This window comes from Streptomyces sp. H27-C3, assembly GCF_030063415.1.
Taxonomy (GTDB): Bacteria; Actinomycetota; Actinomycetes; order Streptomycetales; family Streptomycetaceae; genus Streptomyces.
Genome location: NZ_JASITA010000005.1, coordinates 1 through 55,844 on the forward strand (window position 1 = coordinate 1; position 55,844 = coordinate 55,844).

A 55,844-nucleotide genomic window follows, 5' to 3' on the forward strand; every position below is an offset into this window, starting at 1 on the left:
GTGCGGTGCGGGGGTGCGGTGCGGGGGTGCGGTGCGGGGGTGCGGTGCGGGTGCGGGTGCGGGTGCGGGTGCGGGTGCGGGTGCGGGTGCGGGTCGCCTACCCGCCCCTTCCCCCTGTGTCTTTTTGCGGCTGCCGCCGCGTGGTGGGGCTCCGCCCCAGACTCCGGTCCTCAGACGCCGGATGGCTGGAGGGGCGGTCAGACCGTGCGGGGTGGGGTGGGAGTGGCCGACTCACGTACCGGTCCCGGTCCTCAAACGCCGGACGGCTGAAATGGGCGGGCTCGTGGTGTCCTACGAGCCCGCCCGGTGGTTCTGCGGTGCCTCAGTTGTTTCGTACGGCCAATGCTCGGCGCAGGTCGTCCAGTTGGTCGGCCAGTTTGCGGCGCAGGGCCGGGATCATGCCGTTGTCCCGGAGGAATTCCTCGCCCAGGCTGAGCGCGTCCGCGTCCACCGCGAAGAGCGGGAAGGCGTAGCGGCCGGTGGCCTCGGCAATGGCGGGGCCGCGGCGGTCGGCCAGGGCCGTGGCGTCCTGGTAGTAGCGGGTGACGTACTCCCCTACGAGGTCGGCCTGTTCGGGCTGCCAGAAGCCCTGGGCGGTGGCCGTGAAGAGGTAGTTGGAGAGGGTGTCCTCCTCGAACATCCTCGACCACGCGGCGGCTTTGGCCTGGGGCGTGGGCAGCGTCGCCCGGCAGCGGGCCGCGCCTTCCTCGCCCGTGGCGCTGGGGTCACGGGTGAGCTCCGCGGCGATCGCTGCTTCGTCGGTGGCGCCGAGTACCGCGAGGCGGCGGAGGATGCGCCAGCGCAACTCGGGGTCGAGTTCGGGGCCGCCGGATACGCTGCCAGAGCCGAACCAGTCCTGGATGGTGTCGGGTTGCGTTGCCGCGTCGATGAAGTGGCGTACGGCGGTGAGGCGCAGGCCGGGCGCGTTGCCGTCCTCGGTGCGGCGGATCAGGTCGCGGCAGATCGTCGTGAGGGTGGCCAGGGCCGCGGGGCGCTCGGTGGCGATGAGATAGCGGTCGGCGATCTGCGTGGCCGCGAAGACGAGGACCCCTTGGACGATCGCCAGGTCCGTCTCGTACGGGAGGTGGGCTCGGGCGGCCTCCAGGTAGGCGCCCGGGGGCAGTTCGCCGTCTCGGACCATGTCCCGGGCGGCGTTCCACACGACGGCGCGGGTCAGCGGGTCGGGGAGGCCGGAGAGGGAACGTACGGCGGTGTCCCAGGAAACGGCGTCCAGACGGACCTTGGCGTAGGTGAGGTCGCCGTCGTTGAGGAGGACGAGGGCGGGACGGCGGCCCGGGAACGTTCTGTCGGAGTCGCTCTGCGGGATGTCGATCTCGAAGCGGTCGCGCAGGACGAGCCGTTCAGGAGCGGTCGGTTCACCGAGGGTGTGGTCGTAGGTGCCGACGGCGATGCGGTGCGGACGGCTGCCGTCGTGGGTGATGTTCAGGGACCAGGAGCCATCGGCTTCGGTGGGGTCGGGGGTCAGGGTGTCGACGCCGGTGGTGCGGAGCCACTGCTGGGCCCAGGCGTGGACGTCGCGGTCCGTGGTGTGGGCGAGGGATTCGATGAAGTCGGCGAGGGTGGCGTTGCCGAACTTGTGGCGGGCGAAGTGGGTATTGATGCCCGCCAGGAAGTCCTTCTCGCCGAGCCAGGCCACGAGCTGGCGCAGGGCCGATGCGCCCTTCGCGTAGGAGATCCCGTCGAAGTTGAGCATGGCGGACGCGGTGTCGGGGACGGCGTCGGGGTCCGGGGCGACGGGGTGGGTGGAGGGGCGCTGATCGGCGTCGTATCCCCAGCCCTTGCGCGCGACGGCGAAGTCGGTCCAGGTGTCGGTGAAGCGGGTGGCTTCGGTGAGCGTCTGGTAGCCCATGTATTCGGCGAAGGACTCGTTGAGCCAGATGTCGTCCCACCACTGGAGGGTGACGAGGTCCCCGAACCACATGTGGGCCATCTCGTGCGAGATGACCATGGCCCGGGTCTGGCGTTCGGTGTCGGTGACGGCGGAGCGGTAGATGAATTCGTCGCGGAAGGTGACGAGGCCGGGGTTCTCCATGGCGCCCGCGTTGAACTCCGGCACGAAGGCCTGGTCGTAGGAGTCGAAGGGGTAGGGCTCCTCGAACTTCTCGTGGTATCGGTCGTAGCACGCGCGCGTGATGTCGAGGATCTCGTCGGCGTCGGCGTCCAGGTACGGCGCGAGGGAGCGGCGGCAGTGGATGCCGAAGGGCAGGCCTGCGTGTTCGGTGCGTACGGAGTGCCAGGGGCCTGCGGCGACGGCGACGAGATAGGTGGAGATAAGGGGCGTGGGGGCGATCTTCCAGCGGCCTTCGCCGTGGTGCTCGGCGATGCCGTTGCCGAGGACGGTCCACTCTTCGGGGGCGGTGACGGTCAGCTCGAAGACGGCCTTGAGGTCGGGCTGGTCGAAGGCGGCGAAGACGCGCTGTACGTCTTCCATGAAGAGCTGGGTGTAGAGGTACGTCTCGCCGTCGGTGGGGTCCGTGAAGCGGTGCATGCCTTCGCCGGTACGGGAGTAGCGCATGTCCGCGTCGATGCGCAGCTCGTGCTCGCCGATGGTGAGGCCGGTCAGTTCGAGGCGGTTCTCGACGAGCGCCTCGGGGTCCAGCGGCTGCCCGTCGAGTGTGACGGTGCGCAGGGTGGCGGGCTTGAGCTCGACGAAGGTGTCCCCGGCGGTGCGCGCGGTGAAGTGGATGACGGTGCGGGAGTCGAAGGTTTCCTCGCCACGGGTCAGGTCCAGGGCAATGCGGTACCGGTGGATGTCGAGGAGTTGGGCACGGGTCTGCGCTTCGTCGCGCGTCAGTACGGGCATGGGGACATGCTGCCTGATGGCGGGCGCGGGGCGCACTGTGTTGTGGGGGTGAGGTGGTCTGCGGGAGTGCGGTCTGTGGGACCCGTGGTCGGCGGGTGGGGGGGCGCGTGGCCGCGTGGCCGCGTGGCGCTCCCCCGGCCCGCCCCCTCTATATGGCCGAGGTCCGGCCCTCGGACGCCGGGCGCGAGAGGCCCGACCGCCGCGCCCTCGGGCGCCGGCCGCCCGGCCCCCGGTCGGGCCCAGGCAAGATCTACGTGCGGGCGATTGTCTCGTGGTGGCGGATGACCTCCGCGATCACGAAATTGAGCAGCTTTTCCGCGAAGGCCGGGTCCAGTTTCGCGCTCTCCGCGAGTTCGCGGAGCCGGATGATCTGGCGGGCCTCGCGGTCCGGGTCGGCGGGCGGGAGCTGGTGTGCCGCCTTGAGGTGGCCGACCTGCTGGGTGCACTTGAAGCGCTCGGCGAGCATGTGGACTACGGCCGCGTCGATGTTGTCGATGCTGTCGCGCAGGCGGTTCAGCTCGGCGATGACGGACTCGTCGATTTCGCTGGAGGTCATGGTCCGCGAGCTTACGTGGCGATCGTCGGCGGATGCCGCGGGTCCGGTATCTGGGTGCTCCAGCCGCCGTGGACCGCGCGTCCCTGCTGTTCGCGGAAGCGAACGGGGGCCGTCCCGACACGCCGGGTGAACAGGCGTGAGAAGTACGCCGGGTCGTCGTAACCGACCCGGCGGGCGACGGCCGCGACGGGCAGTTCGGTGGCGGCGAGGAGTTCCTTGGCGCGGCCGAGGCGGATGCCGAGAAGGTAGTCCTTGGGGCTGCACCCGGCGCTGCGGCGTACCGCGGTGCGCAGTTCGGCGGGGGTCATGCCGTGGCGCGCGGCGTGCTCGGCGACGGACAGGGGCTGGAAGGCGTCGCGGGCGAGGGACTGGAGGACGGGGTCGCCGTCGGCGCCGACGTCCGCGCGGGCGCGGCGCAGCGCGACGAGGAGTTCATGGACGGCGGCGCCCGTCTCGACTTCGAGGAGCGGGTTGCCGCGGCGTGCGGCGCGGGCGATGCGGCTGACGGCGGCGCGGGCTCCCACTGTGTCGGAGAGCGGGACGACCGGGCGGTCCGGTTCGATGTAGCCGAGTTCGGTGTAGGTCGCGGTGGCGGGTCCTGTGAAGTCGACGAAGCTCTCGTCCCAGCCGGTGACCGGGTCGGGCCCGTAGTGGTGCGGGGTGCCGGGGGTGACCCAGATCAGTGCGGGCGCGGTGACGCCTACGTGTCGGCCGTCGGTGCCGCGGAACCAGCCGGCGCCGGCGCTGATGACGATGGCGACGTGGTGGTCGAGGGTGCGGGGGCCGACGGTGGGCAGCGTGCCGTGCTGCAGGCCGACTCCGAGGCAGACCAGGCCGAGCCGGTGATGGGTGGGACTGGGAGTGAAATAGCGCATCCAGGTGTGGTAAATCCCGTTTCCTTCCTCCCTCCGGTGCTCAGGCGGTGTCCTTGTGTGCCGTTGTGCTTCCTTGTGTCCAAACAGCGCTGATCTTTGTCCATGGACCGGTCTGCCGCCAGGGGGTCAAGGTGAGGCGCTGTGGGTGAGGCCCCGCAGATGCCACAAATGAGCGAGAGACGGGCGGGGACCGTGGTGGACTTCACGGTGGGTGAGCGGGACTTTCAGGCCGACGGGCGGCCGGTGCGGCTGCTGTCGGGGGCGTTGCACTACTTCCGGGTGCACGAGGCGCAGTGGGGGCACCGCCTGGCGATGCTGCGGGCCATGGGGCTCAACTGTGTGGAGACGTACGTTCCGTGGAATCTGCACGAGCCGCAGCCCGGCAGGTTCCATGATGCGCACGCGCTCGGCCGGTTCCTGGACGCGGCGCACGAGGCGGGCCTGTGGGCGATAGTGCGCCCCGGCCCGTACATCTGCGCCGAGTGGGAGAACGGTGGGCTGCCGCACTGGTTGACCGGGGCTCTGCGCACGCGCGTGCGTACGCGCGACGCCGAGTATCTGGGTCATGTGGAGCGGTGGTTCGGGCGACTGCTGCCGCAGGTGGTGCAGCGGCAGTTGGGCCGGGGCGGCCCGGTGATCATGGTGCAGGTCGAGAACGAGTACGGGAGTTACGGCTCGGACCAGGTCTATCTGCGGCACCTGACGGGGCTGCTGCGCGAACTCGGCGTCACAGTACCGCTGTTCACCTCTGACGGTCCCGAGGATCACATGCTGACCGGCGGTTCGGTGCCCGGGGTGCTCGCGACGGCGAACTTCGGGTCCGGCGCGCGTGCGGGGTTCGAGGTGCTGCGGCGTCATCAGCCGTCCGGCCCGCTGATGTGCATGGAATTCTGGTGCGGCTGGTTCGGCCACTGGGACGCGGAGCCCGTCGTACGGGCTACGGTGGACGCGGCGGACGCACTGCGGGAGATCCTCGACTGCGGGGCCTCCGTCAATCTCTACATGGCGCACGGCGGTACGAACTTCGCGGGCTGGGCGGGGGCGAACCGCTCCGGCGAGCTGCACGACGGCGCCCTCCAGCCGACCGTCACGTCGTACGACTACGACGCGCCCATCGACGAGTACGGGCGGCCCACGGAGAAGTTCTGGCTGTTCCGCGACATCCTCGCGCTCCACCAGGACGACGACGCCCCGATCCCCGATGTGCCTCCCACGCCCGCCCCGCTGGCCGGGCCGGCCGCCGCGCGGCTTTGCCAGTGGGCGCCGCTGGGCGACGTACTGGAGGTGCTCGGGGGCGCGGAGACGGAGACCGCGATGCCGCCGACGTTCGAGGAGTTGGGGGTGGACCGCGGGCTGGTCCGCTACCGGGTGCGGCTGCCCGGTCCGCGCCAGGCGTATCCGCTGGGCGTGACGGGACTGCGGGATCTGGCCGTGGTGTACGTCGACGGGGCGCGGGCGGGTGTGCTGAACGGCGCGGCGGGCGGGGCCGACGCGTACACGGCTCTGGCGGCGCCGGTTGAGGGTCCCGCGGTGGTGGAGCTGTGGGTGGAGTCGCTGGGCCGGGTCAACTACGGGCCGCGTCTCGCCGAGTCGAAGGGCATCTCGGGTGGAGTGCTGCACGAGCGGCAGTACGTGCACGGGGTGCGGGCCCGGGGGCTGCGGCTGGACGCGTTCGACGACCCGGAGTCGGTCGGCCGGGTGCCGTTCCGTGAGGCGGGTGAGGCCGTAGGGGCGGCGGGGCTGTACCGGGGAGCGTTCGATGTGCGGGGCGCGGGGGACGCGGGGCTGGAGCTGCGGGGGTTCACCCGGGGCTTTGTCTGGGTGAACGGGTTCTGCCTGGGGCGGTACTGGAGTGTGGGGCCACAGCGGTCGTTGTACGTTCCGGGGCCGGTACTGCGGGAGGGGGCCAACGAGGTGTGGGTCCTGGAGGTGTACGGAGCGGAAGCGGGGGCGTTGACGGTTCGGCTCGGTTGAGTTTCCACCGGCCCGCGTCGCGCCAGCCGGCCCGGCCCGGCCCGTGCCGCCATGGCCCATGACCGGCGACCGGACGTTGCGCGATCTCCGCCGCGTCCGCGCAACGTCCGGTCGCCGAACCGCGTCCTTCCGTGTGTGATCCAATCCCACGACCTCTACAGCCCCGACGACATCACTCCCCCGGACGACGAGGAGCCCGTGCGGCCCGGCCCGCTGTGGCGCCATGCCTTGTGGGTGGCGGGCATCGCCGCCCTCGGGGTGGGCCTGGGGTGGGTCGGCGCGCTGTTCCGTATCGGCCCCGAGGAGTACGGGCTGCCGCCCGCCGCTCCGGGTGCGGTGTGGCCGTATGTGGTCGCCTGGGCCGTGACCGGCCTGGTGGTGGCTGCCGCGATGCGGGCCACCGCGCTCAGGGTGCCGCTCTACGCCCCGGGGCAGATCGCGGTGGTGCTCGTCCTCCTGGGCACCCGGATCTCCATGGGCTGGCGGCCGGAGGCGCCGGCGCTGGGTGCGGTGGCCGCGGTCGCGCTGACGGCGACGGCCGTCTGGTGCGCCCTTGCCGTGCGCTCCGGATCCGACCGTGCCGGGGAGCGCCGCGCCCAGTAGCCGGATCATGCGAAGGACGGGCCCGGCTTCCGTGAGCCGGGCCCGTCCTTCGCATCGCTACCGGTCGACTACGCCTCGCTCACCTCGAAGGTGTCCAGTACGAACTCCGCCTTTCCGTCGTCCCCGACCTTGCGCAGACCCACCCAGGGCTCACCCTCGGCCGGCGCCGTGAACTCGTAGGCGAGGACCGTGGGAACGGTCGCCACGGGCAGCGGGACCCGCGTCAGCTCCCCGGGCGCCGGCTCGTCCACGCCGGTGATCCATGCGTACTGGCCGGCCTTCTCGTTCTCGTAACGGAAGGACACCCGGTAGCGCCGGCCCGCCTCGAAGCGGACGGTGTGCTGCACGGTCCGGTAGACCAGACCGTCGTTCTCGCCGCGCGACTTGAGGGATTCCGAGCCGTCGATGACGTCGTCGATCGCCTTGCCGTGCCAGGCGCGCTGGGTGAACGGAGCGTGCCGTTGCGCGATGTGGGTGCGCGGGTCGGTGGAGCCGCCCGCGTCGCCCTTCACGAACGGGCCCCAGCCCTGCGGCACCTGCTGGAAGTCCTCGAAGGCCACCGTCCCTTCCTTCGCGGGGCGTGTGGCGGGGACGATCCGTACGTTGTCGAAGCGCACGCGCGCGTGGCCCGCCGCGGCCCGCAGCGTGAGGTCGACCCGGCCGCCGCCCTCCGGGACGGTGAAGTACGTGAACATCCGCTGGAAACGGGTGTCGTGCTTGCGATCGGCCGCGACGAGATTGACGGCCGTGGACGAGTCGGTCCAATTCGAGGCGGTGGCACCGTCCGCGGTCCGTACGGTGAGGGCGGCCCGGCGCCGCTCCCCCGCCTTCGCGCCGACCTCGACCTGCACGGAAGCGGCGTACGTGCCGGGCGCCAGGCGTGCGAGGCGCTGCCCGACGGCCGCGGCGCCGCCCGCGCCGATCACCAGCTCGTAGTCCCCCAGGGCGCTGAGCTCCACCGAGGCGGGCCCACTGGCCGTCCAGCCGTTCAGCGTTCCCGAGTGGAAGCCGGGGTCGTGCACGGGGGTGGCCTGCCCCCAGTGCGGGTCACCCGCCTGCCGTACCCGGCCGCGGTGCAGGACGTACGGCTGCTGCGCGTCGGCGTCGATGGTGACCTTGCCGGAGCGGACCGGGACGTCGCGGACGTGCACCCGGCCCTGGTCGGTGAGCCGGTAGAGCGCCACCTTCGACTCGCCGGTCCAGCCGCGCGGCAGCTGCCAACTGCTGCTGCCACCGGCCGGGTTGTAGTGGTAGAGCTTGTCCGGGTCGGTGGCCCTGCGCGGCTCCCACGGCAGCAGGTAGCGCCCGTCGTCGTACACCAGGCGCCCGTCGGTGGTGATGCGGCGGGTGCCCTCCTCGTCGTCGACGGTGGTCCTCGTCGGGCCGAAGAAGGTGATCCGGTGCTCCGCCCAGGTCTTGACCGGGTACGCCTGGAGGTACTTGGCGGGCAGGCTGTCGGTCCAGATGAGCCGGTAGAAGACGTTCCAGTCGGTCTTGTTGACCCAGCCCTCGAAGTTTCCGGTGCGCGGGATGCCGAGCAGGGTGGGCCACTTGTCGGCGAAGACGTCCTTCTGGTGGTTGCGGATGAAGCGGATCAGCTGGGAGTTGACGCCGCGCGAGGTGTCGCCGCCGTAGTCCACCTCGGTGGCCCAGTGCGACCACAGGGACGAACGCTCAAGGCCGTGTCCCCATTCGGTGGTGACCTGCCAGCCCTGTTCGCGCAGCGCCCGCTGGAGCCGGTCCGAGGTCCAGCCCGACTCCCGGAAGACGTCGATGTAGAGCATGTTGAGCGCGGGGTCGGCCTCTTCGCGCAGGTCCTTGAAGCGCTTGATGATGTCGCCGGAGACGAGGTCGCGCCGCTGGTCGATGCGGTAGCTCTGGTCGAGCCAGTCCCACTGTTCGTTCGCCTTGTCGACGAGGGTCTCGGAGAAGGCGTTCGCGACGGGGTAGGACTCGGTGGCGTTCACATGGACACCGAAGTCGCTGCCCCACTTGCGGCCCTCCTTGACGAGGGTGTTGAGGTCGTCGAGGCCGCCCGCGCGCTTGTTGGGGTTGCCCGCGTAGTCGGGGTGCGCCGAGTCGTGGCCCTCCGACTGGTAGCCCTTGAGCAGGGTGTACTGGCGCAGCCCGTCCGTCGCGAGGGAGATCCGCTTGACATTGTCGAGGGTCTGCAGGAACGGGTTGGTGGCCTGGCTGGCGAAGTTGAAGGGAATGTGCGGGACGACCCGCAGGTGCTGCTCGTCGGCGCCGAGCGGGTCGACCATGATGTCGCGGAAGGCGATGGCCGCGTCCTGCCAGGTGACGACGGAGTCGTCGTCGCGGTCGCGGGTGACGACGACGGTGGCGTACGGGAGGGGCTCGGTGGCGCCGGTGGGCGCGGTCGCGGCCCGGTGGGTCCACTGCCCGCACGTCACCTGCGCCTTGACGTAACCGTCGCGCTGTACGGTCTGCCGCCACAGCCGCCCGTTCTCCCAGGTGGTGCCGTCCGCGCTGGTCGGCTTGTCGTACGTGGTGTTGGTCTCGACGGCGCCGCCGAGCCGGTCGTGGGCGACGACGGCGTACGCGCAGCCCTTGGGCGCGGCGTCGGGCGTCGTGTCCGGGGCGACCTCGACCAGGGTGTCGCCATTCTTGGCCTTGTCGATCTCGACGCGCGCGGCGAGCAGGGTCGCGCCCGGCTGGTCGCTGCGTACGGACAGGAAGGCCAGGCCGGGGATCTGGAGGGTGCCGACGCGCAGCGCGGGGGTGTCGGCGATGCGGGTGACCCGCCAGTGGATCTGCCATCCGTCGACGCGGATCTCGACGCCGATCTCGGTGCCGCCGTCGAAGGCGAGGGTGTACCCGGCCCGGTCGTACTGGGCCCTGGTGGTGACCTTGGGGGTACGGGCGGTTCCGTCGATCAGGACCGAGGTGACCGGATCCTCCTGGGCGTGCAGTGTCGCGCCGGTGCCACGGTCGGTGTAGGACACGATGCGCGGGAAGCCGGAGTCGACACGTACATCGAGCTCACGGGAGCGCAGCCGGCTCTCGCTGCCGGCTGCCGGGGCTGCGGTGGCGAGGCCCGGGGCGCCGACGACGGCGCCGATGCCGACGAGTGCGGCCGCACCCGCCACGGTCCTGCGACTCGGTCCCCGGCCCTGTATGTACGAATCCACGCTGGCTCCTCCTCGTGACGGTTGACCGTGCCCGTCACGATGCGCCGCGTGGGAGGAGGCGCCTATGGACAAAAGAGGGACAGGTCTTGGACTAATGGTCCGCCGGCCTGCCCCTCCCCCGCCCCGGAGCCTCAGCGCCTCAGTGCTTCAGCGCCTCGGGGCCTTGAGGTCAGAGACCGGCAGCGGCGCTCTTGATGGCCGCTGCGAAGGTGGAGACCTCGGTGTACACGCCCGGGTAGTCCGGTCGTGCGCAGCCCTCGCCCCAGCTGACTATGCCGACCTGTATCCAGGCGTTGGCCTCGTCCTTGCGGAACATGGGGCCGCCCGAGTCGCCCTGGCAGGTGTCGGTGCCGCCCTGGTCGACGAAGCCCGCGCACAGTTCCTCGGCCGGCGTGAGGGCGTTGCCGTACGCCTTGGCGCAGTCGGCGTCGCTGACAAAGGGGACCTTCGCCTTGAGGAGGTAGCGCTGCTGGCCGCCGCCCTCGGTGGCCGCGCCCCAGCCCGCGATGGTGAAGTCGCCCTGGTTGAAGGCGGTGGTCGTGGCGATCTTCAGGGTGGGGAGTTCGATGGGCTTGGCGAGCTTGATCAACGCCCAGTCCTTGCCCTTGCCGTTGTAGCCGGGGGCCTGGAGGACCTTGGTGGACTTGACCTTGATGGCGCGCGACGACTGGAGGTCGACGACACCGGCGGTGGCGGTGATGCTGGTGTTGTTGCCCGAGCGGCTCACACAGTGCGCCGCGGTCAGCACGATGTCCTTGGCGTAGAGCGAGCCGCCACAACCCATCGAGAGCCGGACCATGAAGGGGAACTCGCCCTGGGCGGCAGGGGTTCCGCCGACGACGGGCGGGGCGGGCGGCGGGGCCGCGACGGCACCGGTGGGCTGGATGCTGACGGCGGCGAGGACCACGGCGCCAACTGCGGCGTATCTCTTGAAAGCACGCAGAACGTTCTTCAACGGAGTGCCTTTCGTGGGGGTGATCGTGGGGGGTCACTCTGCGCACGACGGACACCGCACCAACTCAAAGCTGGCATGGGCCCGTCAAGGCGTTGCTGGATTATGTGGAGTTGGCCGCCTGCCCGACAAGGGATGGTTTCCGGACACCCCCCGGGAGCCCCCCAAGAGCGTCGAAATCGGCTTACAGTGGAGACCTGTTCACCGTCCTGTGGGGGGGGATGTGGGGGTGCGGTCGTGACGAGCGGTAGTGCGGTGGTACACGGGTATCCGCATCTCACCACCGTGCGGTCCGCCCTCACCGCGCTCCACAAACGGATCGGTCACGACGGTGTGCGCTCGTACGTCCCGAGCGTCTTTCCCGTCGACGTCGCCTTCAGCGACCAGGACGATCTGCACCTGGGCACCCAGCGGGTGGCCCGCGCCCTCGTGCAGCATCTGCGGCTGCCCGACGCCCGCATGATCGTGAGCTTCCGGGAGATGGAACACGCGGCGAGCGTCGAGCTGGCCGCGGGCCCCGAGTACTTCATCGAGCTCAACGCCCGCTTCCGGACCCACCGCAACGACATCGGGGCGGCTCTCGCCCACGAGATCACCCATGTCCTGCTGCACCGCCTGGGCCTGGCCTTCGCGGGCACCCGGGACAACGAGATCCTCACCGACACCGTGACGACGTACCTCGGCGCGGGCTGGCTGCTGCTCGACGCGTACCGCGAGGACGGGTCGTCCAGCCAGAAGCTCGGCTATCTCACGCCGGAGGAGTTCGGCTACGTCCTGGCGAAGCGGGCGATCGCGTTCGGCGAGGACCCTGCCCCCTGGTTCACCAGCGCGCAGGCGTACACGGCGTACACGAAGGGCCTGGCGCTGGCCCGGCGCGACGAGCGGCAGCCGCCGCTGGTGGCCGCGGGCTGGGCGGGCCGCCGCCGGTACGCCAAGGAGCGGCGGTACGCGCAGGAGCACGGCGGACCCCGCGGGAGCGCATCGACGTACGCCTTCGAGGGGAGCGGCGGCGCCGGGCAACTGCGGGTGTCCTTCGACTGTCCCACCTGCCACCAGCGCATTCGTGTGCCGGTGCGCGGCCGGGTGCGGGCCCGCTGCGCGCTGTGCCGCACGATTCTCGAATGCGACACCTGAACCCGCCCACGTAGGGTCGAATCATGACGACCAAGGCGACAGCGACGCCGCAGGATCTCTTCGCCGAGGTGTACGGCGGCGAGGACGACGCCGTGGTGCGCCTGCTGCGGTCGGGGATACCCGCGGAGGCGGCCAACGACGAGGGCGAGACCGCACTGTATCTGTCGGCCGTGAACGACCGGCCCGGCATGGTGCGGCTGCTGCTCGCCGCGGGCGCCGACCCCGACCGGGCGAGCGGCCCGGAGGCCGGCGATCTCCCGCTGTGCGGGGCCGCGGTCGGCGGTCACACCGAGGTCGTGGAGGCGCTGCTGGCGGCGGGCGCGCGGCCCGACCTGCGGGAGCAGTTCGGGTTCACGGCGATGGCCTGGGCGGTCGGACAGGGGCACGCGGGCACCGTGGAGGCGCTCCTTGAGCACGGGGCCGACCCGGACCTGCCGGGTCCTGGCGGTGAGCCGCCGCTCGTGCTGGCTGCGCGGCGCGGTTCGGCCGAGACGGTACGGACCCTCCTGCGGCACGGCGCGTCCGCGCAGCGCGAGGCGCTGGCGGAGGCCCGGCACTGGCTGGAAATGGACGTGGAGGACGAGTTGCGCCAGTGGCTGCGCGACACCTACGGGGCGACGCGGGCCGAGACGGTCACGCGCCGGATCGAGGAGAACGGCGGGGTGACCGTCGTCGTCGAGCTGATGCGCGACGGCAGCCTCGTGGCGGGCAAGGAGCAGCAGACCGGACACGCGGCCATAGCCACCGTGTTGGAGGAGAAGCTGGGCGTACGGACGCCCTTCGCGGAGCTGGCCGAGCGGGCGTTGCGCGGCGCCGATCCGGACCGGGACGAGTGGATGGAGGCCGTGGCCGCGCTGTGGCGGCGCGGCGACGAGGAGACCTTCCAGGCCGCGACCGCGTGGTGCGCGAGCGGCGATCCGCTGCGGCGGGCGTTCGCCGCGGATGTGCTGGCGCAGCTCGGCTTCGATGCCGACAGCAGGCCGTTCGCGTCGCGCGCGCTGCCGCTGCTGCGGGAGCTGGCGCGGGAGGCCGAGGACGCCGAGCTGGTCAGGGCGGCCGTGCTGGGGCTCGGGCAGCAGGGCGACCCGGCGGCGCTGCCGGAGATCCTGCGCCACGCATCGCATCCCGACGCCGAGGTGCGCCACCGGGTGGCGCTGTCCCTGGTCGGCCTGGTCCCCGGTGACGACACGGCGGGCGCCGCGGCGCTGATCGCGCTCAGCGGGGATCCCGACGACGACGTACGGGACTGGGCGACGCTGGCACTCGCCGGTATCGAGGCCGATACGCCGGACATCCGGGAGGCCCTCGCGGCCCGCTTGGACGACCGGGACCCGGACACGGCGGCGGAGGCGGCGCGGGGCCTGGCGGTGCGGCAGGATGCGCGGGCGATCGACGCGCTGGCGCGGATACTCGGCCGCGAGGATCCGCGGGGGTACGCGTATGCCGCCGCGTTGGAGACGCTGGAGTGCGTCGAGGACGAGACGGTGCGGCGCCGCCTGGAACGGACGCCGCCGCGCAACCGGTGAACGGGCAGTGCGTCGCGGGCTGCCCGCCCGTCCTGTTCCGAAAGCCCGAAATCCCGTAAGGACTGACGGAAAGGGCCGGGCGGGCGGGAACGGCGCCGAGGCGCCTTTCAGCAGCCTTGGTCGGCTTACGACCTCGGGGGCAATGGGGCGTGGATCAGCGAGTGGCGTCCTGCGCGCATCCAAGGCGGAGGAGGGAGGCGACGCGGAGCGTCGTCGACCGACGACAACGCCGGAGGCGGAGTCGCAGGACGTCGGGAGCCCGCGCTATCGCCCCCGAGGTCGCTACCAGCCGTGCTCGACTCGGCAGTCGTGGTCAGCTCAGCAGTCGTGGTCGACGAGGTCGAACGACTCGTAGTGGTCGGCGGTGTAGTAGTCCTCACGTGCCGTGTCGCCGGTGACGATGCGGCGGGCGCCGCGGTTGGACGAGCCTGGCGTGATGACGGTGTATTCGTGGTAGTAGCCGGCCTGGCTCGGCAGAATTCCTTCGCGATTCTGGAAGACGGTCCCGTCCTGGTCGTACGGATAGGGACCGCCGGCCTCGATGAGGTCGAGGGTGTCGTGTGCCTGGGCGGGCAGCGCGGAATAGCAGATCTCGCCGACCGCGGCGGGCGCGGCTACCACCGCGGGGGCAGATGCGGAGACGGTGGGGGTGGCGGAGCCGGAAGGCGCGGCGACGACCGAACCCGGCCCGCCGAGAAGGAGGGTGGTGACGAGGGCGGCGATGCCGCCGATGGCTGAGATTCGTGGGGGGATCCTCATGAGCCCATGATGACGCGCGTAGAGCTTGACGTGTCAACGCCAACTCCATGGAATTGGCCGATCGTTCACCTCTGTGGAGATCTTCGCCGCGCGCCGCTTCGCCCGGCGTGCGCCGCTGTCCGGGCCGTCCGAGGTGTCCCGGACGCGTCCCGGACCGGTCCCGGACGGCTATTCCCTGGGCCGCGTCTCCACAACCCCCTAGCTTCGAAGTGCCCGAGACCGAACCGGACTCCAAGAAGGAGGACATCGATGTCCAAGGTTGTGGAAGCGATGAGCGACAGGCTTCTGGGCCTGTTCGTTCCCAAGGTGGAGGCCGCGGCATCCACCAAGGCATGCCAGTGCTTCAACTCGTGCTGGCAGTGTGCGCGCAGTGCGTGCTGTGTGAATACCTACTGCGGCTCGATCAACTGCTGGCGTTCGTGCCCGGGTTGTTGATTCCACGCGAATAGGGGGCACCGGTATGCGGGGCCGCGGCATTTCGCGGCCATGCGCATACCGGTATCCCCGCGGGAGGATTCCTGTGCAGTACGCAGATCTCGGCATGCGTTTCCTGATCGGAACAGTGTTCTTGATTGCGTTTGTCAGTAAAGTGTCGAGCCGGCGTTCCTTTGCCGCGTTCGCCGGCTCCGTCGTCGAGTTGAGCCCGTTTCCCGCCGCGGCGTCACGGTTTCTGGCATTCGCCGTGGCCGCGGGCGAGTTCCTCGTGTGCCTGCTGCTCCTGATGCCGGCTCCGCGCGCCGCCGGGCTCGGTTTCGCGTGGGCCGCGGTGCTGCTCCTCGTCTTCGCCGTGGCCGTCGGGTGCGCCGTGGCCAGGGGGACCCGCAGCGCCTGCCGGTGCTTCGGCGCGTCGACGGCCCCGCTCGGCGTCCGTCACATCGTGCGGAACCTGGTGCTCGCCGTGCTCGCGGCGGGCGGCACGGCCGTCGCACAGACGACCGGCGCCGGGCACCCGGCGGGGCTGGTGATCGCGGCTCTGGGCGGGCTGCTCATCGGCGGGCTGCTGGCAGCCCTCGACAGCATCGTCGACCTGTTCCGTCCCCTCCGTGCGAAGTCCTGACCCGCCCGCTCCGGCCCGCCCGCCGCCCGCCCGTCGCCCGACCGCCCCGACGACCCCCGAAAGGGACCCACAAAAGACCCGCAAGAGACCCGACCGTCGCAAGGAGAATGGAGACCCCTCGTGCCCTTCGTCATCGCCACCGTCGTACTCGTCGGACTGCTCTGCACCCTCGATCTGGTGCTCACCGTCGGTGTCATCAAACGTCTGCGCGAGCACACCGAGTTGCTCTCCGAACAGGGCGGCGGCCGGATGTCCCTCGCCCCCGGCGACGAGGTCGGAGCGTTCTCGGCAACCACCGTGGACGGCGAACCGGCCGACCACCACATGATCAGCACGGAGACGGTCGTGGCGTTCTTCTCACCGACCTGCGGACCGTGCAAGGAGAAGCTGCCCAGGTTCGTGCAGTACGCCCGCACGGTGCCCGGTGGGCGCGACCGGATCCTGGCCGCGGTGGTCGCCGAGGGCGACGACGACGCGGAACTGGCCGCTCCCATGCTGGCGGCGCTGGGCCCGGTGGCCCGGGTCCTGACCGGCGTCGGGGGCAACGCTCTGGCCGAGGCCTGCAAGGTGCAGGCCTTCCCCGTGCTCCTCAAGATCAACCGGGCCACGGACGGCAGGCTGTTGGTCATGACCGACCAGGTCGACATCGACCGGCCCGCCGTCGCCTCCGTATGAGCACGGACGACCGCGGAAGCGGGGACATGAGCGCCGCGTCCCGCGCCCTGAGCGCGGGGCGGCTGGTCGCGACGGCGGCTCCCGGCAGGCTGATCCTGTACGCGGTGCCCTCCCTGGCCGCCGGAGCCTTCCCGGTCGCCATCGCCTGGTCCACGAAGCTGATCGTCGACAGCCTCGCCGCCGGGGCCACCGCGGGTGAGCTGCTGATACCGGCCCTGACCCTGGTGGCCACGGGTGTGGCGACCGGCGCCACCCCGACTCTGACCCACTATCTGCGGACCGAACTGGACCGCAGGGTCGGACTGCTCGCCCAGGACAGGCTCTTCATGGCCGTGGACCGGTTCGCCGGTCTGGGGCGGTTCGAGAGCCCCGACTTCCTCGACCGGCTTCGGCTCGCCCAGCAGACGGTCGTCGCGGCCCCCGCCGCCAACCAGGCGGTCGACGGGGTGCTCGGCGCCGCCCGCTCGGTGTTCACCGTCGTGGGCTTCCTCGGCTCGCTGTTCATCATCAGTCCGCCCACGATGGTCCTGGTGCTGCTGGCCGCGCTGCCGATCCTTGTAGCCGAGCTCCTGCTGTCGAGCCGGCGGGCGGCCACGGACTGGAACATCGGACCCGCCGAGCGGCGCCAGTTCTTCTACATGGGCCTGCTCGCCAATGTGGAGGCCGCGAAGGAGATACGGCTCTTCGGCACCGGCGGCTTCCTGCGGGAGCGGATGCTCGCCAACCGGCGTAGCGCGGACCAGGCACGCCGGGCCGTGGACCGCAGGGAGGTCCAACTGCGTTCGGGGCTCGGCCTGCTGGCCGCCGCAGTGGCCGGCGCCGGGCTGCTCTGGACGGTCGGGGCCGCCCGGGGCGGCGGGCTCACCCCCGGTGACGTGACCGTCTTCCTGGCCTCCGTCGCCGGAGTGCAGACGGCGCTGACCACTCTGGCGGGTGACGTCGCGAGCACGCACCACGCCCTGCTGCTCTTCGGCCACTACCAGGCAGTGGTCTCGGCGGGACCTGAGCTGCCCATGGCGGCGGCGCCGCACCCGCTGCCGCAACTGCGCCGCGGCATCGAACTGCGCGACGTGTGGTTCCGGTATTCGCCTCGGCACCCCTGGGTGCTGCGCGGAGTCGATCTGTGGATCCCGCACGGTTCGTCCGTCGCGCTCGTCGGTCGCAACGGATCCGGGAAGTCGACCCTCGTCAAACTGCTGTGCCGGTTCTACGACCCCACACGCGGTGCGATCCTCTGGGACGGTGTGGACATCCGCGACGCCGACATCGCCGCACTGCGGCGGCGGATCAGCGCGGTGTTCCAGGACTACATGGAGTACGACCTGACGGCTGTCGAGAGTATCGCCCAGGGGGACCTCGGCGCGATCGATGAGCCCGAACGGATACGGGAGGCGGCCCGGCGCGCCGGGGTGCACGACGTACTGACAGCGCTGCCGGACGGCTACGACACACTGCTGTCCCGGATGTTCTTCACCGAGTCGGACAAGGCCGACCCGGCCACCGGCGTGATGCTGTCCGGCGGACAGAGCCAACGGCTGGCCCTGGCGCGGGCGTTCGTACGCGACAAGCGGGACCTGATGATCCTCGACGAGCCTTCGGCGGGGCTCGACGCGGCGGCCGAGCACGAGATCCACAAGTCGCTGCGCACCCACCGGGAAGGGCGTACCAGCCTGCTCATCTCGCACCGGCTCGGCGCTGTGCGCGACGCGGATGTGATCGTCGGGCTCTCGGGGGGACGCATCGTCGAGTCGGGGAGCCACAGCACACTGGTGGCCTCGGGCGGGGAATACGCGCGGCTCTACGCCCTGCAGGCCGCCGGTTACCGCCCCGGACCGCCCCAGCACTCGGCGCCGTACGAACCTGCGGATCCGCGCACATCCCCGCTGAAGGAGGCGCCATGAGTCAGGACTTCGGGCCGCGGGCCCCGGGTCCGCCTGCGGAAAGCCGCGACGCCGGCAGCGGCTCAGCACTTCATGCGGTCCGGAAAGCGGAATCCGCTCTCGACCGTGCCCGTGTCCGCTCCAGGCGGGCGCTGCTGCTCCGGGGCTCGCTGCTCGCCGCGGTCGCCCTGCTGTGGAGCGGGGCCGCGGCGCTCATGATCGCCGGGGCCGCTCCCGGGTGGGTGGTGTTCGGCGGGTGCTGCGCCCTGCTCCTCACCCTGGGTCTTGTGCTCAGCAGGCTCGCGGAGCGCCGCCTGGTCGCGGTGACCGTCTCCGGCCGGAGCATGGAGCCCGCGCATCACGAGGGCGACCAGGTGCTCGTGCGCCGCCGGGCCGTGCCCGTGCCGGGCGCGGTGGTGGTCGTCGAGCGGCCGCCGTTCCGCTCGCCGTGGACCGAGCCGCCGGTGGCGTCGACTGCCGGTCCGCATCTGATCTACGAGCGCCAGTGGGTCATCAAGAGAGTGGCCGCCGTCCCGGGTGATCGTGTCCCCCGGGACGGCGTGCCCGCCCTCGCCGACGCGCCGGGTCCGGTGGTGCCACCGGGGATGCTGGTGCTTCTCGGGGACAACGAGGCGGAGAGCTACGACTCCCGGCAGGTCGGGTACTTCCCGGCGGCGCGGGTGCTCGGTGCGGTCGTACGACGGCAGGGGCGCGACGCCGTCAGTTCGCGGCACGGATGATGAACACCTGGCGGCCCTTGCCCGTGCATCGCTGCATCACCGCTTCGGCGCCCTCGGTCTGGCTGGAACCCGCTATACCCACGCAGCCGCGGCCCTCCACCCGGAGCACGAACCTGCCCTTGCCGAGTTCGCCCGACGGTTCGACGCGGAACAGGCTGCCGTCCTCGCAGTCGTCCATCGGTTCCAGCAGGCCGGCCCCGCGCGAGTCGGCCAGCGCCTGCAGGCAGCCCTTGCCGTAGTCGGGGTGATGCCACTGGATGCGGTAGAGGTTCTCCCTGACGAGCTCGAGGAGTGTGCTCTGCGGAGCCGCCTCCTTGCAGGGCCGCTGCACCGCCACCAGGGGCGTGTGCCGCCAGTCCCGCACGCGCCCGTCGGTCAGGCACAGTTCGGGGGCGACTGCGAGGTGGATCGTCACCCAGCCGCTGATGGGCGAAGGCGCCGCGGAGAAGGACCGGGGTGGGGCGCCCGATGAGCCGTCACGGCCCTCGTCGCCGCGCAGCAGCGCCGTGGTGACGGCCGCCGCCACCAGCACGAAGGTGAGGGCTGCGATCGCGAGTCGGCCAGGACCCAGATCCCTCGTCCGGCCGGTACGGGTGCTTTCGCGCCGCGAAGCCTGCGCCGTGACGACATCCTGCTGCGCCCCGGTGGCCGGCCGGTCGGTTGTCCCCGGCGCCGGTCCGGCGACCCGGTCCCAGGCTGCGAGCCATTCCGGTACGCGGTCGCCGTCTCCGCAGGCCCGTACGAAGGCCGTCAGCAGCTCGGGCCGTGGAGGCACGTCGCGCGCCAGCATGTTGTAGAGGGTGCTGCGGGGCAGCATGTCGTCCGCGTCTGCCGCCCGCTGTTCGAGCTGGCGGAACGACAGCCTGGAGCGCTTCTTCAGACGGCGCAGCAACTCCATGAACGCCGCCGCGTCCTGGGCGTCGCCGAGCTCTGAGTCTCCTTGGCCAGTCATGGGCCCGATCGTGGCCGTAGCGCCACGGGGGCGGCAATGGTCATCCTTGCCATTCCTCGCGGCGCAGCACAACGACCGGATTTCGTACGGGCGTCGGCCACTCGCCTGCTCGCAGGGACCGACGCGGCGCGAGGCCGCCGCCCGTCACCCCCGCGGACGGACACCGGCGGACCCGTGCCACCGGGTCCCGCTCGGTCGTCGCGCTCACGCGGTGCGGTCGGGCGAACATCCTCCAGTCGTAGACCACCTCGCACTTGCCGCCGTACCCGCTGTAGGTCACGGTCCGCTGGGGGGCTGTCCTGCTTGCCTGACCAACGGCTGGTCAGGGACGGAATGAGCCAGCCCGCCCGGCGATTGAGGACACGCCGAAGGGCGTCCCGGGGGCGGGCAAACCGGGGGCCCGGGGTCCAGGGAGCCCGGCAGCCCCGGAATCCAGGAATCCCGGCCCAACTCACCGCGCCCCATAAACCGGTAGGGGCGCCTCCGCGTCCGCCAGCAGCTTCCGCACCGCTTCCCCCGCCTCCGCGGGCGCCCACCGCGCCCCCCTGTCCGCCGTCGGCCCCGCGTGCCAGCCCTCCATGACCGTGATGCGGCCGGCCTCCGCCTCGAAGACTCGACCGGTGACCCCGGCGCTCGCCGCCGAGCCGAGCCACACCACCAGCGGCGAGACGTTGTCCGGGGCCATCGCGTCGAACCCGCCGCCGCCCGGCGCGGCCATGGCTCCGGCGAAGGTCTGCTCGGTCATCCGAGTGCGGGCCGCCGGGGCGATCGCGTTGACCTGGACGCCGTACCGCTCCATCTCCGCCGCCGCCACCAGCGTCAGGCCGATGATGCCGGCCTTGGCCGCCGAGTAGTTGCCCTGCCCCACGCTGCCCAACAGGCCCGCTCCCGAGCTGGTGTTGACCACCCGCGCCGCGACCCCCCGGCCCGCCTTCGCCTCCGCACGCCAGTACGCCGCCGCGTGCTTCAGCATCAGGAAGTGCCCCTTCAGATGCACCCGCACCACCGCGTCCCAGTCGTCCTCGTCCAGGTTGACGAGCATCCGGTCGCGCAGGAAACCCGCGTTGTTGACCAGGGTGTCGAGTCGGCCGAAGGTCCCCACCGCCGCCGCGACCAGCGACGCCGCACCGTCGGACGTGGCGATGTCCCCACCGTGCGCCACCGCCTTGCCGCCGGCCGCTACGATCTCGTCGACGACCTGCTGCGCGGGGCTCACCGAGGTTCCCGCCCCGTCGAGCCCGACGCCCAGGTCGTTGACGACGACCTTCGCGCCCTCGGCCGCGAAGGCGAGAGCGTGCGCACGTCCGAGCCCGCGCCCCGCGCCCGTCACGATCACAACACGTCCGCCGCAGAGCCCCTCGAAGCGGCCCTCGCCACTTCCGTCGCCAATTCCGCCACCGATACCGGCCATGTCAGCTCTCCTTGTTGGCTGTTGCGGCGTCGAGGAACGCGGGCCGCTCCCCGCCCCCGTGGATGAGCAGCGAGGCCCCGCTCACATACCCGGCGCGCTCCGACGCGAGGAAGACCACCGCGTCACCGATCTCCGAGGGCTCGGCGAGCCGCCCCGCGGGCACGGTCCGCCCGACGGCCGCGATGCCCGCCTCGTCCCCGTAGTGCAGATGCGAGAGTTCCGTACGGACCATCCCGAGCACGAGCGTGTTGACCCGCACCTCGGGCGCCCACTCCACGGCCATCGACCCGGCCAGGTTCCGCAGCCCCGCCTTGGCCGCTCCATAGGCGGCCGTTCCGGGCGACGGCCGGCTCCCGCTGACGCTGCCGATCATCACCACCGACCCCCGGGACGTGCGCAGATACTCGTACGCCGCGAGGGAGGCATGCATCGGCGCCGTCAGATTCAGCGCGACCACGCGCGCGTGCCGCTCCGCCTCGCCCTCCCCGAGGAGCCGGTACGGCGTCCCGCCCGCGTTGTTGACCAGCACGTCGAGCCGACCGTAGGTCGCCACGACATCGGCGAAGAAGTCGTGGACGGCGGCCTGGTCCCGCAGATCCACCGGCCTGAACACGGCCGTGCGGCCTGCCGATTCCACCGGCCGGTCCGGTGGTCTGCGGGCGCACACCACTACCTTCGCGCCCGCCGCCAGGAACGCCCGCGCGATTCCCGCGCCGACGCCGCGCGTGCCGCCGGTGACGACGGCGACCCTCCCGTCCAGTTCCATTCGCTGCTACCTTCCCTACCTAACAAATGTTTGGTGGAAAGGTAGCTGATCCGCTCATGGGTGTCTCCACCTCAAGCCCGGACAACGGCATCCGCGTCGTCACGGCCGACTTCCCGCCCGTCAACGCGCTGCCCGTACAAGGCTGGTACGACCTCGCCGACGCCATCCGCGCGGCGGGCCGCGACCCGGAGATCCGCTGTGTGGTCCTCGCCGCCGAAGGCCGAGGCTTCAACGCGGGCGTCGATATCAAGGAGATGCAGCGCGACCCCGGCCACAGCGCCCTCATCGGCGCCAATCACGGCTGCTCCGAGGCCTTCGCCGCCGTCTACGAGTGCGAGGTGCCCGTCGTCGCGGCGGTCAACGGCTTCTGTCTGGGCGGCGGAATCGGCCTGGTCGGCAACGCGGACGCGATCGTCGCGTCCGACGACGCCACCTTCGGGCTGCCCGAGCTGGACCGGGGTGCGCTCGGGGCCGCCACCCACCTCGCCCGCCTCGTCCCCCAGCATCTGATGCGCACGCTGTACTACACCTCGCGCACCGTGAGCGCGCAGGAGCTGCACCGGCACGGCTCGGTCTGGCAGGTCGTGCCGCGCGCCGAGCTGCGCGGGGCCGCCCTGGGGCTGGCCCGCGAGATCGCGCGAAAGGACGGCTCGCTCATCCGGCTGGCCAAGGCCGCCATCAACGGCATCGACCCGGTGGACGTGCGCCGCAGTTACCGCTTCGAGCAGGGCTTCACCTTCGAGGCCAACCTCAGCGGCCTCGCCGGCCGCGTCCGCGACACCTTCGGCAAGGACAGCGAAGCCCACGACACCGTCCGCGGGCACGGCAAGGAGAACCCGGCATGAGCGCCCAGAGCGACAAGACGCTTTCCGCCGAGGAGGTCGTATCCCGCCTCCGCAGCGGCATGGCCATCGGCATCGGCGGCTGGGGCTCGCGCCGCAAGCCCATGGCCCTGGTCCGGGCACTGCTCCGGTCGGAGATCACCGATCTCACCGTGATCGCGTACGGCGGCCCCGACGTCGGCCTCCTGGCCGCCGCCGGAAAGATCCGCAGGTTGGTCACCGCGTTCGTCACCCTCGACTCGATCCCCCTCGAACCGCACTACCGCGCAGCCCGCGAGAACGGCGCCTTCGAACTCACCGAGATCGACGAGGCGATGTTCATGTGGGGTTTGCACGCGGCGGCGAACCGGCTGCCCTTCCTGCCCGTCCGCGCCGGCCTCGGCTCCGACGTGATGCGGGTCAACCCCCAGCTCCGTACGGTCACTTCGCCCTATGACGACGGTGAGGAGTTCGTCGCCGTGCCCGCCCTGCGGATGGACGCCGCACTGGTCCACCTGAACCGCGCCGACCGGTTCGGCGACGGCCAGTACCTGGGCCCCGACCCGTACTTCGACGACCTCTTCTGCGAGGCGGCCGACACGGCGTACGTCTCCTGCGAGCAGCTGGTCGACACGGCCGAGCTCACCAAGGACGCGCCACCGCAGTCCCTCCTGGTCAAGCGACACGCGGTCACCGGCGTGAGCGAGACGCCGAACGGCGCGCACTTCACCTCGTGCGCCCCCGACTACGGCCGTGACGAGGCCTTCCAGAAGCTGTACGCGACCACTCCCTGGCCCGAGTTCGCCGCACGTTTCCTGTCCGGGGACGAGAGGGCCTACCAGTCGGCCGTGCAGGCCTGGCACGAGGAGCAGAAGTGAGCACGACACCCACCGCCGCGGGCGCGCACCCCGCCCCTGACACGGCCTCGGACACCGCTGGGGCCACCCGCGCCGAGTACTGCGTGATCGCCTGCGCGGAGGCCTGGCGCGACAGCGGCGAGGTGCTGGCGAGCCCCATGGGCACCGTGCCGGGCATCGGCGCCCGGCTCGCCAAGCGCACCTTCTCCCCCGGCCTGCTGCTCACCGACGGCGAGGCGCTGCTCGTCGGTCTCGACGGGACGCCCGAGGGCTGGCTCCCGTACCGGCAGCACCTCGCCATGGTCACCGGCGGCAGGCGGCACGTGATGATGGGCGTCAGCCAGGTCGACCGCTTCGGCAACCAGAACATCTCCTGCATCGGCGACTGGGCCCAGCCGACCCGCCAGCTGCTCGGCGTGCGCGGCGCGCCCGTCAACACCCTGAACAATCCGACGAGTTACTGGGTGCCCAGGCACTCCACCCGGGTGTTCGTCGAGAAGGTCGACATGGTCTGCGGCGTCGGTTACGACAACGCGGCCGCCGCCGGGCCTAGCGCCACCCGCTACCACCGCATCCCGCGCGTCGTCAGCGACCTGGGCGTCTTCGACTTCGAGACCCCCGACCACTCGATGCGTCTCGCCTCGCTGCACCCGGGCGTCACGGCCGACCAGGTCCGTGAGGCGACCGGCTTCGCCCTCACCGCCTCGGCCGACGTGCCCTTCACCCGCGAGCCCTCCCCTGCTGAACTGCGCCTGATCCGCGAGGTCATCGACCCCGACGGCCTGCGCGATCGGGAGGTCAGGGCCTGATGGAGACCGCACTCACCCGGCTCACCGGCGTCAGGCACCCCCTCGTCCAGACCGGCATGGGCTGGGTGGCCGGCCCGCGCCTGGTCTCGGCCGCCGCCGAAGCGGGCGCGCTGGGCATTCTCGCCTCCGCGACCATGACCACCGACCGGCTCCTGCGCGCGGTGCGCGAGGTCAAGTCCCGTACGGACGAGCCCTTCGGCGTCAATCTGCGCGCCGACGCGAGCGATGCGCGTGAGCGGGTACGGATCGTCATCGACGAGGGCGTGAAGGTGGCCTCCTTCGCTCTCGCGCCGTCCAGGGACCTGATCGCGGAGCTGAAGGACGCGGGGGTCGTCGTCATCCCGTCCATCGGCGCGCGCCGGCACGCCGAGAAGGTCGCGGCCTGGGGCGCGGACGCGGTGATGGTCCAGGGCGGGGAGGGCGGCGGACACACCGGTGAGGTGGCAACGACCGTGCTGCTCCCGCAGGTTGTCGACGCGGTCGACATCCCCGTGATCGCCGCGGGCGGCTTCTGCGACGGTCGCGGCCTGGTCGCCGCGCTGGCGTACGGCGCCGCGGGCATCGGCATGGGCACCCGCTTCCTGCTCACCTCCGACTCGACGGTCCCCGACGCCGTGAAGGCCGAGTACCTCGCGGCGGGCGTCAAGGAGGTCACGGTCACCACGGCCGTCGACGGCCTCCCGCACCGCATGCTCCGCAGCGATCTTGTCGACTCCCTGGAACGGGCGGGCCGCACCCGGGCACTGGCGCAGGCCGTGCGCCGCGCCGCCGGTTTCAAGAAGATCTCCGGGCTGACCTGGACCACGATGGTCCGTGACGGTCTGGCCATGAAACAGGGCAGGGACCTCAGCTGGAGTCAGGTCCTGCTGGCCGCCAATACCCCGATGCTGCTCAAGGCGTCCATGGTCGACGGCCGCACCGATCTCGGTGTGATGGCGTCCGGCCAGGTCGCGGGACTGATCGAGGATCTGCCGTCCTGCGCCCAGCTGGTGGCACGTGTCATGGCAGAGGCGAACGAAACGCTCGAACGATTCCAGGCGCTCCGCACCCTGCCGACAGCAGGGTGATTCCTTCTCCCTCGCAGGAGTGGTCCAGATGAGCCGTGCCCGAATACGCCTGGCGACCGGAGCGGCCCTGGCCGCTCTCGCCCTCGGGACGCTGCCCGCCCCGGCGCTCGCCGGGGCGGCGGCCGAAGGACCGGCCGCCGCCGCCCAGCACCGCCAGCGCGGCGACGAGGTCCGTCAGGTCCTCCTGGAGGGCGCGGTCAACGTCCGTGATGTGGGCGGCTATCGCACGTACGGCGGGGACACGGTCCGCCACGGGCAGGTCTACCGCGCGGACGCGCTGAGCAAGCTCACCGACGCGGACGTCGTCACGCTCTCCCGGCTCGGCCTGAAGAAGGTCGTCGACTACCGGGTCCCGGTCGAGGTGCAGTTCGACGGCGTGGACCGGCTCCCCGCGGGCCTCACCGCGGTCTCGCGCCCGGTCACGGACAACGGGCTGTTCACGCAGCTGCTGACCGTCATCGGCTCCAAGGACCCGGTCAAGCAGGAGGAGATGCTCGGCGGCGGCCGGGCCGCGGCGTTCATGCGGGAGGTCTATCGGACGTTCGTCACGAGCCCGGAGAACCGGGCCCGGTTCGGGGCGACTCTGCGCGACATCGCCGAGGGCAGCCGCGACGCCCCGCTGCTGTACCACTGCACGGCGGGCAAGGACCGTACGGGCTGGACGAGTTACCTGCTGCTGCGCGCACTCGGTGTCCCGTCGCGCACGGCCGAGCACGACTACCTCGCGTCCAACACGTATCGCGCGGCATACGACGCGAAGCTCCGCGACGGCCTCAAGCAGGCCGGGCTGATGCAGAACCCGGATCTGCTGATTCCGCTCCAGGAGGTACGTGCGGACTACCTGGGCAGCGCTCTCGACCGGGTCGCGGCGGACTACGGCGGCCTGCACCACTATCTGGGCCAAGGCCTGGGCCTGGACTTCCGCACGATCGCGAAACTCCAGGCCCGGCTGCTGCGCTGACAAGAACTACGGCTGAAGCACTACGCGGCAGCGCGGCTACCGCCCTGCGCGCCCGTCCCCGGGCGGCCACGACGGCCACGGCTCCGGCTGCCCGGGGCACGCTCGCCCTGGGGCGCCCGGCCGGCGCCGCCCTGCTCGCCCTGGCCGCCACGGCCTGCCGTCTGCCCAGCACGGCCGCCGGCCGGGGCACGCTCGCCCTGACCACGACCGCCGCCGCCCTGGCCGCCACGGCCGCCGGCCGTACGGTTACCGCCGCTCGCGCGGCCGCCGCCCTGCGGCTTGCGCTTGGGCTGCGCCTGCTGCTGCGGGACCTCGACGATGATGGCCACGCCGGAGGGCTCGCGCGCACCGGTGATCCGGGCCAGCTCCTCATCGCTGGACTTGACCCTGGCGGTCTGCGGGCTGATGCCGGCGTCGGACATCAGCTTGGTCATCTCCCGCTTCTCGTCGGGCAGCACCAGCGTGACCACGCTGCCGGACTCACCGGCGCGGGCAGTACGGCCGCCGCGGTGCAGGTAGTCCTTGTGGTCGGTGGGCGGGTCGACGTTGACGACCAGGTCGAGGTCGTCGATGTGGATGCCGCGGGCGGCCACATTGGTGGCGACCAGCGCGGTGACCTGACCGGTCTTGAACTGGTCGAGCGTCCGGTTGCGCTGCGGCTGCGAACGGCCACCGTGCAGCGCCGCCGCCGGTACACCACTGGCCAGCAGGCGCTTGGCGAAACGGTCCGCGGCGCGCTTGGTGTCCACGAAGAGGATCACCCGGCCCTCGCGGGCCGCGATGCGGGTGGCCACGGCCTTCTTGTCGGTCTCGTCCGCGACGTACAGGACGTGGTGCTCCATCGTGGTCACCGCGCCCGCCGACGGGTCGACGGAGTGGACCACCGGGTCGCTCAGGAACATCTTCACGAGCCGGTCGACGTTCCGGTCGAGGGTCGCGGAGAACAGCATCCGCTGCCCGTCCGGCTGGACCTGCTTGAGCAGCCCTGTGACCTGCGGCAGGAAGCCCATGTCGGCCATCTGGTCGGCCTCGTCGAGGACAGTGATCGAGACCTGGGACAGGTCGCAGTCACCGCGCTCGATGAGGTCCTTGAGGCGGCCGGGGGTGGCCACGAGCACCTCGGTGCCTCGGCGCAGCGCGGTCGACTGCCGGGTGATCGACATGCCGCCGACGACCGTGGCGGTCCGCAGGTTCACGGCGGTCGCGTACGGCGTCAGGGCGTCGGTGACCTGCTGTGCGAGCTCACGGGTGGGCACCAGGACCAGCGCGAGGGGGGTACGCGGCTCGGCGCGCTGTCCCGCGAGGCGGGTCAGCAGCGCGAGGCCGAAGGCAAGGGTCTTCCCGGATCCGGTGCGCCCGCGGCCGAGGATGTCGCGGCCGGCGATCGCGTTCGGCAGGGTCGCGCCCTGAATCGGGAAGGGCTCGGTCACACCCAGTGCCGCCAGGGTCTTGAGCAGGGCTGCGGGCATGTCGAGGTCTGCGAACTGCTCGACGGCCGGCAGCGCCGGGGTAATGGTCTCCGGCATCGCGAATTCACCCTGAAGGGGGGTGGACCGACGGGCGGGTCCCTTTGCGGGAGCCTTGCCCTGGGCCTTCGAGGGGCGATTGCGAGCGGGACGGGCTGAGCGAGCGGCGGCCGGGCGTTCGGAGCGAGTCATTCGGGAATTGCCTTCCTGGGGACAGCACAAGCCGGGGCCCGCACCTTCACGGTGCGGGCCCCGGCCAGGAGGTAACGCGTCGCGGCGATTAGGCCGGGACGATGTTCTCCGCCTGCGGGCCCTTCTGGCCCTGCGTGACGTCGAAGGAGACCTTCTGGCCCTCCTGGAGCTCACGGAAGCCCTGGGTGGCAATGTTCGAGTAGTGGGCGAAGACGTCGGCGCCGCCGCCGTCCTGCTCAATGAAGCCGAAGCCCTTTTCCGAGTTGAACCACTTCACGGTTCCAGTAGCCATGTCATTCTCCTATAAAAAACTGGGGCAGATCCGGAAATCCGCACTGTACGGATTCCACGTCGCCGCAATTAGCCCCATCCGGAGAACCGGAAAACAAAATGCGCCTGATGGAAGCATTCCCGTCAGGCGCACATAATGTTTATGGGTACCAAAACTGCAACTCGCCCAGCTTAGCACGACGACGCCGGAGCGCCAGCTCTACAGGCGTTCAATGATCGTGACGTTCGCCTGTCCGCCACCCTCGCACATCGTCTGCAGCCCGAACCGCCCGCCCGTACGCTCCAGTTCGTGCAGGAGCGTCGTCATGAGCTTCACACCGGTCGCGCCGAGCGGGTGTCCGAGCGCGATGGCGCCGCCGTTGACGTTGACCCGCTCGGGGTCGGCGCCGGTCTCCTTCAGCCAGGCGAGGACCACCGGCGCGAACGCCTCATTGATCTCGACCAGGTCGATGTCGGCGATCGACATCCCGGTCTTCTTCAGGGCGTACGCCGTCGCCGGGATCGGCGCGGACAGCATGCGGATCGGGTCCTCGGCGCGCACCGACAGGTGGTGGATGCGGGCGCGCGGGGTCAGCCCGTGTTCGGCGACGGCCCGCCCGGACGCGATGAGCAGCGCCGAGGCCCCGTCGGAGACCTGCGAGGAGCAGGCCGCGGTGATGGTGCCCCCCTCCATGACGGGCTTGAGGCCCGCCATCTTCTCCAGCGTGGTGTCGCGCCGCGGCCCCTCGTCCACCGTCACGTCGCCGTGGGCGACGGTCTCCCGCTCGAAGCGGCCCTCGTCGATCGCGCGCAGCGCCCGTTGGTGCGAGCGGAGCGCGAACTCCTCCATGTCGAGGCGGGAGATGCCCCACTTGCGGGCGATCAGCTCGGCTCCGTGGAACTGGTTGACGGGCCGGTCACCGTAGCGCGCCCGCCACCCCGCGGAGCCGGCGTACGGCCCCTCGGTCAGGCCCAGCGGTTCGGCGGCCTGGCGCGAGGCGAAGGCGATGGGGATCTGGGTCATGTTCTGCACGCCGCCCGCGACGACCAGGTCCTGAGTGCCGGAGAGCACGCCCTGCGCGGCGAAGTGGAGGGCCTGCTGCGAGGAGCCGCACTGCCGGTCGATCGTCACGCCGGGCACTTCCTCGGGCAGCCCGGCCGCCAGCCACGCCGTACGCGCGATGTCCCCCGCCTGGGGGCCCACGGTGTCCAGGCAGCCGAAGATCACGTCCGCGACGGCGGCCGGGTCGACGCCGGAGCGCCGGACCAGGGCCTGGAGGACGTGGGCTCCGAGGTCGGCCGGGTGGACGGCAGACAGGCCGCCCTTGCGCCGGCCGACCGGGGTGCGTACCGCTTCGACGATGTAGGCCTCGGCCATGACTGCTGCTCCTTGGATGAGTTACGTACGCAGGGCGATTCCGTCCAGGACCATCGACAGGTACTGGCGGGCGATTTCCTCCGGGCTGTGCTGTCCGCCGGGCCGGTACCAGGACGCGGCGACCCACACGGTGTCGCGCACGAAGCGGTAGGTGAGGCGGACGTCGAGGTCGTCGCGGAAGACCTGGGCGGCGACGCCGCGCTCCAGCGTTCCGAGCCACGCCTTCTCGAACTTCTGCTGCGAGTCGGTGAGGTAGTGGAAGCGGGGCTGCGAGGCCAGGTGCCTGGATTCCTTCTGGTAGATGGCGACGGCGGCGCGGTGCCGGTCGATCTCACGGAAGGACTCGGTGACCAGGGCCTCGATGGTCTCCCTGGGGCCGAGGCCGGCGGCGAGCACGGTGTCGTACCCGTCCCAGAGCTCGGCGAGGAAGGTCGACAGGATCTCGTCGAGCATCGATTCCTTGGAATCGAAGTGGTAGTAGAGGCTGCCGGCGAGCATGCCCGCCTCGTCGGCGATCTTCCGGACGGTGGTGGCGTTGTAGCCCTGGGCGGCGAACACCTCGGCGGCGGTGTCGAGCAGTTCGCGGCGCCGCTCGGGCGAGGCGGTCACCTGGGACTTCTTCTTGGTAGGCACCCGCCCATTGTCGTACCGGTGACGGTGTGGCCCCTAAGGGCTGTCCCGTAATCCCTGGTGGATCAGCGCACGGCGTCAGATGCGGTGCATCGCAAGGCGGAGGGACGTTCGCATACTGGACGTATTCGGGCGTTCCGACAACGCGGCGAGGTGCCGTAGCTGTCGTCGTGCGCCTGCCAGGGATTGCGGGACAGCCCTTAGGCATGCTGGCTGCTGACGGAGACCGTTTCGCCCGTCATGTAGGAGGAGTAGCCGCTGGCGAGGAAGACGATGACGTTGGCGACCTCCCAGGGCTCGGCGTACCGGCCGAAGACCTCACGGGCCGTCAGCTCTTCGAGGAGTTCGGGGGTGGTGACCTTCACCAGGTGCGGGTGCATGGCAAGGCTGGGGGCGACGGCGTTCACCCGGACGCGGTACTCCGCCGCCTCGACCGCCGCACACCTCGTCAGTGCCATCACGCCGGCCTTCGCCGCGGCGTAGTGGGCCTGGCCCGCCTGGGCGCGCCAGCCGACGACGGAGGCGTTGTTGACGATCACTCCGCCGCCATCCGCGTCCTTGAGCAGCCGCAGCGCCGCCCGGGTGCAGCGGAATGTCCCGTTCAGCGTCACGTCGAGGACCTTCGACCACTGCTCGTCGGTCATGTCGACCAGGGCGCAAGTGCCGCCCAGTCCAGCGTTGTTGACGACGATGTCGAGTCCGCCGTGCCGCGTAACGGCCGCCTGGAAGAGCGCCTGGACCTGCGCCTCGTCCGTGACGTCGCACGGGACCGAGGTGACGGCGCCCGGCCCGAACTCCGCCGCGAGCGCCGCCTCGCTCTCCTTCAGCCGCCGCGCGTGCGCGTCGCTGATGACGATCCGCGCGCCCTCCTCCAGGAATCTGCGGGCGGTCGCACCGCCGATCCCGGCCCCGGCCGCCGCGGTGATGACGGCGCTGCGGTCCCGGAGCAGGCCGTGTCCAGGTACGTAATCGGGCGCACCCGGCACGTGTCCGGGTGCGCTCGGCTCCTCGACGCTGCTCATGGCCGTACGTTAACCTACCAAACCCTTGTTAGGGAAGGATGAGGATGTCTGACGACGGTCTGCGCACGGATCTGGACTTCACCCCGGACGAGGACGCCTTTCGGGTCGAGGCGCGGGCCTGGCTCGCCGCGCATGTGCCCGCCGAGCCACTGCCGTCGCTGGAGACCGAGGAGGGGTTCGCCGCGCACCGCGGGTGGGAGGCGCGGCTGGCCGCGGACCGGTGGTCGGTCGTCTCCTGGCCCGAGGAGTACGGCGGCCGGGGCGCCGACATCTTCACGTGGCTGATCTTCGAGGAGGAGTACTTCGCGGCGGGCGCGCCGGGCCGGGTCTCCCAGAACGGCATCAACCTCCTCGCGCCCACCCTCTTCGACCACGCGAGCGACGAGCAGCGCGCCCGGGTGCTGCCGTCGATGGCGAGCGGTGAGGTCATCTGGGCGCAGGCGTGGTCCGAACCCGAGGCCGGCTCGGACCTCGCGTCCCTGCGGTCGACCGGTGAACGCACCGAGGGCGGCTGGCTGTTGTCCGGCCAGAAGACCTGGTCGTCGCGGGCCGCCTTCGCCGACCGCGCCTTCGGCATCTTCCGCACCGAACAGGGCACGCCCAAGCCGCACCAGGGCCTGACGTACCTGATGTTCAACCTGTCGGCGCCGGGCGTGACCGTGCGGCCCATCGGGCGTCTCGACGGGAAGCCCGCGTTCGCCGAGCTCTTCCTCGACCGGGTCTTCGTGCCGGACGCGGACGTCATCGGGGAGCCGGGGCAGGGGTGGAAGGTCGCCATGTCGACAGCGGGCAACGAGCGCGGGCTGACCCTGCGCTCCCCCGGCCGGTTCCTCGCCGCCGCCGACCGGCTGGCCCGGTTGTGGCGTACGCACGGGGACCCGGCGGACACGGCGCTGCGCGACCGGGTCGCGGACGCGGTGATCGGCGCTCGCGCTTACCAGCTCTTCACGTACACCAACGCGTCGCGTTTCGCCGCGGGCGCCACCATCGGCGCGGAGTCGAGCCTGAACAAGGTCTTCTGGTCCGACTACGACATCGCGCTGCACGAGGCGGCGCTCGATCTGCTGGGCGCGGAGGGGGAGTTGGCCGACGGCGAGTGGGCCGAGGGGTACCTCTTCTCGCTCGCGGGCCCCATCTACGCAGGCACCAACGAAATCCAGCGCGACATCATCGCCGAGCGCCTTCTCGGCCTCCCGAAGGGCCGCCGCTGATGCGATTCCTCCTCACCGACGAGCAACGGGAGTTCGCGCGCTCGCTCGACACGATGCTGTCGGCCGCGGACACGCCCGCCGCCGTACGGGCCTGGGCGGGTGGGGACCACGCGCCCGGCCGGGCGCTCTGGTCGCGGCTGGCCGACGCGGGGGTGTTCGCCCTGGCCGTGCCGGAGGAGCATGAAGGCGTGGGCCCGCTGCCGGTCGAACTGGCCGTCGCCTACACGGCTTTGGGGCGCCATGCGGTGCCGGGGCCGGTGGTCGAGACGGCCGCGGCGGCGGTGTTGCTGGCGGCGCTGGGCGATGCGGGACTCGCTCTCGCCAAGGAGCGGCTGCCCTCGCTGGCGTCCGGACGGCGCGTCGCCTCCTTGGGCCTCGGGGCGTACGCCCTGGACGCCGACTCCGCCGACGCGTTGTTCGTCGTCCGGGGCGACGAACTGCGGCTGACCGCCGAGCCGGGCCCGCCGCGGGCGTCCACCGATCCGGCGCGGCGCATGTTCAGCCCGTCGGACGGAGGGGAGTTGCTGGCGAGCGGCCCGGCCGTGCGCGAAGCGGCGGCACGCGCCACGGACTGGGCCGCTTTCCTGACGGCGGCCCAGTCGCTGGGGGTGGGTGAGGCACTACTGGCGCAGACGGTGGCGTACGTCAAGCAGCGCACCCAGTTCGGCGCGCCGATCGGCTCCTTCCAGGCGGTGAAGCACCGGCTGGCCGACACGCTGATCGGCCTCGAATTCGCCCGCCCCCTGCTGCACGGAGCGGCGCTAGCCCTCGGAGCCGGCTCGCCCCGGGCGGGGGCGCAGGTCGCGGCGGCGAAGGTGGCGGCGGGCGAGGCGGCGTACGCCGCGGCCCGCGCCGCACTCCAGCTGCACGGCGCGCTCGGCTACACCCAGGAGCTGGACCTCTCCCTGTGGCTGCGAAAGGCACGCCCGCTCCGGGACGCGTGGGGCACGCCGTCGGAGTGCCGGAGGCGGGTACTGGCCGACTGACGGGCACCACTCACCCCAAGTGCCAACACGCGTAGGCCAACACTCGTTGACATCACGACGGCGTCGGCCCTAGGTGGACGAGCGCCCGACGCACCACACTCCTCGTCCGCCCCGACGGTTACGTCGCCTGGGCGGCGGACACGGCGGACGCCGGATCGATCCGGGCCGCGCTCGCCGAGTGGACCGGACCGCGGAACGCCGACGCGGGGGTCGCGGACAGCGGATCGCGATGACGGCGGTGTGATCGTCGGTCGTCACGGACAGCGGATCGTGATGACGGCGGCGCGGCCCTCGGTCTCCAGAATGCCCAGCCATCCGGTCGCCACGGCGACGTCGTGGCGGTCGAGAATGACGCGCTCGCTCACCAGGCGCGCCGGAGTGTCGAGGGCGACGACCAGGACCGTACTGCCGGCGGGGACCAGCAGCGGTAGGCCGCCGCGCACGACGGAGACGAGCACGGCGGTGTCACGGCCCCTGCGGTGCATGACGTTCAGGTTCACGACGGGCCCGTCGATGAGGCGGCCCTCGGTGGGTATGTCGCCGGGGAAGCGGTGGGGCGCATCGCGTACGTCGACGAGGTGCTGCCGGCCGCCGACGGTGAGGTCCATGCCCGCGCCCTCGACCACGGTCAGGGTCCGGTCGACGCCGGGGAAGGCGGAGAACGGGCCGTCGGCAGAGACGTCCGCGAGGCTCACACGCCACGCGAAGTCGTCGATCCCTGAGCCCTCGGGCCAGGCCGCGATCTCACGGGTGACGCCGCCGCCGTTCTTCCAGGGGACCGCGGACAGGTCGGCGGCCTTCAGCACGCGCAGTTCCGTCATGGGACGATGCCCAGCGCGCGGGCGGCCCTCAGCCAGTCGGGGAACTCCCGCACCAACTGGTCGTACAGTACGGAGTTGGGGACCTCGCGCGGGTCGAGGCCCGCGTGGAAGAAGCCCGCGTTGTCGACCGGCCGCTTGGCGGGGACGGGGAGCTCGTCGAGCTTGTGCAGGAAATCGAACTGCGAGCTGCGGGTGTTGCCGAAGCCGATGAACTGCCAGAAGATCGGCAGCTTGGCCGACTTGCACAGATACCGTTCCGCGGCGACCTTGTTGATGGGCCCGCCGTCGGTCTGGAAGATGACCAGGGCAGGGTCCTGGGCCCCGCTGTCCAGGTAGTGGCCGATCACCTCGTCCATGGCCAGGTGGTAACTGGTCTTCCCCATGTGCCCGAGCCCGGCGACGATGGCATCGACCCGGCCCCGGTGGTTCTCCAGCGCGATGTCGGCCACGGCGTCGACGTCGGTCGAGAAGAAGATGACAGGAACGACGCCGTCGTCGTCGAGATGCGCGGAGAGGCCGAGGACCTGATCGGCGAGGGCCTGGACGGTGCCGTCCTTGTAGTAGTCGCGCATGGAGCCGGAGTAGTCGAGGACCAGATAGACCGCCGCGCGCTGCCCCTTCAGCCCGTGCCTCTTGAGCGAGACGCCCGCGCTCTTGTAGAGGCTGACGAGCGCGGGCGCCGTCTCCTCCACCTTCTGGAGACTGATGGCCATACGGGGACTCCGGTCGGGTCGGTGCGGGCGTGGCGTGGGGAAGGTATTGAGGTTACGCGACACGCCCTCGGCGACGCCGACGACCCAGGGCCGGGGCCACTTACGGCCGTGCGCATTCAGCCCGTCCGGCGTTCGAGAACCGGGGCCCGGAGCGGAGCCCCAGTTTCGGGAAGCCCCGATGGTCGTAAGTGTTCTGGAGCCCAGCGGCTGGTCAGGGTGCTGGAAAGCCCCGTTCAGAAGACCCGAACGGGGCTCTTTGGGCTGCCTGTTGCCCGCCCAGCGGGTGCTGATCACGTCATCCGGAGTCGGTCCCGCCCCGAGCTTCACGGGATGTTCAAGGCACGCGCAGAGGGTGGATCCGGGGCCGCTGCCGCTCTGTATCCAGCGGACCGGGATCGGAGCGCGCGTGAGCGTCTTGCACTCGGCACAGAGCGCGAGGGCCCGTGCGGCTCGGGCCGTCAGCCTTCGTCGACCCCGGCGAGCTGGACGCGCTGCCCATGCAACACACCCAGCAGCTACGGCTACAGCACTACCTGGAGCACCGGGATCTGCCCTATATCGGCTGAGCCATCGAAGTTCGATGAGCGGCCACGCCGTGCTGGTTCCCCTTGCTAGGTTCAACCGTGGCTGTCGCCGAGCTGGCCGGCCGGTTCACGTTCACCTTGCGGATCGTCCTGGCGGTGATGGCGGTGGTGACACTCGGCGCGGCGCTGCCGGTGCACCGCATGCTGCCCGCCGCGAAGGAGAAGCTCAGCACGGGGGTACGGCCGGACACCGCGGCGGCGCGCGTCCCGGAGCGGGTCTGACGCGGGCCAACCGGCCCGGAACGCGCCGCGGCGCCTGCCGTATTCCGGTCGGGGAATGGCAGGCGCCGCGGCTAGAGGGGAATGTCCCCCCTAGTTCCGTACGCCGTTGTACGGGACGTTGTGGTGAGCCGGGTCAGACCGTCAGTGAACGGTCCGTCGGCTTGATCGGGGCGTGCAGGTCGCTCGCCCCCGTCAGGAAGCGGTCCACGCCGCGCGCCGCCGAGCGGCCCTCGGCGATCGCCCAGACGATCAGTGACTGACCGCGGCCCGCGTCACCGGCGACGAACACGCCGCCGACGTTGGTCGCGTACTCGTCGTCGCGCGCGACGTTGCCGCGGGCGTCGAGCTCCAGGCCGAACTGCTGGACCAGGCCGTTCGCCTGGTCCGTGCCGGTGAAGCCCATCGCGAGGGTGACCAGCTGCGCGGGGATGACGCGCTCGGTGCCGGACTTCTGCTCCAGCTTGCCGCCCTTGAACTCCACCTCGATGAGGTGCAGCGACTGGACTTTGCCGACGGTCTCTCCCTCTGCGGGAACGGACCCCTCGAAGTGGGTGGTGGAGACGGAGTAGACCCGCTCGCCGCCCTCCTCGTGCGCGGAGGTGACCTTGTAGAGCATCGGGAAGGTCGGCCAGGGCTGGTTGGGCGCCCGGTCCTCGCCCGGCCTGGGCATGATCTCCAGCTGTGTGACGGACGCAGCGCCTTGGCGGTGGGCGGTGCCGACGCAGTCCGCGCCGGTGTCGCCGCCACCGATGACCACGACGTGCTTGCCCTCGGCGGTGATCGGGGAGACCGTCAGGTCGCCCTCCTTCACCTTGTTGGCGAGCGGCAGGTACTCCATCGCGAAGTGGATGCCGCGCAGTTCGCGCCCCGGCACGGGCAGGTCGCGGGAGACCGTCGCACCGGCGGCGATGACCACAGCGTCGTAACGCCTCCGCAGCTTCGCGGCGTCGACGTCGCGACCGATCTCCACCTCGGTACGGAACTTGGTGCCCTCCGCGCGCATCTGCTCGATGCGGCGGTTGATGTGCGACTTCTCCATCTTGAACTCGGGGATGCCGTAGCGCAGCAGTCCACCGATGCGGTCGGCGCGCTCGTACACGACGACCGTGTGGCCCGCCCGCGTCAGTTGCTGGGCGGCGGCCAGGCCCGCCGGGCCCGAGCCGATGACCGCGACGGTCTTGCCGCTGAGCCGCTCGGGCGGCTGCGGGGTGACGTCGCCGCTGTCCCACGCCTTGTCGATGATGGTGACTTCGACGTTCTTGATGGTGACGGCGGGCTGGTTGATGCCCAGCACACACGCGGACTCGCAGGGGGCCGGGCAGAGGCGACCGGTGAACTCCGGGAAGTTGTTGGTCGCGTGCAGCCGCTCGGAGGCCGCCGTCCAGTCCCCGCGGTACGCGTAGTCGTTCCACTCGGGGATGAGGTTGCCGAGCGGACAGCCGCTGTGGCAGAACGGGATGCCGCAGTCCATGCAGCGCCCGGCCTGCTTGCTGATGATCGGCAGCAGCGAACCGGGAACGTAGACCTCGTTCCAGTCCTTGACGCGCTCACCGGGCGGGCGGGTCTGTGCGACCTCGCGCCCGGTGGTCAGGAAGCCCTTGGGGTCAGCCATTGGTCGCTGCCTCCATCATCTTCTCGGTGGTCTGCTCCACGGAGAGACCGGCGAGCTCAGCGGCGTCCTTGGCGGCGAGCACTGCCTTGTAAGTGGACGGGATGATCTTACTGAAGCGGGTCACCGCGACATCCCACTCGGCAAGCAGCTTCTCGGCGACCGTCGAAGCGGTCTCCTCCTGGTGGCGGCGCACCACATCGTGCAGCCACTGCTTGTCGGTGTCGTCGAGGGCCTCGACCGCGCCGACGTTACCGGCGTTGACGTTGTCCGGGTCGAGGTCGATGACGTACGCGATGCCGCCGGACATACCGGCGGCGAAGTTACGGCCGGTCTCGCCCAGGACCACCGCGTGGCCGCCGGTCATGTACTCGCAGCCGTGGTCGCCCACGCCCTCCGAGACGACCGTCGCACCGGAGTTGCGGACGCAGAAGCGCTCGCCGGTGCGGCCGCGCAGGAACAGCTCGCCGCCCGTGGCGCCGTAGCCGATGGTGTTGCCCGCGATCGTCGAGTACTCGGCGAGGTGGTCGGCGCCGCGGTCCGGACGGACGATGACCCGGCCGCCCGAAAGGCCCTTGCCGACATAGTCGTTGGCGTCGCCTTCGAGGCGCAGCGTGACACCGCGCGGGACGAAGGCGCCGAAGGACTGGCCCGCGGAGCCCGTGAAGGTGATGTCGATGGTGTTGTCGGGCAGGCCCGCGCCACCGAACTTCTTGGTCACCTCGTGGCCGAGCATGGTGCCGACGGTCCGGTTGATGTTGCGGATCGCGACCTGCGCGCGGACCGGTTCGGCCGACTCGGCGCTGTCGGCGGCCAGGGCGTCGGCTGCGAGCTTGATCAGCTCGTTGTCGAGTGCCTTGGTCAGACCGTGGTCCTGGATCGTGGTCTGGTGGCGCACCGCGCCGTCCGGCAGCTCGGGCACGTAGAACAGCGGCGAGAGGTCGAGGCCCTGCGCCTTCCAGTGGCCCATGGCCCGCTCGGTGTCGAGGAGTTCCGCGTGGCCGACGGCCTCTTCGAGGGTGCGGAAGCCGAGCTCGGCCAGCAGCTCGCGGACTTCTTCGGCGATGAACTGGAAGAAGTTGACGATGTGCTCGGCCTTGCCCGCGTAGCGCTCGCGCAGCACCGGGTTCTGGGTGGCGATGCCGACCGGGCAGGTGTCGAGGTGACAGACGCGCATCATGACGCAGCCGGAGACGACGAGCGGCGCGGTCGCGAAACCGAACTCCTCGGCGCCGAGCAGCGCGGCGATAATGACGTCGCGGCCGGTCTTGAGCTGACCGTCGGTCTGTACGACGATGCGGTCGCGCAGGCCGTTGAGCAGCAGGGTCTGCTGGGTCTCGGCGAGACCCAGCTCCCAGGGGCCGCCCGCGTGCTTGAGCGAGGTGAGCGGGGAGGCGCCCGTGCCGCCGTCGTGGCCGGAGATGAGGACCACGTCCGCGTGTGCCTTGGAGACACCCGCGGCGACCGTGCCGACGCCGACCTCGGAGACCAGCTTCACGTGGATGCGGGCCTGCGGGTTGGCGTTCTTGAGGTCGTGGATCAGCTGAGCCAGGTCCTCGATCGAGTAGATGTCGTGGTGCGGCGGCGGGGAGATCAGACCGACACCGGGCGTGCTGTGCCGGGTCTTGGCGACCCACGGGTAGACCTTGTGGCCGGGCAGCTGGCCGCCCTCGCCGGGCTTCGCGCCCTGCGCCATCTTGATCTGGATGTCGTCCGCGTTGACCAGGTACTCGCTGGTGACACCGAAGCGGCCGGAGGCGACCTGCTTGATGGAGGAGCGGCGCGCCGGGTCGTACAGCCGGTCGGCGTCCTCGCCGCCCTCACCGGTGTTGGACTTGCCGCCCAGCTGGTTCATGGCGATGGCGAGCGTCTCGTGCGCCTCCTGCGAGATGGAGCCGTACGACATGGCGCCGGTGGAGAAGCGCTTGACGATGTCGGCGGCCGACTCGACCTCGTCGATGGGGATCGACTCGCGGCCGGTCTTGAAGCCGAAGAGCCCGCGGAGCGTCATCAGGCGCTCGGACTGCTCGTTCACCCGGCCCGTGTACTGCTTGAAGATGTCGTAGCTGCGCGAGCGCGTGGCGTGCTGGAGGCGGAAGATCGTCTCCGGGTCGAAGAGGTGCGGCTCGCCCTCGCGGCGCCACTGGTACTCGCCGCCGATGTCCAGCGCGCGGTGCGACGCGGAGATGCCGGAGGCCGGGTACGCCTTGGCGTGCCGGGCGGCGACCTCCTTCGCGACGACGTCGAGACCGGCGCCGCCGATCTTCGTCGCGGTGCCGTGGAAGTACTTCTCGACGAAGGCCGTGTCGAGGCCGACGGCCTCGAAGACCTGCGCGCCGCGGTAGGAGGCGACGGTCGAGATGCCCATCTTCGACATGACCTTCAGGACGCCCTTGCCGAGGGCGTGGATCAGGTTGCGGATGGCCTGCTCGGGCTCCTCGCCCTCGATGAACGTACCGGCGCGGACCAGGTCCTCGACGGACTCCATCGCCAGGTACGGGTTGACCGCGGCCGCGCCGAAACCGATGAGCAGCGCGACATGGTGCACCTCGCGTACGTCGCCCGCCTCGACCAGCAGGCCCACCTGGGTACGCTGCTTGGTGCCGATGAGGTGGTGGTGCACGGCGGAGGTGAGCAGCAGCGAGGGGATCGGCGCGTGCTCGGCGTCGGAGTGCCGGTCGGAGAGCACGATCAGGCGGGCGCCGGCCTCGATGGCCGCGTCGGCCTCGGCGCAGATCTCCTCGATACGGGCGGCGAGCGCGTCGCCGCCGCCGCTGACGCGGTAGAGGCCGGAGAGGGTGGCGGCCGTCATGCCGGGCATGTCGCCGTCGGCGTTGACGTGTATGAGCTTCGCCAGCTCGTCGTTGTCGATCACCGGGAAGGGCAGGGTGACGCTACGACAGGACGCGGCGGTCGGGTCGAGCAGGTTGCCCGCCGGGCCGAGCGAGGAGAGCAGCGAGGTGACGAGCTCCTCGCGGATGGCGTCCAGCGGGGGGTTGGTGACCTGCGCGAAGAGCTGGGTGAAGTAGTCGAAGAGCAGCCGCGGGCGGGCGGAAAGGGCTGCGATCGGCGAGTCCGTACCCATGGAGCCGAGCGGCTCGCCACCGGTGCGGGCCATCGGCGCGAGGATGATGCGCAGCTCTTCCTCGGTGTAGCCGAAGGTCTGCTGGCGGCGGGTGACCGAGGCGTGCGTGTGCACGATGTGCTCGCGCTCGGGGAGGTCCTCAAGTTCGATCTCGCCGGCCTCAAGCCACTCCTGGTACGGCTTCTCGGCAGCCAGGGTCGCCTTGATCTCGTCGTCCTCGACGATGCGGTGCTCGGCGGTGTCGACGAGGAACATCTTGCCGGGCTGCAGGCGGCCCTTGCGGACCACCTTCGCCGGGTCGATGTCGAGCACGCCTACCTCGGAGGAGAGCACGACCAGGCCGTCGTCGGTCACCCAGTAGCGTCCGGGGCGCAGACCGTTGCGGTCGAGGACCGCGCCGACCTGGGTGCCGTCGGTGAAGGTGACACAGGCCGGGCCGTCCCAGGGCTCCATCAGCGTGGAGTGGTACTGGTAGAAGGCGCGGCGGGCCGGGTCCATGGACGCGTGGTTCTCCCACGCCTCGGGGACCATCATCAGCACGGCGTGCGGCAGCGAACGGCCGCCGAGGTGCAGCAGCTCCAGGACCTCGTCGAAGGAGGCCGAGTCGGAGGCGTCCGGGGTGCAGACGGGGAAGATCCGGTCGAGCTTCTCCGCACCGAAGAGATCGGACGCGAGCTGTGACTCGCGGGCCTTCATCCAGTTGCGGTTGCCCTTGACCGTGTTGATCTCGCCGTTGTGCGCGACGAAGCGGTACGGGTGGGCGAGCGGCCAGCTCGGGAAGGTGTTCGTGGAGAAGCGTGAGTGGACCAGGGCGACGGCGGTCGCGCAGCGCCGGTCGGACAGGTCCGGGAAGAACGGCTCCAGCTGCCCGGTGGTGAGCATGCCCTTATAGACAATGGTCCGCGCCGACAGCGAGGGGAAGTAGACCCCGGCCTCGCGCTCGGCGCGCTTGCGCAGCACGAAGGCCTTGCGGTCCAGGACCAGGCCCGTGCTCGTACCGTCGGCCACGAAGATCTGGCGGAAGGCCGGCATGGTGGCGCGGGCGCCGTTGCCGAGCAGGTCGGGGGTGACCGGGACATCGCGCCAGCCGAGGACTTCGAGGTCCTCTTCGGCTGCGATCGTCTCAATGCGTGAGACGGCGGTGCTGGAGTCGTCCGCGGGCAGGAAGGCGATACCCACCGCGTACGCGCCGGCCTCGGGCAGGTCGAATTCGGTGACCTCGGCAAGGAAGGCGTGCGGGACCTGCAGGAGGATTCCGGCACCGTCGCCCGAGTCGGGCTCGGAGCCGGTGGCGCCGCGATGCTCGAGGTTCCGCAGTACGGTCAGCGCCTGCTCGACGAGCGCGTGGCTCGCCTCGCCGGTGAGAGTGGCTACGAAGCCGACGCCACAGGCGTCGTGCTCGTTGCGCGGGTCGTACATGCCCTGTGGGGCAGGGCGACCGTCCATGGGCGACCAGGCACTGGTGAGGGTGCTGTCGGCCGCGGAGTGCGTGGACGCGGAACGCATCGGCTCTCCCGTCGTCGTCGTGGCATATGCAAGTGCCGAGGGACGACGTTGGCCCTCCGCGAAATTTCGTGCAGGTTACATGATGGGGCGCTTCTCGGGAAGCGGATAACGCGTTCCAGCATGCGGACACCGCGCATAGCGGTGAAAGTGTCGCAGAGGCGGGCAGACCATGTCTGCCCGGTCGTCGCTGAGCAGGCTTCCTTGCCCGCAGCGCTCCCGGCTCATTCCCGCCTGTCAAGAGAATGAAACCAGCGAGTAACCGACTACTTATTCGACGCGGTGCATAGCGTCGCAGCTTCTCATCCTACGGCCGTTCCGAACAGAGCGCCCAAGGCATACGTCACACCCGCCGCGGATCCACCGAGAGCCAGCTGCCGCAGCCCGCTGAACCACCAGGACCGTGCGGTGACCTTCGCCACCAGCGCCCCGCAGGCGAACAGGCCGACGAGCGCGAGCAGCACCGCGGGCCACATGGACGAGGCGCCGAGCAGATAGGGCAGTACGGGCAGCAGCGCGCCCAGCGCGAACGCCCCGAACGACGACACCGCGGCGATGAGCGGCGACGGCAGATCGCCCGGGTCTATGCCCAGCTCCTCGCGGGCGTGGATCTCCAGCGCCATCTCCGGGTCCCTCGACAACTGCTCGGCGACGGCGCGCGCCAGCTCCGGTTCCACCCCGCGCGAAGCGTAGAGCGCGGCCAGCTCCGCCAGCTCGTCGTCGGGGTGCTTGCGCAACTCGACGCGCTCTACCTCCAGTTCCGCCTGTACGAGCTCTCGCTGCGAGGCCACCGAGGTGTATTCACCGGCGGCCATGGAGAAGGCACCGGCGGCGAGGCCCGCGAGTCCGGTGATGACGATGGTCTGGTGGGACACCGAGCCGCCCGCGACTCCGGTCATCAGAGCCAGGTTGGAGACCAGGCCGTCCATCGCGCCGAAGACGGCGGGGCGCAGCCAACCGCCGTTCACATCACGGTGCGTGTGGTTGTCACGGTGCGCCACGTGCAGCGTCGCCCCGGTCTCGATGATCGCCATGTCGTGCGGTTCCCCTTCTCACTGGGAGCGGCCCCTCTTGCGGCCCCGCCCCCTCAACATCCTCGAAAGTACGCACGAATCAGGGCCCCCGCCAGCAAGGAAGGCCGTACTTACCTGCGGCTGAGCGGCCCGCGCCGGCCGGGTGACATACGACGGCGCCTCGTACGACGGGGCCGCCGGACCATGAGCGGTCCGACGGCCCCGGGAAGGGTGTGGGGTGGTGCCTACGGTCGGAGTTTCTTGGCCGTACCGGCTTCGTCATCGGCGTCGGCCTTGGAGCCGTCCGCGTACATGTCGTCGTTCGCGTGCCCGGCCTCGTCGTCGCTGTCGTCGCTGTCGTCGCCGTCCTCGGCCGGCGCGGCCTTAGCAGGCTCGGCCCGATCGGGCTCGACGCTCTCCTCGCGGCCCGGCCGCAGCCTCGCCGAGACGACGATGTAGACCACGGCGAGCACGAACACGACGATCGAGGTCCATACGTTGAGTCGCAGCCCCAGCACATGGTGGGCCTCGTCGACGCGCATGTACTCGATCCAGCTGCGGCCCACGCAGTACACCGCGACGTACAGGGCGAAGACCCGGCCGTGGCCGAGCTTGAAGCGGCGGTCGGCCCAGATCACGAGGAGCGCGGCGCCGATGCACCACAGCGACTCGTAGAGGAAGGTCGGGTGGTACGTGCCCGCTGCGCGATTGGCGCCCTCACTGATTTCGAGCGCCCACGGCACATCGGTGGCCCGCCCGTACAGCTCCTGGTTGAACCAGTTGCCCCAGCGGCCGATGGCCTGGGCGAAGGCGAGGCCGGGTGCGAGGGCGTCGGCCCAGGCCGGCAGCGGGATGCCGCGGCGGCGGCAGCCGATCCAGGCACCGACCGCGCCGAGCGCGACGGCGCCCCAGATGCCGAGGCCGCCTTCCCAGATCTTGAATGCGTCGACCCAGTTCTGGCCCTCGCTGAAATACAGCTGGTAGTCGGTGATGACGTGGTAGAGCCGTCCGCCGACGAGGCCGAAGGGCACGGCCCAGACGGCGATGTCGGCAACCGTGCCGCTCTTGCCGCCCCGGGCGACCCAGCGCTTGTTGCCGTACCAGACGGCGACAAAAACGCCAATGATGATGCAGAACGCGTAGCCGCGGAGCGGGATCGGTCCGAGCTCGATCACACCGGTCGACGGGCTGGGGATATAGGCAAGTTCCATGACAGGGTCGACGCTACCTTGCCGGGTGGGACGTACGGCAACCCACCCGGCAACGTATGAATAACGGGCTCAGCCGGAGGCCGGCGGGGTGGCGGTCGCCGTCCCCGCCTTTTTGCCCCTGTTCGCCTCGGTGACCCACTTCTTCAGGTTCGCCGGGGAGATCTCCTCGTCGCCCTTCTTCGGGAAGATCGCCTCGCCGTTGAGCAGCACGGTCGGCGTCCCGTTGAAGTTGCCCTTCTGGAACGCCTCATTGGATTTGCGCACCCAGCTGTCGTGCGCCCCGTCGTTCACACACTGCTTGAACGGGTCCGTGACGAGGCCGTCGACCTTGCCCGCCAGCTCGATCAGATGGCTGTTCTTGGCGAAGGCGTCGTCGGTCTCCGGTGGCTGGTTCTGGAAGAGCACGTCGTGGTACGGGGCGAACTTCCCGGCGTCCTGCGCGCACCCGGCCGCGTTGGCCGCGCGCAGCGAGCCTGTGCCGCTCATGTTTCCGTCGATGAGCGTGGCGAGGTGGTACTCGGCCTTGAGCTGACCCGCTTTCTCCAGCTCCTGGATGGTGGCCCGGAAGCCGTTCTCGAACTGGGCGCAGGCCGGACAGCGGAAGTCCTCCCAGACGGTGAGCGTGGACGGCGCGTCCGTCGCCCCCACCGGGACCATCGGGTCGCTCTTGGTGTCGGTGCCCTTGGGCGCGAGGAGCGGGCCGGCGGTGTCGCTCTTTCCCCCGTCCGAGTCGGAGTTCACGGCGAGCATGCCCACCACTGCGGCCAGCCCCAGCACACCCACCACGGCAGCGGACACGATCAGGGTCCGCCTGCGCCGGTCGCGGACCTTCTGCGCTTCGCGTTCCTGGATGAGCCGCTCACGGGCGGTTCGTTTTCCCTCAAAGTTCTTGTCGCTCACACCCGCAGCAACGAACCGGGGAGGCACACGCGTGCCTCCCCGGTCCAGGTCCACCCATACGAGCGAAACCGATCAGTTGTTCCTGCGCACGCCTTCGGCAAGTTCACCGGCGAGTGCCTGCACCGCGGTGAGGCCCGCGGCCTCGTCCTGCGCGTCCAGCATCAGCTTGACGAAGGCCGAGCCGACGATCACCCCGTCGGCGAACCCGGCGACCTCCTTGGCCTGTACGGCGTTGGAGACCCCGAGCCCGACACACACCGGCAGTTCGGTGGTGGCCCTGGTCCTGCGCACCAGGTCCTGGGCCTGCTCGCCCACCGAAACGCGGGTGCCGGTGACGCCCATCAGCGAGGCCGCGTAGACGAAACCGGAGCCCGCCGCCGTGATCGTGCCGAGGCGCTCGTCCTGGCTGCTGGGCGCGACCACGAAGACCGTGGCGAGCCCCAGCGCATCGGCGTGCTTGCGCCATTCCGCGGACTCCTGCACCGGCAGATCGGGCAGGATGCAGCCCGCGCCACCGGCCGCGGCCAGCTCGGCCGTGAAGCGTTCGATGCCGTACCGGTCGATCGGGTTCCAGTACGTCATGACGAGCACCGGCGCGCCGGTCGCCTCGTACGCCTCGCGCACCGTGCGCAGCACGTCGGCGATCTTCACGCCGCCGCGCAGCGCGATGTCGTCGGCGGTCTGGATGACCGGGCCGTCGAGCACCGGGTCGCTGTGCGGCAGCCCGATCTCCACGACGTCCGCGCCGCCCGCCAGGACCGCCTTCACCGCCGCGATGCCGCCGTCCACGGTCGGGAACCCGGCCGGGAGGTAGGCGATGAGCGCGGCCCGGTCCTCGGACCTGGTCTTCGCGAGCGTGTCGCTCAACAGCTTGATGTTGCCGCTCACTTGGCGTCCTTCTGGATCTCGGCGGCGGCGTTGCCGGCGGAGGCGTCGGCCTCGACCGCGGCGTCGGTGGCGTACAGACCGAAGTAGCGGGCGGCCGTGTCCATGTCCTTGTCGCCGCGCCCGGACAGGTTGACCAGGATCAACCCGTCCTTGCCCAGTTCCTTGCCGAGCTCCAGCGCACCGGCGAGCGCGTGGGCGCTCTCGATGGCCGGGATGATGCCCTCGGTGCGGGACAGCAGGAGCAGCGACTGCATCGCCGCGTCGTCCGTCACGGCCCGGTACTCGCCCCGCCCGCTGTCCTTGAGGTAGGCGTGCTCGGGGCCGATGCCCGGGTAGTCGAGGCCCGCCGAGATCGAGTAGGGCTCGGTGATCTGGCCCTCCTCGTCCTGCAGGACGTACGACCGTGAGCCGTGCAGGATGCCCGGCTCGCCCGCGGACAGGGTCGCCGCGTGCTCCCCGGTCTCGATGCCGTGCCCGGCGGGCTCGCAGCCGACGAGGCGTACGTCCGCGTCCGGGATGAAGGCGTGGAAGAGGCCGATGGCGTTGGAGCCGCCGCCGACGCAGGCGACCGCCGCGTCGGGCAGCCGTCCGGCGCGCTCCAGGATCTGGCGGCGGGCCTCCACGCCGATGACGCGGTGGAAGTCGCGGACCATCGCGGGGAAGGGGTGCGGTCCCGCGACGGTGCCGAAGAGGTAGTGCGTACGGTCCACATTGGCGACCCAGTCGCGGAACGCCTCGTTGATGGCGTCCTTCAGGGTGCGGCTGCCGGACTTCACGGCGACGACCTCGGCGCCGAGCATCCGCATCCGGGCGACGTTGAGCGCCTGGCGCTCGGTGTCGATCTCGCCCATGTAGACGGTGCATTCGAGGCCGAAGAGCGCGCAGGCGGTGGCGGTGGCGACGCCGTGCTGGCCCGCGCCGGTCTCCGCGATGACCCGGGTCTTGCCCATGCGCTTGGTGAGGAGCGCCTGGCCCAGCACATTATTGATCTTGTGTGAGCCGGTGTGGTTGAGGTCCTCGCGCTTGAGGAAGACCCGCGCTCCGCCCGCGTGTTCGGCGAACCGCGGCACCTCGGTGAGCGCGCTCGGACGGCCGGTGTAGTTGACCATGAGCTCGTTCAGCTCGGCCGCGAAGGCCGGGTCCGACTTGGCCTTGTCGTATTCGACGGCGACCTCGTCGACCGCGGCGACCAGCGCCTCGGGGATGAATTTGCCGCCGTACGCGCCGAAATAGCCCTCGGCGTTGGGGATGTGACCCTCGGGGTCCGGAATGAAGAAGTCAGAAGACATCCGACGCACTCCTCAGAAGGGGCTCGCGCCCCATGAATCAACGGGTGGGCTTCGCCTATGCGCCGTGCGAGGGATGAAACGGGTACGTGATCACGTGTACCGGCATGCCAGGTTCGCTACGACGCGCCTTCGGCCCGCCATCGCATGCCGTTGATCTGGCCGGGCTCCGCACCGATGTGGAAGCGCACCCGGCGTCCCAGTACCCGCCGCGCCGGCGCCCTGCACCCACGCGGGCGGCACCCGCGCGCCAGCGGCGCGTGCGGGTCGCGGACCCGCGCCACGGACGGGCGCGGGCCCGGCCGGGTGCGGGTGCGGGTGGCGGGGCGGCGGGGAGCGGTCATGGGGTGGGGTCAGCTCCGCCCGTGGCGCAGCGCGGGGTGGGCGCCCGCGGCGACCAGGTCGGCGACGGCGCCCTTCGGGTCGCGGCCGGTGACCAGGGACTCGCCCACGAGGACCGCGTCGGCGCCCGCGTTGGCGTACGCGATGAGGTCGTGCGGGCCGCGCACGCCGGACTCGGCGATGGTGACGATGTGCGCCGGGATCTCGGGGGCGACGCGCTCGAAGACACCGCGGTCGACCTTGAGCGTCTTGAGGTCGCGTGCGTTGACCCCGATGATCTTCGCGCCGGCCCCGACCGCGCGCTCGACCTCGTCCTCGTCGTGGACCTCGACCAGCGGGGTGAGGCCGATGGACTCGGCCCGCTCGATGAGGGAGACCAGGGCCTCCTGCTCCAGGGCCGCGACGATCAGCAGCGCCAGGTCTGCGCCGTACGCCCGTGCCTCCCACAGCTGGTAGGCCGTGACCATGAAGTCCTTGCGCAGCAGCGGCACGTCGACCCTGGCACGTACGGCTTCCAGGTCGGCCAGCGAGCCGCCGAAGCGGCGCTGCTCGGTCAGCACGGAGATGACGGCGGCGCCGCCCGCCTCGTAGTCGGCCGCGAGGCCTGCCGGGTCGGCGATCGCGGCGAGCGCGCCCTTCGACGGGCTGGAGCGCTTGACCTCACAGATGACCTTGACACCGTCGCCGCGCAACGCGGCGACACCGTCCTTCGCCTGTGGGGCCTTGGCCGCGCGATCCTTGAGCTCGTCGAGGCTGACGCGTGTCTGCCGCTCTGCGAGGTCGGCGAGGACGCCTTCGATGATCTCGTCGAGCACACTCACGCGAGCGGCCCCCTTTCGGGACAGTGATGGTGGACCAGGATCAGCCATACCGATGGTATCCGCAGGAGGCCCAAGGTCTCGCATCCGGTGGGCGCCAATCCCACCACCTGGGACTTCACGGAGCGAGCGCCGAGCCGAACGGCAGATTCCGGACGATGCTGAAGATCGCGGCCACGGCGCCCAGAGACCACCAGAAGACCGGTTTCACAGTGATCCGCATCGGCAGTCCGCGGGCGGAACGAACCACCCATACGGCCCACAGCGCGGCGCAGATCGCGTAGCCGACGACGGCCATGGCGTTGGCCCCGAACGCCCCGGCCAGGTCGCCGGTGGCGACTCCGTGCGCGCTGCGCAGACCGCCGCAGCCGGGGCAGTAGATGCCGGTGAGCTGGAGCAGTGGGCAGGCCGGGTAGTGGCCCGGCTCGTTGGGGTCGACCGTGCCGACGTAGGTGAAGGCCGCGGCGACACCCGCGAGGGTGACGAGCGGCGTCAGCAGCCGCCGGGCGAGCGGCGCCGGGGCTGTCGCGGGCGGCGGCGAGGGGGCGGGGGCGGGCGAAGGCTTGGCATCCACGGGGCGATTGTCCCTGCTCACGAGGAAAGGCGCAGCCCGACCGGGCTGCGCCTTTCCTCGAAACCCGCGAAGGCCGGATTTCGGTACTTCTCGACCGGGCGACCGATGGTCGACCGACCCGTCAGCGGGTCTGCATCTGCCCGGCTTCGATCCTGGCCTGGCGCACCACGTCGGACTCCTTCGGGGCGCCGAGGCCCGCGGCGCTCATGGCCAGACCGACAACGAGACTCAGCAGTATCACGGCCAGGCCGGCCCAGACGCCGAGCGGGTTGGCCAGCACCATGAAGGTGCCCGAAACGCAGAAACCGATGAAAGCGATGGTGACACCGGTCCAGGCGGCCGGGGTGTGTCCGTGGCTGCTGCCCGCCATGAGTTGCTCCTCGTTGCTGTTGCTCTGTGGTGAGTCGTGGTGAGTGGGTGCTCGCGGCCCATTGTCCCGTACCCGGGCCCGTGGGTGGAGCCCGGGGTCATGCGTCGCGCGTCGGGTCCTCGCCGCGGTCGAGGGCCTTCCAGAGCTCTTCGGGCCGCTCCGGGTCCGGGGCCACGCGCGGGGCCTTGCGGGGCCTGGGGCTGCCGTCGCGCTCGTAACGCCCGGACATGGCGGGCCAGTTCCGGCCGCGGAACAGGGCGAGCAGCCCGGCGAGCAGGATCAGCAGGCCGCCGACCGCGGTCACGTACGGCCAGGCGGTGTGGGTCAGGGCGGCGGCAGCGGCAGTGGCGTCGCCCGTGGCCGTGGCGGCCTTCTCGTCGAGCGCCGAGCTGTCGGACGCGCCCAGGTACGCGGAGACCGCGGCGCCCGCGCCACTCAGCGCGAGCAGCGCGGAGACCAGCAGCCGACCGGCGCGGCGGACGGCGAACACCGCGACGAGCGCGGCCAGGCCGACGATGGCCAGCGCGGCGGGGGCGCCGGTGATGTCCTGCCCGTCGGCGACCAGTGGCAGCGAGCCGCCGCCCACGGAGGCCGTGCCCTCGGCCCAGGGCCGGCCCGCGGCGAGCAGTACGACGACGGCGCCGACGGCGCCGGACAGAAGGGCGACGGCGAGACTGCGGCGGCCGGTCGACACGGCCGGTCCGGTCTCACCGCGCGGAAGCGGAAGGGGCACTGGGGCGGGGGATGCGGCACTCACGTCCCCCACTATCCCCTACGCCAGGTTCAGCCCCCGAGGCGGTTCGCCGTGTGCACCGCGCGCAGCACCGCGGCCGCCTTGTTGCGGCACTCGGTGTCCTCGGCGACCGGGTCGGAGTCGGCCACCACACCCGCTCCGGCCTGCACGTACGCCGTGCCGTCGCGGAGCAGCGCGGTCCGGATGGCGATGGCGGTGTCGGAGTCGCCGGCGAAGTCGAGATAGCCGACGCAGCCGCCGTACAGGCCGCGGCGGGAGGGCTCGACCTCCTCGATGATCTGCATGGCGCGGGGCTTGGGTGCGCCGGAGAGGGTCCCGGCGGGGAAGCACGCGGTCAGTACGTCGAAGGCGCCGTGGCCCGGCGCGATCTGGCCGGTCACGGTCGAGACGATGTGCATGACGTGGCTGTAGCGCTCGACCGACATGAAGTCGACCACCTCCACGCTGCCGGGCTCGCAGACCCGGCCGAGGTCGTTGCGGCCCAGGTCGACGAGCATCAGGTGCTCGGCCCGCTCCTTGGGGTCGGCGAGCAGCTCGTCGGCGAGGTCCTGGTCCTCCTGCGGCGTAGTGCCGCGCGGCCTGGTCCCGGCGATCGGGTGCAGCATGGCGCGGCCGTTCTCGACCTTGACGAGCGCCTCGGGGCTGGATCCGACGACGTCGAAGCCGTCGAAGCGGAAGAGGTACATGTACGGCGACGGGTTGGTGGCGCGCAGCACCCGGTAGACGTCCAGCGCGCTCGCGGTGCACGGGGTCTCGAAGCGCTGGGAGGGGACGACCTGGAAGGCCTCGCCCGCACGGATGCGCTCCTTGATGTCCTCCACGACGGCCTGGTAGGCCTCGCCGCCCCACTGCTCGGTGTACGGCGGGAGCTCGGACGGCGGCAGCGCGGTGGGTTCGGAGGGGATCGCCTGTGCCAGGTCAGCCTGCATCGCGTCGAGGCGGCCGACGGCGTCGGCGTAGGCCTCGTCGACGCCCGTGTCGAGGTCGTTGTGGTTGATCGCGTTGGCGATCAGCAGGACGGTGCCCGAGCGGTGGTCGAGGACCGCGAGGTCCGAGGTGAGCAGCATCGTCAGCTCGGGGAGGCGTAGATCGTCGCGGGTGTGCTCGCCGATCTTCTCCAGGCGGCGTACGACGTCGTATCCGAGGTAGCCGACCATGCCGCCGGTGAACGGCGGCAGGTCGTCGCCCAGGTCGTGCGGGGTGTGCAGGGTCTCGACGGTGGCGCGCAGCGCGTCCAGCGGGTCGCCTTCCAGTGGTACGCCGACGGGCGGGGTGCCGAGCCAGTGCGCCCGGCCGTCACGCGCGGTGAGGGTCGCGGCGCTGCGTACACCGACGAAGGAGTAGCGGGACCAGGAGCGGCCGTTCTCGGCGGACTCCAGCAGGAACGTGCCGGGGCGCTCCGCGGCGAGCTTGCGGTAGAGCCCGACAGGGGTGTCGCCGTCCGCGAGCAGTCTGCGGCTGACGGGGATGACACGACGGTCGACGGCAAGCTTGCGGAAGGTCTCCAGATCCATGAGCGCAGACCCTACTGGCCGGAAGAGTGTCCGGGAGACTCTCCCAGAGGCAGCACATCCGCGTCGAAACAGGTGCGCGCGCCGGTGTGGCAGGCGGCGCCGACCTGGTCGACCCGGACGAGGAGGGTGTCGGCGTCGCAGTCCAGGGCGACGGACTTGACGTGCTGGAAGTGCCCCGAGGTGTCGCCCTTGACCCAGTACTCCTGGCGGCTGCGGCTCCAGTAGGTGCAGCGCCCCGTCGTGAGGGTGCGGTGCAGGGCCTCGTCGTCCATCCAGCCGAGCATCAGCACCTCGCCGGTGTCGTACTGCTGGGCGATGGCCGGGACCAGTCCGTCGGCGCTGCGCCTGAGGCGGGCGGCGAGGGCGGGGTCGAGGCTGCTGGGGCGAGGCGCGCTGGTCATGGTCCCCATTGTGCCGCGCGGGCGGGGCCCGGTGGACACGCAGTCCGGTCTCTGGACGGCCGGAGCGGGCACCCGCGGGGACATTGAACGCGCGGCGCCGTGGCAGTGAACGGTGGCGCGCCGTACGCTGGCCGTCATGTCGACCCATGCCAAGCGTGAACGACTTCTGCTCGCCGACCTGTTGGAGGCGGCGGGACCCGACGCCCTCACTCTGTGCGACGGCTGGAAGACCCACGAGCTAGCCGCTCATGTCGTGGTGCGTGAGCGCCGCCCCGATGCCGCGGGCGGAATCCTGCTGGGGGCCCTGAAGAACCGCCTGGAGCGGGTGCAGGCCGAGTTCGCCGCGAAGCCGTACGAGGAGCTGATCCAGCTCATCCGTACGGGTCCGCCACGGATGTCGCCGTACTCCCTCAAGCAGCTGGACGAAGCGGCCAACACCATCGAGTTCTACGTCCACGCCGAGGACGTCAGGCGGGCGCAGCCCGACTGGACGCCCCGCGAGCTCGACGTGGTCTTCGCGAACGCCCTGTGGGGGCGGATCGAGAAGATGGCGCGGGTGCTGGGCCGCAAGGCCCCGGTGGGCCTGGTGCTGCGCCGCCCGGACGGGCAGACGGCGGTGGCGCACCGGGGGACGCCGGTGGTGACGGTCACCGGCGAGCCCGGGGAGCTGGTGCTCTTCGCCTTCGGCCGGCAGGACGCGGCGCGGGTGGAGGTGGAGGGCGACAAGGAAGCGGTGGCCCGCCTGCACGAGACCAAGCCCGGTATCTCGTAGCTCTCCCACGTGCCGGCGGGCGGCGCGGCGCTACCTGACGGGGTGGCCCGCCTCCCGCAGGGTGTTCTTGACCTCGGAGATCCGCAGGTCGCCGAAGTGGAAGACGGAGGCGGCCAGCACCGCGTCCGCGCCCGCCGCGACGGCCGGCGCGAAGTGGTCGAGCTTGCCGGCGCCGCCGCTCGCGATCACCGGCACGGTGACATGGGCACGCACGGCCGCGATCATCTCGGTGTCGTAGCCGTCCTTGGTGCCGTCGGCGTCCATCGAGTTGAGCAGGATCTCGCCGGCGCCGAGCTCGGCGGCCCGGTGCGCCCACTCGACGGCGTCGATGCCGGCGGACCTGCGGCCACCGTGCGTGGTGACCTCGAAGGTGCCGGCCGCGGTGCGGCGGGCGTCCACCGACAGGACGAGCACCTGACGCCCGAAGCGCTCCGCGATCTCGCGGATCAGCTCGGGGCGGGCGATGGCGGCGGTGTTGACGCCGACCTTGTCGGCGCCGGCCCGCAGCAGCTTGTCGACGTCCTCGGTGGTGCGGACACCACCGCCGACGGTCAGCGGGATGAAGACCTGCTCGGCGGTGCGGCGCACCACGTCGTACGTGGTCTCGCGGTTGCCGGAGGACGCGGTGATGTCGAGGAAGGTCAGCTCGTCGGCGCCCTCGGCGTCGTACAGCTTGGCCATCTCCACCGGGTCGCCGGCGTCGCGGAGATTCTGGAAGTTGACGCCCTTGACGACCCGGCCGTTGTCGACGTCCAGGCAGGGGATGACGCGGATCGCGAGGGTCATGACTCGGGTGCTCCTCGGAAGGCTTCGACCTCGACCTCGACGACCTGACTGGGGTCCACGAGGCCGGAAACAATGATCATTGAGGCGGCCGGGCGGACGTCGTCGAACAGCTCCTTGTGGGCGCGGCCGACATCGTCCACGTCCCGGGCGTGGGTGAGGTACATCCGGGTGCGCACCACGTGCTCCCGGCCGAGGCCGAGCTCCTCCAGGGCGGCGACGGCCACCCCGAACGCGATGACGGTCTGCTCGTAGGGCGTGCCTTCGGCGATCCGGCCGTCGGCGGTCGACGTACAGCCGGACACCAGGACAAGACCGTTGGGCAGCGCCACCGCGCGCGAGTAGCCGAAGATCTCCTCCCACGGGGCACCGGACGACACACGGCGTACTTCGGTCATGAGGACACAGCCTCCAGCGCTTCTTCGAGGGTGAACGCCTTCGCGTACAGCGCCTTTCCCACGATCGCACCCTCCACGCCGTCCGGCACCAGCGAGGCGATGGCCCGCAGGTCGTCGAGGGAGGAGACACCGCCGGAGGCGACGACGGGCTTGTCGGTGGCGGCGCAGACGTTCTTCAGGAGGTCCAGGTTGGGGCCCTGGAGCGTGCCGTCCTTGGCGATGTCGGTGACGACGTAGCGCGCGCAGCCCTCGGCGTCGAGGCGGTCCAGCGTCTCGAAGAGGTCGCCGCCGTCGCGGGTCCAGCCGCGGCCGCGCAGGGTCGTTCCGCGTACGTCCAGGCCGACCGCGATCTTGTCGCCGTGCTCGGCGATGACCTTGGCGACCCACTCGGGGGTCTCCAGCGCGGCCGTGCCGAGGTTGACGCGGCGGCAGCCGGTGGCGAGGGCCGCGGCGAGTGAGGCGTCGTCGCGGATGCCGCCGGACAGCTCGACCTTGATGTCCATGGAGCGTGCGACCTCGGCGATCTGCGCCCTGTTGTCGCCGGTGCCGAAGGCCGCGTCGAGGTCGACGAGGTGCAGCCACTCGGCGCCGGACCGCTGCCAGGCGAGTGCGGCCTGGAGCGGGTCGCCGTAGGACGTCTCGGAGCCGGATTCGCCGTGGACGAGGCGCACGGCCTGACCGTCGCGGACGTCTACGGCGGGGAGGAGTTCGAGCTTCGCGGAGGGCATCAGAGGGTTCCGATCCAGTTGGTCAGCAGCTGGGCGCCGGCGTCGCCGGACTTCTCGGGGTGGAACTGGGTCGCCCACAGCGCCCCGTTCTCGACGGCAGCCACGAAGGGCTCGCCGTGCGTGGCCCAGGTGACCCTGGGGACGCGGATCTTGGCGTTGGTGACTTCCAGGCTCCAGTCGTGCACGGCGTAGGAGTGCACGAAGTAGAAGCGCGCTTCGGCGTCGAGGCCTGCGAAGAGCTCGCTGTCCTTGGCGGCCTCGACGGTGTTCCACCCCATGTGGGGGACGATCGGCGCCTGGAGCGGGCCGACCGTGCCGGGCCACTCGTCGAGGCCCTCGGTCTCCACGCCGTGCTCGATGCCGCGCTCGAAGAGGATCTGCATGCCGACGCAGATGCCCATGACGGGGCGCCCGCCGGCCAGCCTGCGGCCGACGATCCAGTCGCCGCGGGCGTCCTTCAGGCCCTTCATGCAGGCCGAGAAGGCACCGACGCCGGGGACCAGCAGGCCGTCGGCGTTCATGGCCCGGTCGAAGTCGCGGGTGATCTCGACGTCCGCGCCGACGTGGGCGAGGGCGCGCTCCGCGGAGCGGACATTGCCGAAGCCGTAGTCGAAGACGACGACTTTCTTCGCTTCGCTCATCCCCAGAGTCCCTGGATCCGCATGATGCCGGCGGCCAGGCACATCACGGCGCCGAGGCCGAGCAGCACGATGACGCCCTTGGGCAGCTGCTGCTTCCAGAAGGAGTACACGCCGCCGAGGAGGAAGAGTCCGACAACGATGAGGATGGTGTTCAGGCCGGTCACAGTGCGCCCTTGGTCGAGGGGAGGATGCCGGCGGCACGCGGGTCGTGCTCGCACGCGTAGCGCAGGGCGCGGGCCAGGGCCTTGAACTGGCACTCCACGATGTGGTGCGCGTTGCGCCCGTACGGGACGTGCACGTGCAGGGCGATCTGCGCCTGCGCGACGAAGGACTCCAGGATGTGCCGGGTCATCGTCGTGTCGTACTCGCCGATCATCGGCGCCATGTTCTCGGGCTCGGTGTGCACGA

At 71.1% G+C, this 55,844-nt stretch carries 53 protein-coding genes and 1 pseudogene (1 of these 54 running past the window's edge); 18 read left to right on the plus strand and 36 right to left on the minus strand.

Features of this window, described 5'->3' with window-relative positions:
- Positions 1–322: 322 nt before the first annotated feature.
- From pepN to QMK30_RS06115, 3 genes are all read right to left on the minus strand, one after another.
- Positions 323–2,824 (minus strand): aminopeptidase N, encoded by a 2,502-nt coding sequence (gene pepN, locus QMK30_RS06105; RefSeq protein ID WP_283516128.1) that lies wholly within the window; start codon positions 2,822–2,824, stop codon positions 323–325.
- A gap of 250 nt (positions 2,825–3,074) precedes the next feature.
- Positions 3,075–3,380, minus strand: a complete 306-nt coding sequence (locus tag QMK30_RS06110; protein ID WP_283516129.1) for a chorismate mutase — start codon at positions 3,378–3,380, stop codon at positions 3,075–3,077.
- A gap of 11 nt (positions 3,381–3,391) precedes the next feature.
- A complete protein-coding gene (locus QMK30_RS06115) occupies positions 3,392–4,270 on the minus strand; it encodes a helix-turn-helix domain-containing protein (RefSeq protein WP_283516340.1) in 879 nt (292 codons plus the stop codon).
- A 177-nt stretch (positions 4,271–4,447) separates the two neighbouring features.
- Between QMK30_RS06115 and QMK30_RS06120 the strand changes: the two genes are divergently transcribed.
- Together QMK30_RS06120 and QMK30_RS06125 are read left to right on the plus strand one after the other, a co-directional pair.
- Positions 4,448–6,229 (plus strand): glycoside hydrolase family 35 protein, encoded by a 1,782-nt coding sequence (locus QMK30_RS06120; protein ID WP_283516341.1) that lies wholly within the window; start codon positions 4,448–4,450, stop codon positions 6,227–6,229.
- Between the two features lie 135 nt (positions 6,230–6,364).
- Positions 6,365–6,832: a hypothetical protein gene (locus QMK30_RS06125; protein ID WP_349362043.1), complete on the plus strand. Its 468-nt coding sequence runs from the start codon at positions 6,365–6,367 to the stop codon at positions 6,830–6,832.
- A 68-nt stretch (positions 6,833–6,900) separates the two neighbouring features.
- On the opposite strand, the gene QMK30_RS06130 is transcribed toward QMK30_RS06125, so the two are convergent.
- Together QMK30_RS06130 and QMK30_RS06135 are read right to left on the minus strand one after the other, a co-directional pair.
- Positions 6,901–9,984: an endo-alpha-N-acetylgalactosaminidase family protein gene (locus QMK30_RS06130; protein ID WP_283516130.1), complete on the minus strand. Its 3,084-nt coding sequence runs from the start codon at positions 9,982–9,984 to the stop codon at positions 6,901–6,903.
- A gap of 169 nt (positions 9,985–10,153) precedes the next feature.
- The gene (locus tag QMK30_RS06135) at positions 10,154–10,939 is read right to left on the minus strand and encodes a S1 family peptidase (protein WP_283516131.1); all 786 of its coding nucleotides are present in this window, start codon (positions 10,937–10,939) and stop codon (positions 10,154–10,156) included.
- Positions 10,940–11,173: 234 nt separating this feature from the next.
- Here QMK30_RS06135 and QMK30_RS06140 point away from each other — a divergent pair, with 234 nt between their 5' ends.
- Positions 11,174–12,070: a hypothetical protein gene (locus QMK30_RS06140; RefSeq protein WP_283516132.1), complete on the plus strand. Its 897-nt coding sequence runs from the start codon at positions 11,174–11,176 to the stop codon at positions 12,068–12,070.
- Between the two features lie 23 nt (positions 12,071–12,093).
- Positions 12,094–13,596, plus strand: a complete 1,503-nt coding sequence (locus QMK30_RS06145) for an ankyrin repeat domain-containing protein (protein WP_283516133.1) — start codon at positions 12,094–12,096, stop codon at positions 13,594–13,596.
- Between the two features lie 318 nt (positions 13,597–13,914).
- On the opposite strand, the gene QMK30_RS06150 is transcribed toward QMK30_RS06145, so the two are convergent.
- Entirely contained in the window at positions 13,915–14,355 is a 441-nt protein-coding gene (locus tag QMK30_RS06150) for a guanyl-specific ribonuclease (protein WP_283516134.1), read from the minus strand.
- A 541-nt stretch (positions 14,356–14,896) separates the two neighbouring features.
- Between QMK30_RS06150 and QMK30_RS06155 the strand changes: the two genes are divergently transcribed.
- The 4 genes from QMK30_RS06155 to QMK30_RS06170 all read left to right on the plus strand — a co-directional run bounded on the left by QMK30_RS06155 (position 14,897) and on the right by QMK30_RS06170 (position 18,707).
- Positions 14,897–15,412 carry a MauE/DoxX family redox-associated membrane protein gene (locus QMK30_RS06155; protein WP_283516135.1) on the plus strand — a complete coding sequence of 172 codons (516 nt, stop codon included), beginning with the start codon at positions 14,897–14,899 and terminating at the stop codon, positions 15,410–15,412.
- Between the two features lie 120 nt (positions 15,413–15,532).
- On the plus strand, positions 15,533–16,087 hold the full coding sequence (locus tag QMK30_RS06160; RefSeq protein WP_283516136.1) for a thioredoxin domain-containing protein: 555 nt from the start codon (positions 15,533–15,535) through the stop codon (positions 16,085–16,087).
- A gap of 26 nt (positions 16,088–16,113) precedes the next feature.
- Positions 16,114–17,988: an ABC transporter ATP-binding protein gene (locus tag QMK30_RS06165; RefSeq protein ID WP_283516137.1), complete on the plus strand. Its 1,875-nt coding sequence runs from the start codon at positions 16,114–16,116 to the stop codon at positions 17,986–17,988.
- On the plus strand, positions 17,985–18,707 hold the full coding sequence (locus tag QMK30_RS06170; RefSeq protein ID WP_283516138.1) for a S26 family signal peptidase: 723 nt from the start codon (positions 17,985–17,987) through the stop codon (positions 18,705–18,707). The genes QMK30_RS06165 and QMK30_RS06170 overlap by 4 nt, the downstream gene beginning before the upstream one ends.
- On the opposite strand, the gene QMK30_RS06175 is transcribed toward QMK30_RS06170, so the two are convergent.
- The 3 genes from QMK30_RS06175 to QMK30_RS06185 form a co-directional block, all read right to left on the minus strand.
- Positions 18,688–19,659, minus strand: a complete 972-nt coding sequence (locus QMK30_RS06175; protein ID WP_283516139.1) for an RICIN domain-containing protein — start codon at positions 19,657–19,659, stop codon at positions 18,688–18,690. The two genes, QMK30_RS06170 and QMK30_RS06175, sit on opposite strands and share 20 nt — an antisense overlap.
- A 451-nt stretch (positions 19,660–20,110) precedes the next feature.
- Positions 20,111–21,070, minus strand: a complete 960-nt coding sequence (locus tag QMK30_RS06180) for an SDR family oxidoreductase (protein ID WP_283516140.1) — start codon at positions 21,068–21,070, stop codon at positions 20,111–20,113.
- 1 nt (position 21,071) lies between these two features.
- Positions 21,072–21,836, minus strand: coding sequence for an SDR family oxidoreductase (locus tag QMK30_RS06185; RefSeq protein WP_283516141.1), 765 nt, complete (start codon positions 21,834–21,836; stop codon positions 21,072–21,074).
- A 56-nt stretch (positions 21,837–21,892) separates the two neighbouring features.
- Here QMK30_RS06185 and QMK30_RS06190 point away from each other — a divergent pair, with 56 nt between their 5' ends.
- The 5 genes from QMK30_RS06190 (at position 21,893) to QMK30_RS06210 (ending at position 26,351) form a co-directional block, all read left to right on the plus strand.
- A complete protein-coding gene (locus QMK30_RS06190; RefSeq protein WP_283516142.1) occupies positions 21,893–22,681 on the plus strand; it encodes an enoyl-CoA hydratase family protein in 789 nt (262 codons plus the stop codon).
- Positions 22,678–23,535 carry a CoA transferase subunit A gene (locus tag QMK30_RS06195; RefSeq protein WP_283516143.1) on the plus strand — a complete coding sequence of 286 codons (858 nt, stop codon included), beginning with the start codon at positions 22,678–22,680 and terminating at the stop codon, positions 23,533–23,535. The genes QMK30_RS06190 and QMK30_RS06195 overlap by 4 nt, the downstream gene beginning before the upstream one ends.
- A gap of 83 nt (positions 23,536–23,618) precedes the next feature.
- Entirely contained in the window at positions 23,619–24,323 is a 705-nt protein-coding gene (locus QMK30_RS06200) for a CoA-transferase subunit beta (RefSeq protein ID WP_283516343.1), read from the plus strand.
- Positions 24,323–25,390 (plus strand): NAD(P)H-dependent flavin oxidoreductase, encoded by a 1,068-nt coding sequence (locus QMK30_RS06205; protein ID WP_283516144.1) that lies wholly within the window; start codon positions 24,323–24,325, stop codon positions 25,388–25,390. Before QMK30_RS06200 ends, QMK30_RS06205 begins: the two co-directional genes overlap by 1 nt.
- Before the next feature lie 28 nt (positions 25,391–25,418).
- Positions 25,419–26,351, plus strand: coding sequence for a tyrosine-protein phosphatase (locus tag QMK30_RS06210; RefSeq protein ID WP_283516145.1), 933 nt, complete (start codon positions 25,419–25,421; stop codon positions 26,349–26,351).
- 20 nt (positions 26,352–26,371) lie between these two features.
- Here QMK30_RS06210 and QMK30_RS06215 read toward each other — a convergent pair whose 3' ends face one another.
- The 5 genes from QMK30_RS06215 to QMK30_RS06235 form a co-directional block, all read right to left on the minus strand.
- Complete coding sequence (locus tag QMK30_RS06215) at positions 26,372–28,009, minus strand: DEAD/DEAH box helicase (protein ID WP_283516146.1); 1,638 nt, start codon at positions 28,007–28,009, stop codon at positions 26,372–26,374.
- A gap of 88 nt (positions 28,010–28,097) precedes the next feature.
- Positions 28,098–28,301 (minus strand): cold-shock protein, encoded by a 204-nt coding sequence (locus tag QMK30_RS06220; protein WP_015607926.1) that lies wholly within the window; start codon positions 28,299–28,301, stop codon positions 28,098–28,100.
- Between the two features lie 198 nt (positions 28,302–28,499).
- Positions 28,500–29,657, minus strand: coding sequence for an acetyl-CoA C-acetyltransferase (locus QMK30_RS06225; protein ID WP_283516147.1), 1,158 nt, complete (start codon positions 29,655–29,657; stop codon positions 28,500–28,502).
- 21 nt (positions 29,658–29,678) lie between these two features.
- Positions 29,679–30,290: a TetR/AcrR family transcriptional regulator gene (locus QMK30_RS06230; RefSeq protein ID WP_283516148.1), complete on the minus strand. Its 612-nt coding sequence runs from the start codon at positions 30,288–30,290 to the stop codon at positions 29,679–29,681.
- A gap of 197 nt (positions 30,291–30,487) precedes the next feature.
- Entirely contained in the window at positions 30,488–31,309 is an 822-nt protein-coding gene (locus tag QMK30_RS06235) for an SDR family oxidoreductase (protein WP_283516149.1), read from the minus strand.
- A 44-nt stretch (positions 31,310–31,353) separates the two neighbouring features.
- On the opposite strand from QMK30_RS06235, the gene QMK30_RS06240 reads away from it, so the two are divergent.
- The 3 genes and pseudogenes from QMK30_RS06240 to QMK30_RS38425 form a co-directional block, all read left to right on the plus strand.
- Positions 31,354–32,520 carry an acyl-CoA dehydrogenase family protein gene (locus QMK30_RS06240; RefSeq protein ID WP_283516150.1) on the plus strand — a complete coding sequence of 389 codons (1,167 nt, stop codon included), beginning with the start codon at positions 31,354–31,356 and terminating at the stop codon, positions 32,518–32,520.
- Complete coding sequence (locus QMK30_RS06245; protein WP_283516151.1) at positions 32,520–33,506, plus strand: acyl-CoA dehydrogenase family protein; 987 nt, start codon at positions 32,520–32,522, stop codon at positions 33,504–33,506. Before QMK30_RS06240 ends, QMK30_RS06245 begins: the two co-directional genes overlap by 1 nt.
- 71 nt (positions 33,507–33,577) lie before the next feature.
- Positions 33,578–33,739, plus strand: a pseudogene (locus tag QMK30_RS38425) (aromatic-ring hydroxylase C-terminal domain-containing protein); the annotation flags it as partial.
- Positions 33,740–33,760: 21 nt separating this feature from the next.
- On the opposite strand, the gene QMK30_RS06250 reads toward QMK30_RS38425, so the two are convergent.
- Together QMK30_RS06250 and QMK30_RS06255 are read right to left on the minus strand one after the other, a co-directional pair.
- Positions 33,761–34,327: a HutD/Ves family protein gene (locus tag QMK30_RS06250; RefSeq protein ID WP_283516152.1), complete on the minus strand. Its 567-nt coding sequence runs from the start codon at positions 34,325–34,327 to the stop codon at positions 33,761–33,763.
- Positions 34,324–35,040, minus strand: a complete 717-nt coding sequence (locus QMK30_RS06255; protein WP_283516153.1) for a VWA domain-containing protein — start codon at positions 35,038–35,040, stop codon at positions 34,324–34,326. The genes QMK30_RS06250 and QMK30_RS06255 overlap by 4 nt, the downstream gene beginning before the upstream one ends.
- 623 nt (positions 35,041–35,663) lie before the next feature.
- Between QMK30_RS06255 and QMK30_RS06265 the strand changes: the two genes are divergently transcribed.
- Positions 35,664–35,846, plus strand: a complete 183-nt coding sequence (locus QMK30_RS06265; RefSeq protein WP_283516154.1) for a hypothetical protein — start codon at positions 35,664–35,666, stop codon at positions 35,844–35,846.
- Positions 35,847–35,979: 133 nt separating this feature from the next.
- Here QMK30_RS06265 and QMK30_RS06270 read toward each other — a convergent pair whose 3' ends face one another.
- The 14 genes from QMK30_RS06270 to hisI form a co-directional block, all read right to left on the minus strand.
- A complete protein-coding gene (locus QMK30_RS06270) occupies positions 35,980–37,458 on the minus strand; it encodes a glutamate synthase subunit beta (protein WP_283516155.1) in 1,479 nt (492 codons plus the stop codon).
- Positions 37,451–42,046, minus strand: a complete 4,596-nt coding sequence (gltB, locus tag QMK30_RS06275) for a glutamate synthase large subunit (protein WP_283516156.1) — start codon at positions 42,044–42,046, stop codon at positions 37,451–37,453. The genes QMK30_RS06270 and gltB overlap by 8 nt, the downstream gene beginning before the upstream one ends.
- A 299-nt stretch (positions 42,047–42,345) precedes the next feature.
- Positions 42,346–43,077, minus strand: coding sequence for a VIT1/CCC1 transporter family protein (locus QMK30_RS06280; protein ID WP_283516157.1), 732 nt, complete (start codon positions 43,075–43,077; stop codon positions 42,346–42,348).
- A 224-nt stretch (positions 43,078–43,301) separates the two neighbouring features.
- A complete protein-coding gene (lgt, locus tag QMK30_RS06285; RefSeq protein ID WP_283516158.1) occupies positions 43,302–44,267 on the minus strand; it encodes a prolipoprotein diacylglyceryl transferase in 966 nt (321 codons plus the stop codon).
- Positions 44,268–44,336: 69 nt separating this feature from the next.
- Positions 44,337–45,167 (minus strand): thioredoxin domain-containing protein, encoded by an 831-nt coding sequence (locus tag QMK30_RS06290; RefSeq protein WP_283516159.1) that lies wholly within the window; start codon positions 45,165–45,167, stop codon positions 44,337–44,339.
- A gap of 72 nt (positions 45,168–45,239) precedes the next feature.
- Positions 45,240–46,055 (minus strand): tryptophan synthase subunit alpha, encoded by an 816-nt coding sequence (gene trpA / locus QMK30_RS06295; RefSeq protein ID WP_283516160.1) that lies wholly within the window; start codon positions 46,053–46,055, stop codon positions 45,240–45,242.
- Positions 46,052–47,344 (minus strand): tryptophan synthase subunit beta, encoded by a 1,293-nt coding sequence (gene trpB / locus QMK30_RS06300; protein ID WP_283516161.1) that lies wholly within the window; start codon positions 47,342–47,344, stop codon positions 46,052–46,054. Before trpB ends, trpA begins: the two co-directional genes overlap by 4 nt.
- A gap of 116 nt (positions 47,345–47,460) precedes the next feature.
- Complete coding sequence (gene trpM / locus QMK30_RS06305; RefSeq protein ID WP_283516162.1) at positions 47,461–47,685, minus strand: tryptophan biosynthesis modulator TrpM; 225 nt, start codon at positions 47,683–47,685, stop codon at positions 47,461–47,463.
- A 9-nt stretch (positions 47,686–47,694) separates the two neighbouring features.
- Complete coding sequence (trpC, locus tag QMK30_RS06310) at positions 47,695–48,504, minus strand: indole-3-glycerol phosphate synthase TrpC (RefSeq protein WP_283516163.1); 810 nt, start codon at positions 48,502–48,504, stop codon at positions 47,695–47,697.
- Between the two features lie 115 nt (positions 48,505–48,619).
- Positions 48,620–49,075, minus strand: coding sequence for a DUF2752 domain-containing protein (locus tag QMK30_RS06315; RefSeq protein WP_283516164.1), 456 nt, complete (start codon positions 49,073–49,075; stop codon positions 48,620–48,622).
- A gap of 121 nt (positions 49,076–49,196) precedes the next feature.
- A complete protein-coding gene (locus QMK30_RS06320; protein WP_283516165.1) occupies positions 49,197–49,445 on the minus strand; it encodes an HGxxPAAW family protein in 249 nt (82 codons plus the stop codon).
- 97 nt (positions 49,446–49,542) lie between these two features.
- Positions 49,543–50,211 carry a TIGR02234 family membrane protein gene (locus QMK30_RS06325; protein ID WP_502963076.1) on the minus strand — a complete coding sequence of 223 codons (669 nt, stop codon included), beginning with the start codon at positions 50,209–50,211 and terminating at the stop codon, positions 49,543–49,545.
- Positions 50,212–50,228: 17 nt separating this feature from the next.
- A complete protein-coding gene (locus QMK30_RS06330) occupies positions 50,229–51,713 on the minus strand; it encodes an anthranilate synthase component I (protein ID WP_283516166.1) in 1,485 nt (494 codons plus the stop codon).
- Positions 51,714–51,724: 11 nt separating this feature from the next.
- Entirely contained in the window at positions 51,725–52,114 is a 390-nt protein-coding gene (gene hisI, locus QMK30_RS06335; protein WP_283516167.1) for a phosphoribosyl-AMP cyclohydrolase, read from the minus strand.
- Between the two features lie 136 nt (positions 52,115–52,250).
- On the opposite strand from hisI, the gene QMK30_RS06340 reads away from it, so the two are divergent.
- Positions 52,251–52,886: a TIGR03085 family metal-binding protein gene (locus QMK30_RS06340; protein ID WP_283516168.1), complete on the plus strand. Its 636-nt coding sequence runs from the start codon at positions 52,251–52,253 to the stop codon at positions 52,884–52,886.
- A 30-nt stretch (positions 52,887–52,916) separates the two neighbouring features.
- On the opposite strand, the gene hisF is transcribed toward QMK30_RS06340, so the two are convergent.
- The 6 genes in view from hisF to hisB are tightly spaced (each overlapping or abutting the next) and all read right to left on the minus strand, a layout consistent with a single transcriptional unit that may run on beyond the window.
- A complete protein-coding gene (gene hisF / locus QMK30_RS06345; protein ID WP_283516169.1) occupies positions 52,917–53,672 on the minus strand; it encodes an imidazole glycerol phosphate synthase subunit HisF in 756 nt (251 codons plus the stop codon).
- Positions 53,669–54,067 (minus strand): RidA family protein, encoded by a 399-nt coding sequence (locus QMK30_RS06350; protein WP_283516170.1) that lies wholly within the window; start codon positions 54,065–54,067, stop codon positions 53,669–53,671. Before QMK30_RS06350 ends, hisF begins: the two co-directional genes overlap by 4 nt.
- Positions 54,064–54,795: a bifunctional 1-(5-phosphoribosyl)-5-((5-phosphoribosylamino)methylideneamino)imidazole-4-carboxamide isomerase/phosphoribosylanthranilate isomerase PriA gene (gene priA / locus QMK30_RS06355; protein WP_283516171.1), complete on the minus strand. Its 732-nt coding sequence runs from the start codon at positions 54,793–54,795 to the stop codon at positions 54,064–54,066. The genes QMK30_RS06350 and priA overlap by 4 nt, the downstream gene beginning before the upstream one ends.
- Positions 54,795–55,442: an imidazole glycerol phosphate synthase subunit HisH gene (hisH, locus tag QMK30_RS06360; protein WP_283516345.1), complete on the minus strand. Its 648-nt coding sequence runs from the start codon at positions 55,440–55,442 to the stop codon at positions 54,795–54,797. Before hisH ends, priA begins: the two co-directional genes overlap by 1 nt.
- A complete protein-coding gene (locus QMK30_RS06365) occupies positions 55,433–55,600 on the minus strand; it encodes a CG2302 family histidine operon protein (RefSeq protein ID WP_283516172.1) in 168 nt (55 codons plus the stop codon). Before QMK30_RS06365 ends, hisH begins: the two co-directional genes overlap by 10 nt.
- Positions 55,597–55,844 carry the final stretch of an imidazoleglycerol-phosphate dehydratase HisB gene (hisB, locus tag QMK30_RS06370; protein ID WP_283516173.1) on the minus strand. Its footprint extends 355 nt past the window's final position, so only the last 248 of its 603 coding nucleotides appear in the window; the start codon falls outside the window, past its right edge; it ends in the stop codon at positions 55,597–55,599. The genes QMK30_RS06365 and hisB overlap by 4 nt, the downstream gene beginning before the upstream one ends.

What these genes read in the sequence shown, in the direction of transcription:
- pepN (WP_283516128.1), bottom strand. Translation starts at nt 2,824, where the DNA reads ATGCCCGTACTGACGCGCGACGAAGCGCAGACCCGTGCCCAACTCCTC.
- QMK30_RS06110 (WP_283516129.1), bottom strand. Translation starts at nt 3,380, where the DNA reads ATGACCTCCAGCGAAATCGACGAGTCCGTCATCGCCGAGCTGAACCGC.
- QMK30_RS06145 (WP_283516133.1), top strand. Translation starts at nt 12,094, where the DNA reads ATGACGACCAAGGCGACAGCGACGCCGCAGGATCTCTTCGCCGAGGTG.
- QMK30_RS06150 (WP_283516134.1), bottom strand. Translation starts at nt 14,355, where the DNA reads ATGAGGATCCCCCCACGAATCTCAGCCATCGGCGGCATCGCCGCCCTC.
- QMK30_RS06155 (WP_283516135.1), top strand. Translation starts at nt 14,897, where the DNA reads ATGCGTTTCCTGATCGGAACAGTGTTCTTGATTGCGTTTGTCAGTAAA.
- QMK30_RS06165 (WP_283516137.1), top strand. Translation starts at nt 16,114, where the DNA reads ATGAGCGCCGCGTCCCGCGCCCTGAGCGCGGGGCGGCTGGTCGCGACG.
- QMK30_RS06170 (WP_283516138.1), top strand. Translation starts at nt 17,985, where the DNA reads ATGAGTCAGGACTTCGGGCCGCGGGCCCCGGGTCCGCCTGCGGAAAGC.
- QMK30_RS06175 (WP_283516139.1), bottom strand. Translation starts at nt 19,659, where the DNA reads ATGACTGGCCAAGGAGACTCAGAGCTCGGCGACGCCCAGGACGCGGCG.
- QMK30_RS06180 (WP_283516140.1), bottom strand. Translation starts at nt 21,070, where the DNA reads ATGGCCGGTATCGGTGGCGGAATTGGCGACGGAAGTGGCGAGGGCCGC.
- QMK30_RS06185 (WP_283516141.1), bottom strand. Translation starts at nt 21,836, where the DNA reads ATGGAACTGGACGGGAGGGTCGCCGTCGTCACCGGCGGCACGCGCGGC.
- QMK30_RS06190 (WP_283516142.1), top strand. Translation starts at nt 21,893, where the DNA reads ATGGGTGTCTCCACCTCAAGCCCGGACAACGGCATCCGCGTCGTCACG.
- QMK30_RS06195 (WP_283516143.1), top strand. Translation starts at nt 22,678, where the DNA reads ATGAGCGCCCAGAGCGACAAGACGCTTTCCGCCGAGGAGGTCGTATCC.
- QMK30_RS06205 (WP_283516144.1), top strand. Translation starts at nt 24,323, where the DNA reads ATGGAGACCGCACTCACCCGGCTCACCGGCGTCAGGCACCCCCTCGTC.
- QMK30_RS06210 (WP_283516145.1), top strand. Translation starts at nt 25,419, where the DNA reads ATGAGCCGTGCCCGAATACGCCTGGCGACCGGAGCGGCCCTGGCCGCT.
- QMK30_RS06215 (WP_283516146.1), bottom strand. Translation starts at nt 28,009, where the DNA reads ATGACTCGCTCCGAACGCCCGGCCGCCGCTCGCTCAGCCCGTCCCGCT.
- QMK30_RS06220 (WP_015607926.1), bottom strand. Translation starts at nt 28,301, where the DNA reads ATGGCTACTGGAACCGTGAAGTGGTTCAACTCGGAAAAGGGCTTCGGC.
- QMK30_RS06225 (WP_283516147.1), bottom strand. Translation starts at nt 29,657, where the DNA reads ATGGCCGAGGCCTACATCGTCGAAGCGGTACGCACCCCGGTCGGCCGG.
- QMK30_RS06235 (WP_283516149.1), bottom strand. Translation starts at nt 31,309, where the DNA reads ATGAGCAGCGTCGAGGAGCCGAGCGCACCCGGACACGTGCCGGGTGCG.
- QMK30_RS06240 (WP_283516150.1), top strand. Translation starts at nt 31,354, where the DNA reads ATGTCTGACGACGGTCTGCGCACGGATCTGGACTTCACCCCGGACGAG.
- QMK30_RS06245 (WP_283516151.1), top strand. Translation starts at nt 32,520, where the DNA reads ATGCGATTCCTCCTCACCGACGAGCAACGGGAGTTCGCGCGCTCGCTC.
- QMK30_RS06250 (WP_283516152.1), bottom strand. Translation starts at nt 34,327, where the DNA reads ATGACGGAACTGCGCGTGCTGAAGGCCGCCGACCTGTCCGCGGTCCCC.
- QMK30_RS06255 (WP_283516153.1), bottom strand. Translation starts at nt 35,040, where the DNA reads ATGGCCATCAGTCTCCAGAAGGTGGAGGAGACGGCGCCCGCGCTCGTC.
- QMK30_RS06270 (WP_283516155.1), bottom strand. Translation starts at nt 37,458, where the DNA reads ATGGCTGACCCCAAGGGCTTCCTGACCACCGGGCGCGAGGTCGCACAG.
- gltB (WP_283516156.1), bottom strand. Translation starts at nt 42,046, where the DNA reads ATGCGTTCCGCGTCCACGCACTCCGCGGCCGACAGCACCCTCACCAGT.
- QMK30_RS06280 (WP_283516157.1), bottom strand. Translation starts at nt 43,077, where the DNA reads ATGGCGATCATCGAGACCGGGGCGACGCTGCACGTGGCGCACCGTGAC.
- lgt (WP_283516158.1), bottom strand. Translation starts at nt 44,267, where the DNA reads ATGGAACTTGCCTATATCCCCAGCCCGTCGACCGGTGTGATCGAGCTC.
- trpB (WP_283516161.1), bottom strand. Translation starts at nt 47,344, where the DNA reads ATGTCTTCTGACTTCTTCATTCCGGACCCCGAGGGTCACATCCCCAAC.
- trpM (WP_283516162.1), bottom strand. Translation starts at nt 47,685, where the DNA reads ATGACCGCTCCCCGCCGCCCCGCCACCCGCACCCGCACCCGGCCGGGC.
- QMK30_RS06320 (WP_283516165.1), bottom strand. Translation starts at nt 49,445, where the DNA reads ATGGCGGGCAGCAGCCACGGACACACCCCGGCCGCCTGGACCGGTGTC.
- QMK30_RS06330 (WP_283516166.1), bottom strand. Translation starts at nt 51,713, where the DNA reads ATGGATCTGGAGACCTTCCGCAAGCTTGCCGTCGACCGTCGTGTCATC.
- hisI (WP_283516167.1), bottom strand. Translation starts at nt 52,114, where the DNA reads ATGACCAGCGCGCCTCGCCCCAGCAGCCTCGACCCCGCCCTCGCCGCC.
- QMK30_RS06340 (WP_283516168.1), top strand. Translation starts at nt 52,251, where the DNA reads ATGTCGACCCATGCCAAGCGTGAACGACTTCTGCTCGCCGACCTGTTG.
- hisF (WP_283516169.1), bottom strand. Translation starts at nt 53,672, where the DNA reads ATGACCCTCGCGATCCGCGTCATCCCCTGCCTGGACGTCGACAACGGC.
- QMK30_RS06350 (WP_283516170.1), bottom strand. Translation starts at nt 54,067, where the DNA reads ATGACCGAAGTACGCCGTGTGTCGTCCGGTGCCCCGTGGGAGGAGATC.
- priA (WP_283516171.1), bottom strand. Translation starts at nt 54,795, where the DNA reads ATGCCCTCCGCGAAGCTCGAACTCCTCCCCGCCGTAGACGTCCGCGAC.